The organism is Kushneria konosiri, assembly GCF_002155145.1.
In the GTDB taxonomy this organism is placed as follows: domain Bacteria; phylum Pseudomonadota; class Gammaproteobacteria; order Pseudomonadales; family Halomonadaceae; genus Kushneria; species Kushneria konosiri.
Map to the genome: position 1 here is coordinate 2,644,476 of NZ_CP021323.1, position 57,671 is coordinate 2,702,146.

Consider the following 57,671-nt stretch of genomic DNA (forward strand, 5'->3'; position numbering starts at 1 on the left):
GATATGGAAAGCAGTGGCTTCCGACCGAGTGAGGCGATGGAGTCTATCGCCTTGAGCCAAGGTAAGGTGGCCCTCAAGGAACAACGCGAGCGGCATGCGGACCTCGCGCTGCGCCAAGCGGTGGCGGTGATGCATGAAGACCAGATAGCCCTGTCTCCGCTGACGGCCCTTGACATAAGAGCATTTGACATCAATCTGCAGTATGTCTTTCAGCGTATGCAGTCGTCCCTGCTGGAAGCACAGCGGCACTTGACCGCGCTGGACATCCTGAAGAACCTCGAAGATAAGCACTACAGCCAGCGGGCACGCAAAGGCGGGCACTCTCGCGCCCGGCCCGCGTCAGAGCGGGATCAACAGGCGCTGTTGGCCGTGATGATCAAGGGTATGTTGTACAACGATCCCGGTGCGATCAAACGTGCCCAACATAATCCCGAGGCCGTCGCGCAGGAATGGGCCGTAAGGATTTATGAGCTCAACCGCGACTTCCATATCTTGGATATCATCACTCGCGACAAGCTTGAAGCCGAGATCCTCACGTTATTGCTGAAGCGTTTGAAGGCCGGTCAGGGCGTCGGCGATCGAGATATTCATTGGCATGTGATGGCCCGTCAGCTGCGGCAACGGCGTGATGCCTTCCGCAGTGACGGGTCTGCTCGCATGGAAGCCGAGCTGATCCACGAGCGTGGCTTCCGTGAAGGTGTCCAAGGTGTTCTGTTGTACTTGCTGGAGGATCGGTTCGGAGAGCTACCCGATGAGGCGGTGGAGGCAATTCGTGCGACGCACCACGTTGATAACCTACAGGCCTGCCTAGATCGGTTGCCTGAGGCGATGTCGTGGCAAGCTGTGCTGCAGGCGCGTGAAACCGCCACATGACTTAGGGTAGTACTTGCCGCCCCGGAGGGCGACAAGGCAAAGGGAGGTATCAGAAGTTGCTCATGTTCGGCGGCCCCAGACAAGGCATCAGATCGATATAGCGCGGTAAATACCACGACTTGCTGCTGGGCAATGAGGACCTCCAAGGCAGCCTTGAGGCGCTTCTTGTCGCGCAGGGATCGCGGTGCACGCTGACGCACGTCGTTGTACCGAATGATACGCCAGTTGAATTGCCGGAGCTCATTGAACCATTCGTTCAAACAGAAGGCATCCTGCTCCTCTCGAGGAGGCGGCATGAACACCTGCTGGAATTGGCCGGAATAGAACAGGCAGAGATCCATGGCCATCAGCACCGTCTCGGCGACGATCCCATCCTCATGGCCCTCGAAAAGGTGTATCAACGCGGTCACACGCGCCACGTTTTCCGCGAGCTTCGAGCCATGGTCTGGGCAGGCTTCATAGTACCCGCCCGGTCCCATCTGCCGCTCGATTTCGTTGGCCACCTGTATCCAGCAGGCCGCTCCCTCCTCGGTGAACTCCAGTACCTCCCGCGGCATGTCAGGCGCATGGGTTAGGATCAAGTTTTCCCGTGTCAGGGTAGCCAGACGCGCCTCGGCCTGTTTCCAGGCCTCCCACGCCGGGGTGGTATGCAGCGAGTAGAAGCGCTGACCGCGAACCGACGGCGGTGCGCATACGAGGAAGCGGGCGAGCATGCCGGAATCCCTTGCCTGCTGTCCCTGTGCTTCCATGTACTCTTGCAGGATGCCGGGCTGCACCATCAGCAATAGCATTAGCCGCGCATCATCTAGCACGATATCGTCCTTGGTGACTCGCGTGATGACCGTGCCGCCGCCACTCCACAGTGAGTTGATGTGACTGCGTGCCCGGTTCATGGCGCCCTTGAAGAAGACTTCCGCTTCGTCGGTAGCCAGAGCGGCGCTCGGGATTGCAGTTTCCAGGCCCGAGAAGAGTGCTTCCGGCGTGGTATCCTCATACAGCAGTCGGAACTCGCGGGGCGGTTCGGGACGACGCCGATGCAGCTCACGCAGTGATTGCCGTTCACGCTCCGCGGTACCGCCTTTGGTCTGCTTGCGGTAGATCGCTTGAGTCAGCACCTTCTCCTCGGTACGCCACTCCTCCAGCTCCCCTTGATGGGTATCCAATCGTTTGCGCCACTCCCGGCGCTGTTGGCGCTGCGCTTCCAGAATGACATACAGCACTTTGTCGTAGAGGAGCGATTTGCCCTCGCCGGAGCCCGCCACACCCAGTACGTTGATCGAGGTGGGTTTGATCGCGCCGTAGGGCATCTTCAGGTCGTAGCGGCCCTGAGCCACCATGCTGACGCCTGCCAGCAGGGTGAGGACGGTGAGCTCCATCGACACTTGGCAGTTTTGGCTGAGCTCATGGCTTGACTGCCACAGCAAGGTGGGAGCGAGTCGCTGGGGATTGAAGTGGCCGGGGGCGGGCAGTACGGCTTGGAAGGGATAGCTCATGGTCACTCTCTTCTATTTGGATTGGCTTGCCACCAGATCTCGTCCGATGACTGGGCAGAGAGTGCCGTCGTCCGGCTCGTATTGAATTAGCGCTGGTTACAGGGTAAGCGCTATTAAGCAGTGTGTATTGACATCAACAGTAAAGTAGTTTCTATAAAAAAGGGTGTTTTGAGCGCTGCCTGCCCCCTCTGATGTGGTTATTTTGGCTATTAGTAGCCGAAATAACCGCTTTAGGGTCCCCAAAGCCTTTGAGCCGCCTCTTTGATCGCTTGAAGAGGGTGATGGGCGAAAATAGATAAGACGAATTTGTTATTAATCTATTATTCACTCATTTCGTTTCTCGTTAAGCGCTATTCGCCATTTCACCCCCTTCCGCTGAGCCTTGATGTCGCTGACGCTCTGCAAGGCGCGTTACTTTGCCCTTGAATGCGCCGCTACCCACCGCTGGAGTAGCGTCGTGCCCGGTGCTTTCGGTATGCGCCGGAACTGTAGCCATTCTTCAAGCGTGCGATTCGGCACGCCCATCACTTAGGCCATCTGTGCCTAGGTGATCTTGCGGATCTTGGCCAGCGCCTTGACATCCTGGATCAGCCGTCGCTTGGGTTCATCTCACTCCTTAGCATCGGGCCGCCGTTGAGCGTGCCCTAGCGCGTCGACAGCACTCTGCCAAAGCAGTTTTGGCCAATGACGCACTTGCGTTTGGTTGAGCGGCCTCTGCGGCGCTCTGATGGGTGTCCTGCCGGAAGCGGAACGCGAACATGGCGAACTCCTTATGGTTGAACGAAGAAAACCTGCTCCCAGAAGGGCAGGCCGTTATGCCGCGTGTTGTGTGAAATCAAATCCCGGTGTTGGTCTTCGGAGAACGTATATCCACACTTTTCCCGTGACCGCCGGGACGTGACATAGTATAGGCAAGTAGGGAGATCAGAAACCGAGCTCGCCTTAACCCTAGGTGGTGGGAGGTTGACGAGGACGCCCAGGGCGAGGTCCGTCAGATACATCAGGTATGGGGCTGGTTTGGAATTTGCGTCCTGTTACCAGAATGTCGGCGTACTCGTCGCCCTTGGTCAGGTAGCGGGCGATGTGGTCCAGTCCGCGCTGCTTCTCGAAATCGGGATAGTCGATGCGCCCCAAGGCGTTGTAGTGATAAACCTTCTCAGCATTGCGATTGCAGTTGAAGTAATGCCCTTGTCCTCGGGTAATTGAGCTCGCCGATGAGCCGAGCCTGGATAATGTCTTCCTGCACTTGGTGCCCGTCGAGGAAGAACACGAAGTGGTAATGGAAGCCTTTCTTAGATTGCCATTCCAGCTTCCAGGCGAAGCCGAGGAGGTGATCGAATAGCTTGTTGGTATGGAACAAGCCGCATAACTGCTCACGATGGTGGCGTGCTGTATCGTAATCGATGTGTGGGCCATCATGCTCGCTATAGCTTAGATCCACTCTCAGTACCGTCAGGCGGCTATGGCGAGCGAACAGGGCGTCCATCAAATCCCGAAGACGCTGGTAGTTGTTGCGGCGATTACGACTGCACTCGTAGGCAAAGTCCGGCTGCTTCATGCATTGATACCAAGCCGTCAATCGCTGGTTTAGCTTTAGGGCCACTTGTTCTGCGACCTCGCGACTCATGGTCGGTGGCTGATAAAACCCCGCCAAGTGGCAGGTTTTTATACTAGTGACGAGCTGTCACGCGTCATTTTGCGCCGCCAGCAGCGCAAAACGCTGGATGCCACGGTCATCAATAGTGATATCGCCGGGCGCTATTATCAGAAGCGCGCTATTACCAGCATCTTCAGCCAGTTCGACCAGGCTCGTCGCAAGGCGCTATTGGTCATGGCTACCTGCACAGGCAAGACGCGCACCGCCGTGGCACTGGTAGACGCTCTGCAGCGTACTGGGCGGGTAAAGCGGGCGCTGTTTCTGGCTGATCGGGTATCACTGGTCAATCAGGCGGCCAATGCATTCAAGTCCCACCTGCCTGACGCCAGTCCGGTGAATCTGGTGACCGAGAAGCACACTGAAGGTCGGGTTTATGTCTGTACCTACCCCACCATGATGGGGTTGATTGATGACATGGATGGCGACAAGGCCCGATTCGGGCCGGGCCATTTTGATCTGATCATCATCGATGAAGCGCACCGCTCGGTCTATCAAAAGTACGGTGCCATCTTCCGCTACTTTGATTCGCTGCTGGTCGGTCTGACCGCCACGCCCCGCGAACAGGTCGACAAGAATACCTATGATCTTTTTGAACTGGAGCCGGGCGTACCCACGGATGCCTATGAGCTGACCCAGGCCGTCAAGGATGGCTTTCTGGTCCCTCCTAGGGTGCAGCAGGTTGATCTGAAGTTTCCCAGTCAGGGCATCGACTATGAGCAGCTCAGCGACGAGGAAAAGGCTGAATGGGAAAGTCTTGACTGGGGAGACGATGCCGAAGAGGAAGGCATCCCCAGTAAGGTCAACGCGCCTGCCATCAACAGTTGGCTGTTCAACAGCGACACCATCGACAAAATGCTTCAGCACCTGATGGAAAACGGCTACTACGTGGATGGTGGCGACCGGCTGGCGAAAACCATCATTTTTGCGCGCAATCATGATCATGCTAAAACTATCGAAGAGCGTTTTAATCATCACTACCCCCAATGCGCCGGGCAGTTCGCGCGTATCATCGATAATAAAGCCAAATATCCGCAAAGCCTGATCGATGATTTTTCACAGCCGGAGAAGGTACCCCACATCGCCATTTCGGTTGACATGCTGGATACCGGTATCGATGTGCCGGAGGTCTCTAACCTTGTGTTTTTCAAACCGGTCTACTCGAAGATCAAATTCTGGCAGATGGTTGGCCGAGGAACCCGCCTGTGCCCGGGTCTGTTCGGCCCCGGTGGTGAGGAAGATGAGAAAAAGAATTTCCGGGTATTCGATTTCTGCTTCAATTTCGATTTCTTTAAGGAGAACCCGGAAGGTATCGAAGCCAGTGGCGGTGTGCCGCTGGGCAAGCGCCTGTTTCGGAGCCGCGTCCAGCTATTGAGCCATCTCCAGGCCATGCCGGATCTGGATTCTGGGAAGCAACTCACTCCCAAACTGGCTGATGCGCTGCAGGCAGAAGTGTCGACCATGAACCCTGACAACTTCATCGTGCGCATGTATCTGGCCTCCGTGGAGACCTTCAGGGAGCGCGATAGCTGGAACCAGCTCGACAACGAGGCGCGTCAAACGCTGATCAACGATGTCGCTGGTTTGCCTACAGAGCAGGAACCCGAGCAGATCGAATCCTGTCTGTTCGATCTCACGGCGCTGCGCATGCAGCTGGCTCACATCGAGGGCGATACGGCGACCTTTGAGCCGCTGCGTCGTCGCGTGGTCGAGATGGCATCGCTATTGGAAGAGAAAGCCTCGGTGCCATTGGTCAAGGCGCAGCTGGGCTACCTGCAGGCTTTGGCAGACACTGGCTTCTGGGAAGGCATCAACATCAACATGCTGGAAGAGATGCGCCTGCGTCTTCGTGAGCTGACGCCCTTTCTGGACAAGAAGCGCCGTCCTATCGTCTACACCGATTTCGAGGATGAAGTGCTGGGCGTACGCAATGAAGAAGTCTTTGAGCTGCCAAAGATGACCGGCGTTCAATATGCCCGGAAGGTAGAGGCTTATCTGCAGGAGCATCTCGATAACATTGTTATTCGCCGGCTACGTACCAATCAGCCGTTGACCCAGACCGATCTTGAAAGCCTGGAGACGATGCTCACCACCATTGGTGAAGAGGACGGGGAGGAGCTGCTTCAAAATCTCATCAGCGCGCTCTATGAAGCCCCTTTCAGCAGTGTGCATGCCGGTGGGCCGGATGCCCTGTTTGCCGGCAGAGACAACGTGAAGGGATCTTCGAGGCGCTGGAGGCGACTCAGCCGAGGATTGTGACGAAGGCAGGATGAGGGCGGTTCTCTAGATGTTTGCAGAGCCTCTTCAGCTCTAACGATTAATCAGCCATCGAATGGCCAAAGTAGGCATGCATCGAAAGATAGCGCCCTGAGCTTGGTTTAGCCGGGCCTCCAGAAATGATGGAGGCCCCTGGATAATTGTGCGATCCCAGCAAGTAGATGGCAGGTTTATTGTGAATTAACCTGCTTCTATGGTCCTTGAGACCTTACATTGTCTGAATCAATAAAGACGCGGTCGGCCGCCGCGTTTCTCTGATGCACGGGGTGTTGAGCTGGTCTGAAACGTTCGGCCTTTCACAGCAAGAGAGACGTATTCATCGACTTTGGTGAGATAGGCTGCAATTTTATCCAGGTGCTCCCTTTTCAGGTCGTCTGAATAATGTATGTCACCGAGCGCGTTGTATAGATAGTTGCTGCCACCGCTATGGTTGCAGTTGAAATACATCCCTTGATTGTTAGTGAGCCTTCTCCAAAGCTCACCGATACTTCTTCCCAGCGCAATATCCCTGCGTACCCGGTTACCGTCAAAGAAGAAAACGAAGTGATAATGGAATCCTTTCTTAGGTCGCCATTCCAGCTTCCATGCGTAACCTAGAAGGTGTTCGAACATCGGATGTGAGTGAAACATTCGACAGAGTTTTTTTCGGTGATAATCGGCTGTCTCATGATCTATATAGTATCCATCAGTCTCGCTATAGCCTAGGTCGATACGTACCACCAGTAGGCGGCTGCAGCAGCCAAAAAGCGAGTCTGCCAGACGACAGAATCTTCTGTAATTGTCGCGGCTGTTTCTTTTTAGACGGGCGTATTCAATGCCAAATGATGGTAGTGATAGGCATTGATACCACGACCATAATCTATGATTCAGATCATTAACCACTTGCGCGGCAGCCGATTGTGTCATCGGCAGAGGTTCGTCCATGATTGACTTGTGGAGATGCGAGCAGCTCTTAAATGCCTGTAGAAAGCTTTTGGTATAGGGAGGTGGCTGTAAACTGTAAGCGCCCTCACTATGGTCAAGTATTCCTGTAAGGCTTGCCACAATACTCTTCAACTCGTCCAGTAGCGGATCATCTGCCAGTTTTATCAAGCCGCTGCCACAGGGTGTAGACTGAATCACAGTGGCAGGGTCAAACCATGGGTGAGAGCTAGTAAGCTGCTTGAGTCTTTCCTCGATTTCAATCAGAGCTGCAAGCTGCTGATTTTGATTTGGCTGAGTTGATGGGTCCCACAATATCTGTTCGTCATGGTAATCCATATTTAGATCATTCAAAAAATACGACATGTCATCATTGGCAATGTAGTCGTCGGTGGGGTTGTGCATGGGGTGCTCCTGGCTACGGTTGGTTTTCCTCGTAGGATTCCCCATGGCTGTAAAAAAAAACCTTTTCTGCCTGAAAGCTGATGAGTCTCGTCGAAGAGTACAAGGCCCCTGAGGCTATCAGGTGCCTGAGCCGATACGGATTGTGTAAGGAGTGAATATAAAGGCCAAGCTCTTGAGAAGCTTGGCCTATTTGGTTTGTTTCACTGTCATTAGCTAAATGATATCCAGCATCTATTTATTACTCCTGATTAAATGCTAAACACCCCAATAACAAATGATCCGAAAAAAAGAGTTACCCATACTCCACTGCTGAGACTTCGCGAACCACTCTTTGGTGGCTGTTTTGCCGGGTTTTTCGAACCATCGTTCTCTGAAAGTTAGCGTCACGAGTATCGATTAAATTTTTAATTATCGAGGATAAAAAATTTTCAGACGCACACTACCTTCATGAGCCTGTAAGAAATGGCTTCAGTCTCTTTTTCAGAAAGCCGGGAGGTAGTTATGGCGACCGAATGTTCGAAATGCGGCTCGGTTAAAATTCGTTTTCGTCATCAGGGACGCAAGGTCTGCGGAAGCGTGGGTATAGCAGCGGGCTCCGCAGGCGGTGCTGCCGGGGCGTGGAGCGGTTCACAGGCGGGTGCGATGGCAGGAGCCTTTGCAGGGCCTGTAGGCATCACGGTAGGAGGTCTGGCTGGCGCCGTATTCGGCGCCCTTGCAGGTGGGGCAGCCGGTGGCGTGACCGGCGCCCGGTTTGGCAGCGAGCTTGATGAGCGTGTACTCGATAACCTCGAATGTCAGGACTGCGGCCATACCTTTCGCATTCGATCCGCCCAATAGCTGTCTCCTCTGGAGACATCGAACCATTCCCATCTCTTCATTCAAGGGGCCCGCCATCAACCGATGGCGGGCCCCTTTGCCGTCTATACCACTATCAGCAAGGAGTTTTCTCATGGCACGTCAAATCGAGCAGATGGCGTACGTTGGTGATACCCCGTGGCACGGGTTGGGGCAGCAGCTCTCGCCTCATCAGCCGCTGGAGGTCTGGCAGCATCAGGCCGGCATGAACTGGCACATCGAAGAGACGCCAGTGCGCTTCATTGCCGATTCGGCGTCGCATCTGGGCAGCATTCATTCCTTCCCTGAGCAAAAGGTACTGTTCCGCTCGGATACCCAGACGCCGCTGTCGGTGGTGTCACAGCGCTACAAGGTGGTGCAGCCACAGGAAGTGCTGGAGTTCTATCGTGACCTGACCGAATACGCGGGGTACGAGCTGGAAACAGCAGGCGTGCTCAAGGGCGGCCGCAAGTTCTGGGCGCTGGCTCGCAGTGGACTGAGCACCTCGCTGAAGAACACGGATGAGGTTCGGGGTTATCTGCTGCTGGCCACGTCCTGCGACGGTACGCTTGCCACAGTGGCCACGCCTACGTCCATTCGGGTGGTCTGCAACAACACGCTGAGCATGGCCATCGAAGGGGCGTCTCAGATGGTCAGGGTACCTCACAGCACTGAGTTCAATGCCCAACGCGTCAAGCAGCAGCTGGGTGTCTCGGTATCTCAGTGGGATGACTTCATGTACCGCATGAAGGCACTGGCTGAACGCAGGATCAGCCATGATGAGGCCACCCGTTACTTCCAGACGGTGCTCAACAACACCGATGCTGCATTGGGCACGCCAACCGGTAAGCCCAGTCGTGCCATGAATCGGATGCAGCAGCTCTATCACGGCGAAGGTCGTGGATCTCACTTCTCGACGGCCAAGGAGACGGCCTGGGGGCTTCTCAACGCCGTGACCGAGTATGTCGATCACGAGAAGCGCGCCCGCAGCAACAATACCCGCATGGACTCGGCCTGGTTCGGTCAGGGCGCCAATCTCAAGCATCGGGCACTGGATACTGCCCTCGAGCTGATCGCCTGACCGCCAGGCCTGTTTCTCACCACCCAACCGCATAAAGCCCGACCAGAAAACTGGTCGGGCTTTTTGTCGTCGTAAGGAGCGTTCTAATGAATACCGATATCCCTCTATCCATTTCCATGGCGCTGACGGATCTGTCGCGCCAGATGCTGGAACAGGGCCAGACGCAGGCCGACACCCTTGTCTGCGCCAAAGGCTGCCTTTACCGCGCCTCCATGACACTTGAGCCAGTGACAGAAGAGAACCTGCAGGACGTCATAAACGAATACCTTCCGGAGAAAAGCTCATGACGCAGTCAATCACACGGCAGGACAACGTCACCAGGCACCCCCCTGAATCCAGCAGCGATAGCACTGCCATCATTCAGGTGATCGAACGGGCAGCGCTCAATCCTGACGTGGACATCGACAAGATGGAGCGTCTGCTGCAGATGCAGGAGCGTGTTCTCGATCGCCAGTCTTTGATGGCCTACAGCAGTGCCATGGCCGCCATGCAGACCGAACTGCCCAGCATTGCCGAGCGGGGCAAGGGCAATAACGGTCACTACGCCACGCTGGAGGATATCGTCGATACCGTACGGCCCATTCTGCAGCGTCACGGCTTTGCGGTGAGCTTTCGCATTCAGACGCAGGAGCGCGGCATTCAGGTGACCGGTGTATTGATGCATCGGGACGGACATCGGGAAGAGACCAGCATGCTGCTGCCTGCCGATGTGAGCGGCAACAAGAATGCCGTGCAGGCCTTCGGTTCCTCGACCAGCTATGGCAAACGCTACGTGCTCTGCGCGCTGCTCAACATCACCACGCGGGGCCAGGACGATGATGGTCATGCGGCCGCCCCCATCAAGCGGATCACCTCCTTCCAGGCCGGACAGCTTCGGCAGCTGATCGCCCGGTGCCCCACCACCACACAGGAATGGTTTATCGGTCGCTATGGCGATGCCGAGCAGGTACCTCAGAGTGATTTCGACAGGCTGCGTGCGTCGCTGCAAAAGCGCGCCCAGTTATAACAGCCACCACATGGCGATGCGCGCGAGGGGGAACGCCCTCGCCACATATGCCGTCACATCCTTCAGGAGCGCATGATGCAGATACTCAATTGCGAGCAGGGAACACCCGAATGGCATGCCGCACGGCTGGGCATCGTCACCATGTCAGAACTCAAGTTGTTACTGGTCAAGGGCAAGGGTCCGGATGGTTTCGGGGCCGGTGCCCTGAGCTACATGCACCAGCTGATCGGGGAGCGCATTACCGGCGAATCAGCAGATGCTTTCTCGGGCAACACTCATACCCAGCGCGGGCATGCATTGGAACCCATGGCACGGGAACTCTACAGCGAGGCTACCGGCAATACTCAGCTGGAGCAGGTCGGGATCATTCTCAACTATGGTGCAGGGTACTCACCGGATAGCCTGGTAGGCAGTGATGGGCTCATCGAGGTAAAGACCAAACTGCCCAAATATCAGATCGAGCTGCTGATTGCTGATGAGTTACCACCGGAGCATATGGCGCAGTGCCAGGGCGGGCTCTGGGTCAGTGAACGAGAGTGGATCGACTTTGTGAGCTACTGGCCGGGCATGCCGCTGTTCGTGAAGCGTGCCTATCGGGATGAGGTGATGATTCGGACTATTGCCGAGCGGGTCGAGGCATTTTACGAAGAGCTGGAATGCCGTATGAGTATGGTTATGGCAGCCTGACTAACGAACAATGCCAAGAATAGGTATGCGAAATTTTTCTCTATGCCAGTGCTGCCGATAAACGGCGGCACTGGCATTTTAGAAGCTGTTAATTTTTTGTCTGGCAGGGCCTGAACTGAGGCTGGTACTGTTTCGATACAAATTTCAGGTGTGGTGAGCAGGGAGCGATTTTAGAGAATGACAAACGACAACATCACGGCTTATCACGCCAAATATTTTGCCTACAAGTTTACTCGTCAACGGCGTGGCGGATCATTTGGCGACATCCTCATTCTATGCCCCTATTGATTTTAATTCACATCAAGTTAGTGCAGTTTTATTCGATTGCGCGTACAGCGGGTGATTCTGCAGCGGCTACAAGCTTGCAGGCATTACCATATTGACGATCTCACGGCTTGAGAAGGGCGTGAATGAGCTAGACGTACAGATAGCGAGCCATTTCTTACAAGCGAACAGGTCCAATGTTCTCAAGCCCTTACTCAAACTTACAAGCTGACGTAATATAGTTTGCTGATATTGCAAGCGAGCCGGCCTGGCCCGGTATCGCACTAGAACATACTTAAGTGCCAGCCCAGGGTTTTGCTGCTTGAGAAAGCAGCTTGTTTGATGAATTGCACGCTGTACTGTAGGAAACTATAAATGCGAGACGTTCTATCTAGCTGTCAACCACGCCGCGAAATCTTGGCTGGCACTTTCAATCCAGAGATATTCACGGCGAGCCTGAGCCGCGTCTTAGGCGACTATCGCAAGGGCGAGGCCCGCGAAGGGGCGAGCTCGCTCTACTCTGACCCGGTGGCCTTCTTTCGCGATGCCACTCACCCGACCCAAGGGCTGTGCACCATCCTGGATAACGCCTTGGCTCGGCTGACCAACGGCGATCTGTCGCGCCCGGCCATGCAGCGTCTCGATACCGCCTTCGGGGGCGGCAAGACCCACACCCTGATCGCTTTGGCTCATGCCGCCATCTTGGGGCAGCCGCTAGCCGAGCACATGGCTGGTATCCTTGCCCCCGAGCGCTTGCCGGCGCCGGGCCAGGTTCAGGTGGTCGGCATCATCGGCGACACCGTGGATACCCTGCGAGAAACCGCCGGTGGCGCTTCGCCCAAGCCTAATACCTTGTGGTGGATGATCGCCCAGCAGACACTTTCCACCGAGCAGCAGGCCTCGATCCAGTCGCGGTTGGATGACGCCTCAGCGCCGGCTTCGGATGAATTTTTCGATACGCTGTTCGGCGACCGGCCGACGCTGATTATCATCGACGAGATTGCCCAATACCTCTCGCGCATTGAAGCCGCCTTCCCTGGCGTAGGGGCTGAGCAGTCAGCTGCCTTCCTGATGTCGCTCTCCACCTATGCAGCAGGCAGGGCCAATGTCTCGGTGGTGCTGAGCCTGGCCTCGGCCACCAACGCTTTCGGCGACTTCAACAAGCTAATCCGCAAGCTGCAGTCGACCCACAGCATGAGCTCGGCGGAGGCCGAGGCTGTGATTCGCGAGGCGCAGCGGGGCGTGCTAGACGTGGTCAACCGAACCTCGGAGGCTACCACCCCCGTGCAGGAGGGCGATCTCTCTCGCATCATGGCAAAGCGTCTGTTCGTCTCAGTCGACCAAGCGGCGGCCAGCGAGGTGGCCTCGGCGTTTATCGAGACCTACCGCCAGGCCGGCACAGACTTGCCCGCCGGTGCCAACGATCCGCAGCTGCACGAGCGGCTGGTGGCGCACTATCCGTTCCACCCCACGCTGATCGAGTTCCTCTCTGAGGAGCTGGCCCAAGTGGAGAGCTTCCAAGGGACTCGTGGCCTGCTGCGCACTCTGGCGCGTGCCGTGCGCCGCATCTGGGAGGCTAGACTGGACATTCCGCTGATCCAAGTCGGCCATATCGATCTCTCGGATGGCACCATCCGCAACGAGCTGCTGGGCAAGACCGAAAACAGCGACCTCGTTCCGGTGTTGGATTCGGACATTAGCAAGGCCTCCGGCACCCAGGCTACTAGCCGCACCGTTGCTGGCGAGCTCGATGTCGCCAATCCGCACCCCGATGGCTACCCGGTGCATGAATGGGCCTGGCGCTCGATCTTCCTGCACAGTCTGATCGGCCGCGGCGGCGGTCTACAGGATGAGAAGTTCGGCATCGACATCACTTCAGCGGTGTATGAAATGGCCTCGCCGGCCATCAAGCCGGCCACTGTGCGTTCAGCACTGGAAACCATCGAGCGAGAGGCCAACTACCTACGCGAGCGAAGTGGTCGCCTCTATGCCGATACCGTGCCGACTCTCAACAACATCCTGCGCCGTATCGAGGGGAACGTGTCTCATGCCGAGGCCATGACGCGGGTCGAGCAGGTGGTGCGCAGCCTGATCAAGGGCTCCTCTGTGTTCGATGTTCATCCCAACATTGATGACAGCGAGGGCATCCCTGACAAGACTCCCAAGCCGCAGCTGGGCATCCTCGCCTTCGAGGTGGAGGAGATGGACCCTGCGCTCTTCATCGAACGGCGCGGTGATAAAGTGCGTCAGTACCAGAACCAAGTCTTTCTGCTGGCCCCTAGCACTACCCACATAGCCAGCGCCATCTGGAATGAGTCGCGCACCCACCAAGAACACCGCACTCGCCAGAACATTCTCACCTTGGCGCGAAAGGCGATTTCCTTGGAACGTCTCAAGGAAAACCCCGAAAACTGGGGTGTCAGTCATGAACAGCTACAGAAAGGCGAGTTCAAAGATCGTGCTGCCAAGAGCCCGGCCGAGCTGCGCACCGCCATCGATGAGACCTATCGCTTCTTGATTTACCCGGGACGTGAGGGGGGCCGTGTTGTGGTTCGGGACCTCGGTAAGCGTGGCGCCGGTCCCACTGCAGCTGGCTCCGGCGGCCTTCACCTAGAGGATGCCATCCTCAAGCAGCTGGCCGAGGAGGGCGAGCTGATTACCGACGATCGGTCCTCTACTGCGGAGACCATAACGCTGCTCGGTAAGCTGTTCTTCGATAGCCTCAAGCAAGTCAACGTCAGCGATCTGACCGAGCGCTTCGCCACCCGCCGAAACTGGCCGATCTTGCAGCGCCCGGCGCTGCTTGGCAGCGTGCTAGTAGAGGGCGCCAAGCGTAGCAGCTGGTGTCTGGGTCACATGCCTGACAAGACCAGCCATAAGCCCGATGCCCTCTACCACAAGGACAACCCGCCCCCGCTTACCGTGGATCCTTTGGATAACGGTGGCGAGGAATGGATTCTGTGCACCAAGGAGCATGCCAAGCAGCTTGATTGGCTGGTAGATATTGTACGAGACCCCAACACCATCGCTGCCTGGATCAAGCAGACTATTCAGAGCCGCGATCAGGTCGACCTCAATCAGTTGCCGCAGATTATTGAAGATGAACACGACAAGGTAGAGCCACAAGTCCTTCAGCAGCAACTGGAATACCTTTTCGCCCAGCGGCAGCTGGTGGCCTACCCACAGGACGCTTTCGATGAGAGCGGTGATGCTGATCCTGAACAGGCGATGACCGGCGACAGCATTCCGGTAGGAGGCATCACCAATGGTATTGTGGTGCCCTACCAGACGGCCCAGGCTCGCGGCTGGATCACCAAGCCCAAGGTGCAAAACCGCTCCTTTGCGCTGCGCGCTCCTGAGAAGATCAAGCAGCTGTTCAACTTACTCTCTGGCACCGGACTTGCCCAATCGCAAACAGAGGTGCAGGCGCTACAGATCCGTGCGGAGACACCTGACAAGGGCCCATTCCAGTTGATGTTTAGCCAAACTAAGGTAGGCTCCCTGGTCGAGAGCCGAGCCCTGTTTGCCGCGCTGAATAATCGCTTGCGTTTCACCGCTGATAAGCATGAAGTTCGCCTGACTCTGGGCGAGCAGGACTCAAACTGCAAGTTCACCAAGATGCTCGAGCAACTGGAAGGATAAACACCGCCGATGGCCACGACCGCGAATAAAGCGGCCCCCCGCGGGCGTCTCAAAAGTTCACAGGCTGATGAAGCGCAGCTGACTAAGCTAGCCAGGCGTTCGCCCTATGTGCTGCGGCTGACGCGCCACAAGGATTTGCCGTCCCCGGTGCTGATTATCAAGGAGCGTATCGCCCCGGAGGACCGTGACGATACCGAAGGGCTGACCAACCCACGCGCCAAGCACGTTGAGCGAGGCACCCTGCACGGCGAAGGCGTGCGCGCCTGTCTGCCGGTTCTCAAACGCATCCTCGAAGAGGTAAAGGACGAGCAAGGTATACCCTTGGGCTTAGAGAGCTATATGTCTTCTCAAGGGCTCAAGCACACCGACCTCAACTTCCCCTTGGATGAGGCGGCCGGCGCGCGTCTGGCGCTGTTTTTTCGTCTGCAGACCAAGGTGAAGGACGTCGACCGCATCGAGCTGATCGGCCGACGGGTGGCGATGTTCTCCCGGGAAGAGGCCGTCTACTGGCTGGCCAACGTGACCGCTGCCGACCCGGTGCTGCGTAGCTGGGCCACCAGTGGGTTGCGTATGCTGCTATGCGGCGAGGCCGGTGACAGACGCGTGCCGCGTATCTTGGAGAAAGTGCGCACCCGTGGCTGAAGGATAGAAGTCGATGTGGCTTGCAGAGCGGGCCGGAAAAGGCGGCTTAGCCGGGCCATGAACTGCAGCGCCAAGAATGTATGATCAGCTAGGCCAGTTGCTTGGCTGTCGCCTTGTTAGAGGAAGCAACAGTATGAATGTCATCGAATCAGGCCTGACTACTACCAGCATGCCGAGTACCAGCACCCCCCAGTCATTGATAGACGATCAGCGCCTGATCGAAGCCGGGTTTCCTTGTCATCAGGTAGGCCCAGAAACGCAACGTGAGCAGAGTGTTGGTGATCAGCCCCCGACGCATCGTTTGCACGTTTGGTGGGCACGCAGACCACTAGTGCCAAGCCGTGCAGCTATTATGGCGTCGTTGTTGCCTGCAGATACGGATTCCGAAGAATTTGTGAAGGCGTTAGGAGTTCGTTTAAAGGTAGCTGATGTTGGTGGTGTTGGCTGGGTGCTAGACGAAGCCAAGCTGCGTGATCGCGTCGTAAGTATAGATGGCCGTGCCACGTTGGAAGTAGACGGCGTGATTCATCGTGCTTTGATCAAAGCTGACGAAGAGCGTGCTGATCAGCGCTTAATGATTCACCAAGTGCTTGAAAAGTCACCTGAATTAGCGGAAGAAGAGACGATCCAAAAATGGCAGCAATTAGCCCAGCAATTTCCCTACTTACCTCAGTTAGGTGAGCGGCTACACGTTCATGAAGAGATGGGTGATCCTGCTTGGTTCAAAGAGTTAATGGAGCTTGCCAAGAAAGCGGGTGTGCGAGTGCCAAATCTTTACGGTTATGACCGCGCTTATCACAACAAAACTCCACTTACCAAAGATTCCAAAGTTATTCTTGACCCAACTTCTGGAGGTGGCTCGATTCCTTTTGAGGCACTGCGCTTAGGCCACAGAGTCATTGCTAACGAGCTTAATCCAGTTGCTAGTATCATACTTAAAGCAACACTTGACTATCCCGTACGCTTTGGCAAAGAACTGCTGGAAAATATTAGACACTGGGGAACAAAGATTGAGGAACAGTTGGACGAGCGCCTACTCTCTCATTTTCCCAGCTGCAATGCTGTGGTGAGTGCGTGCGATCCGAAACCTGTTAGCCGAGATATGTCTTACTTGTTTTGTCGCCAAGTAACTTGTCCTCACTGCGAAGGTGAAGCTCCGTTGCTAAATGCATTGTGGTTAGCAAAAAAAGGAGATCAGTGGGCTGTTTCAATTAAAACTCACCCGAATAAATCGGTACGTTTTGAACCGTTTGAATTTACAGCTGATAAAAGAGGCCTTAATGTCGCAGATTTAGAGGCAGGGACTGTGACGAGTGGTGTTGGTCAGTGCGTTCATTGCCAGCAAGCTATTTCTGGCGATGAGATTAAACGTCAAGCTCGTGGAGAGTCTGAGTATGGTAAATGGAAGGATGTACTGTATTGCGTAGCAGGTGTTCGCATTGAACCTAAGCTTGATAAGCAGGGAAATATTCAGCGCTATGCCAGCGGTGAGCGTAAAGGGGAAGTCAAAACCCAGAAAATACGTTATTTCCGTGCGCCTATCCAAGCGGATCAGGATGCTTTGAAGGCAGCAGGGCGTGAGCTAGAAGAGCGCCGTCTGGATTTTGAAATGAAGGGGTTAGTGCCGAATGAACAAATCCCTGCAGGTAGCAAGACAAGTGAGCCCATGCGTTATGGCATGAATAGTTGGGAGGACATGTTTACACCTCGCCAACTGTTAGGCCATCTGACGGTGATGGAAGCCTTGCATGACGCAAAGCCTCAGATTCTCGCAGAATTAGGTGAAGAACGTGGCCGAGCCGTCATTACATATTTGCAGTTTGCCATTGATAAAGTAGTTGATTACAACTCAAAGCAAACACGTTGGCATTTTTCTCGGGGAGTTCTTGTTGGAACTTTTGGTCGGCATGACTTTTCGCTCAAATGGACATTCGGTGAAACAGTCTATGCAGGCTCATCATCTGGGTTTCGTTGGGGTATGTTGCAAATTCTAGATGCTTATAAAGGAATTGAGCTTCTTGTAAGGGAGCGTGCTAAAGAAGGATTGACCGATAAAGATTTCTGGCAACTAAAAGGCTCAGCTACCAACATGGCCGAAGTAGAAGCCTCTAGTGTCGATGCGGTGGTAATGGATCCTCCGTACTATGACAACGTTCAGTACAGTGAGCTGTCTGATTTTTACTATGTTTGGCAAAAACGCACTTTAGCTGATCTTTATCCGAGTTGGTTCGATGATGAAGTGACTGACAAGACTACTGAGGCGGTTGCTAATCCGGCGCGCGATGGTTCAACCAAAAACGCCAAACTTCGCTATGAAGAATTAATGCGCAATATCTTTGCCGAGAGTAAGCGGGTTTTAAAACCCAATGGCATAATGACGCTAATGTTTACCCACAAAAGCTCTGATGCTTGGGAAACACTGACCAACGCCTTGATCCAGTCAGGTTGGGATATTACGGCCTGCATGCCCGTAGAATCAGAGGGAATGAACTCTACGCACCAGAAAAATATAGCTGCTGCTGCATCTAGTATCTTTATCACTTGTCGGCCTACAAGCCGTAGTGACAGACCAGCCTCCAGTTGGGTGTTTGAAGTTAAGGGCAAGCTGGAAACCGCGGTAAGGGAAGGTCTGGTCGAGTTTGATCGCCTCAAGCTCAACCCCGTCGATCGCATGATCGCTTCTTGGGGGCGTGCGCTGCGCGTCTACTCTGCATACTGGCCTGTGCAAGATGGCGACGAAGACGTGCCGCCAACCCGTGCCATGCAGGAAGCGGCCCGCGTGGTGGCAGAAGAAGAGGTCAGCCGTCTCTCCGGTGGCCTAGTTACCGTCGATGACTTGGATTCTGAATCTCGCTTAGCGGTGATCGCTTTGGGCATCAATGGACTGGGCGATTTCGCCTTCGATGACGCCCTGCAGATGAGCCGCTCGCTAAACTTCCGCTTGCAGAATCGCAACGGCAACTACCGCGTCAGCGACGACATGGTGGCCTACGCCAACGTCGGTGAAAACGAGCGCGCCGCACCGCTTGCCATCAAGGGCAATAAACTGCGCCTGCTCAAGCCCGAAGAGCGTACTACTTCCCGCCTAGAGAATCCGCAGACTCTGTGGGATGTGCTGGGTGGCCTGATCGTCACCTATCGCGACGGCGGCATCGTGGCCGCACGTAATTTCCTGACTCAGCATGGAAAGCACGACAGCGACGCTCTGCGTGGCCTGCTTAAGGTATGGTCCAAGGAGTGCCGCGATGAAGAACTCAAGCGCGAAGCCCAACTGATCGACTACGAGCTGTAAGGAGAGTGGCCCATGCTCACTGAGCTGCGATTGCAGAACTTCAAGGCCTGGGGGGATACCGGGCCCATGCGTTTGGCGCCGTTGACGGTGATTTTTGGCACTAATAGCTCGGGAAAATCGAGCTTGGGTCATCTGCTGATGGCACTTAAGCAAACTGTAATGCTGGCTGATTATAAGCGCTCTTTGCATCTAGGAGATAACAAATCGTTGATTGACTTGGGTACTTATGAAGATTGTGTATATGGGCGTGACGTTACCTTGCCAGTCGAATTTGAACTCCGGTGGAAGCTTAATCGCGCTTTGAGTATCAAAAATATTTTCGATACCTCTCAAGTGTATCAAGGCAGAGAGTTGGGCCTGCATACCAAAATTGAGCCTAGTGAGATGCTGCAGCCCGAGACACATCGGTTTGATTACTCGCTATGGAATAATAAAGAAAAAACTTTAAACATTTCTCATGGGCTGGAGGGCGATAAGGCTTTTTTGGAATGCGAACCTCTGAAGTTGGTGCGGGCGCAAGGTCGCGGGTGGCCAATCGAGCCGCCGGAGAAGTTCTATCGATTTTCAGATAGGACGCTTTCTAGGTATCAGAACGCTGATTTTCTTGTTCAGTTTGTGTTGCAAACTGAAAAACTCTTAGAAAATTTTTATCACCTTGGTCCGTTGCGGAGTCATCCGCAGCGTTTTTACTCTTGGTCAGGGGACACGCCTTCGAGTGTTGGTACTGAAGGCGAGCTGACCATACCGGCGCTTCTAGCGGCTACCCAGCAAGGTCGAAAGCTGAATCGCGGACCAAAGCAGAGTTATCAACCGTTTAATACCTTCATTGCAAGCTGGCTAAAAGATCTTGGAATCATCCATAAGTTCAAGGTCGAACCTATTGCAGCCGGTCGCAAAGAGTATGAGGTGTTGATCCAAGTTCATGCCGGGGTTCCTTGGGTCAAGCTGACCGATGTAGGTTTTGGCGTATCTCAGGTTTTGCCCGCTTTGGTACAGGCGTTTTATGCTCCACCAAACTCGGTACTATGGATGGAGCAGCCTGAGATTCACTTACATCCGCGTGTACAAGCCAATTTGGCGGATGCTTTCATCAGTGCGATCCATGCGAGGGAGGAAGGCGAAAATCGCAATACTCAGCTGATCATCGAAAGCCATTCAGAACACTTCCTTAACCGCCTGCAGCGCCGTATTGCCGAAGGCGTATTGAAACCTGACGAAGTGGCGGTTTACTTCGTGACACGTAAACGTAACGGCGCCCACTTGGAGTCGTTACGGCTTAACGAGTACGGCGACATCGAAAACTGGCCGGATGATTTCTTTGGCGATGACATGGAAGACATCACTCAGCGGGCGCTGGCCGCCGCGCGGAAGCGCCAGAAGAAAAAGGCAAAGGAGGCCGGTGCATGATGCGAGCCGTGGTCGATACCAACGTGCTGCTGGTGGCTAACAGAGATCATGCGGATATATCGGAGGAGTGCGTGATTATCTGCATCGAGGCGCTTACAAACCTGCGCCAGGCGGGGATAACGGTGATCGACGACGAGTGGCGTATTCTGCGTGAGTATCAGAATAAGCTGAACCCGAACCGTGGCCAGCCAGGCCCAGGCGAGGTCTTTCTCAAGCATTTGCTGCGGCATCATAACAATGCCAAGCACGTCGCCGAGGTGTCGGTTACTGTGAGCGCCGAAGACTGGTTCGATGAATTTCCCGACCAAGTATTACAGCATGAGTTTGATCCGCCTGATCGCAAGTTTATCGCTGTGGCTGCGGTCGATGATGGTAATCCGCCTATCCTGCAGGCCGCTGATTGCAAGTGGCTGAATTGGTGGCAACCGCTAGCCACGGCCGGTGTTCACTTCCGCTTCGTCTGCCCCAATGACGTGGAGCGGTTCTATTCCCAGAAATTTCCTAGCCAGTCTGTACCCAAGTTTCCGCCTAATGAGTGATTTTTTCCGCTTCCCCCACATCTCGCACCTTGCCTGGCTTGGCGAAGGCGACCCTCGCGATGACAAGCTGCTTGCTTCCTATGATGTCGAGGCTCTGCTCGATTGCGAAGTGCTGGTAGAGGAGAAACTCGACGGAGCCAATTTAGGCATTTCTTGGGGAGATGATGGCCATCTACGTGCGCAGAACCGTGGTGCCTACCTTGAGGCACCTTACCGTGGTCAGTTCTCCCGCCTTAACCAGTGGCTGATGCAGCACCTCGCGGTGTTCCAACAGCACTTACCTGAACAGGTCATTCTCTTCGGTGAGTGGTGTGCAGCGCGCCACACGCTGGATTATGCCGCCTTGCCGGACTGGCTTCTGGTCTTCGATGTTTACGACCGGTTTGCAGGGCGCTTCTGGAATCGTCAGCGGCGCGACGAGCTGGCTAATCGACTTGGGCTTGCCGCAGTGCCTCTACTGGATAGCGGCCACTTCACCCCTAAGAAGCTGGAAAACCTGGTGCGCAGCGGTCGCAGTGCCTACCGAGAGGGCAAGCTCGAGGGCCTTGTGATTCGCCAAGACGGCCCCGAGTGGTGTGAGCGTCGTTCTAAGCTGGTTCATCCCGATTTTATGCAGCAGATCGAAGAGCACTGGCGATCCCGGGCGCTGGAGTGGAATACGTTGGCTTCACCAACAGATTTATAGGTTCAGGATTACCCCGTACGGAGGCCATCATGCCATTACGCGACTACCCTTGGGAGCCGAGCTACGCCACCTCCGATATCCGTGACGATGGTAAGCTTGTGGATGTACTGCACGACTTCTATATCCCGGCGCTGAACCGGGTGACGCACTACGATCGTGTCGCCGGCTACTTCAGCTCTTCGTCACTGGCAGCGGCATCACAAGGGTTTTCGCGTTTCATCGAGAACGGCGGAGAGGCACGCTTCGTGGTCGGTATGCAGCTGGATCCCGATGATGCTGCCGCGATTCTTCAAGGGGATGAGCAGCGTGCCAGCCAGGCCATGCTGGCCGAGCTGGCATCGCCTCAGCAGTGGCCATCCGCCATGCGCCACGGTGTCGAGCTGCTGGCTTGGATGGTGGCCAATGGCTATCTCAGCATCCGCGTCGGTCTGCGGGTGCATGCCAAGGATGGCTCACCGCAGCTAATGGACTATGCCCAGGATGGCTACATGCATGAGAAGTGGGCGATTCTCGGCGATGGTCAGGATGAGCTGTATATTTCCGGTTCGCTCAACGAGTCGAAGACGGCATTGGCCATCAATGCTGAAAACATCAATGTGCATCCTTCATGGGAGAATTGGGGTAAAAAGGCGATCCCTCAGAAGCACCGGAACTTCAATGCGCTGTGGCAGGGCAATCATCCAGCGATCAAGACTTTTTCACTGCCCGAGGCGGTCAAGTCCGAACTGGTAAAAATTGCTCGTAACGCTGGCAAGCTGTTCGAGATCGACGGAACCCCGAGGGCCAATCCGTCGAATCCAGTGAGAGAGAAAGATGAGCTTTTACCGAGTTTTGCCGAGCGCCTGCGTTTTGCCATGCTGCGCCTCGCGCCGCTGCTTCCGGGCGGCGAGCGAGTCGCCATCGAGACCACGCCCATCGAGCCTTGGCCGCATCAACGCTTCGTGGCCAATCGATTGCTGGAAACCTATCCCCGCAACCATCTTCTGTGTGACGAGGTGGGCCTTGGTAAGACCATCGAAGCAGGTCTGGCTTTCCGGGCTCTGTGGTTGAGTGGTCGCGCCAGCACGATTCGGGTATTTGCGCCTGCCTCGTTGACCTCGCAGTGGCTGGTGGAAATGGCAGAGAAGTTCTATCTCCCCTTCGTCAGACGAATCAGCCGCAAGGGGGGCTGGGAACGTATTGAGCTGCTGGATGGCAAGCTGGAACAGGGACTGGGCCAGATGTTTGATGCTCCATTGGAGATCATTTCGACGGGGCTGGTGATCAACCGCCACGGCGGCAGGCTGCTGACCAACCTACCCGAGACTGACTTGGTGCTGGTGGATGAGGCACACAAGGCTAGGCGTCAGACGCCGGATAACCAGTCCGTCATGCCTCGCTTTAACAGGCTTTATCAGGAGCTGCAGAGTTCGCTGTACAGCAAATCGCGCACTCTGTTGCTAGCCACGGCTACGCCGATGCAGCTCAATCGTGTGGAGGCCTTTGATTTGCTGAAGCTGATGCCCTCCGCCGGAGCCGTCCAGTTCTCCGAGGATCTGTGCGAAATCTACTACCGGGTTCGCGACAAGCTGCTCAACCAGGAGCCGATGGCCGACTACGAGAGCGAATGGCTGCGTCGCTACCTGAACAATGTGCGGGCCTCTTCTCCGGAACAGTGGCACTTCGTTAACGAGCACGTGCTGAGCCCATTCGGTAGATCTGGGTTGGAGGATTTTACCGATCGCTGGCTGGAGCCGATGATGTGGGAAGAGGTGCAGCCAGCCTTGAGCCTGTTGGCGCCGCTGGGGCGCAGTATGCTGCGGCATACGCGCTCGCTGCTGCGCGCTTACCAGCGTAAGGGGCTGCTGAATGCCAACCTCGCCTGGAGGGAGGTTACCCCCAGCATCATTCCGCTCGACGGCATCGAGCGTGAGGTCTATGACCAACTGCAGGAGTACTGCGCCGACTTGGCATGTCATATGGCTTCCAATATGGAAGAGGGCCAGCAGCGGGCAGCTATAGGCTTCTACCTGAGCTTTCTGCGGTTGCGCTATGCATCTTCCTTCTATGCGTTGCGATGTTCTCTGGAGCGGCGTCTGGTTAAGGTACAGCAGACGCTCGATCGCAAAGCGCAACAGGTCGCGACCTCTGATGTTTCACGTGAAGAACTTGAAGAGCTACCGGACGACGAGGTGGAAGGTCTGATCCTCAAGCACCGGACCGAGAGTGACCTGACTTGGGAACAGGGCGCTGTCTCGCGGTTGCTTACAACCATGGACAAGCTACCCACCACGCCCCGCAAGATGCATCAGCTGCTGGAGCATATCAACCAGCGGCGCATCGACTGTAGCGACCGAGTACGTCAGCTGGTGCTGTTCACTCGTTATACCGACACCATGGAGTACCTTCATGGAGAGCTGCGCCGGCGCCTGACAGGCTGCCCGATCGGCACCTTCTCAGGAGCCGGTGGCACACTGCGGCAAGCCGGAGAGTTTCGGCCGGAGCGGCTGGACCGTACCACTATCAAGCAGCGCTTTGTGACGGGGAATATCGATATCTTACTGTGTACGGATGCGGCTGCCGAAGGTCTCAACCTGCAGAGCGCCGATCTGCTGATCAACTTTGACCTTCCTTGGAATCCCATGATGCTGGAGCAGCGTATCGGACGTATCGACCGCATCGGACAACATCATACGCAGATCCATGTGCTGAACTACCTCTATCAAGGTAGCGTGGAGGAAGTAGTGTACTCACGCTTGGTCAAGCGCTTCCAGGAGGCGCTGACTGTCTCGGGAGAGCTACAGTTCTCACTTCTGCCTATTCAGCCTGAGGATTTCGAGGACTACGCCAAGGCTGAGGGTGAAGAGGGCAAGATCGATGAGGAAGAGCTTATTCGCCGGGCGCAGGTCCATGCGAAGCGGATTCAGGAGCGCCAAAAACTCACTGAGTTCAAGGCCGAGGATCAGAAAGCCGCCTACGATCACCTAGAAGCACAACAGCGCCGCGAGCCGCTGCCAGCCTCATTGGAAAGCATATGGAGGATTATCAGCGAGAGTGTCTATCTGAAGGCCTTGGGCGGCGGCATCGAGAGCTTCGCTCATGGCAATGCCTTCCGCCTAGTGGACGTTCCAGGTGTGCCGCGCGATGTACTGCTGACCACTTCCCGTGAATTGTTTGAGCATGGTTTGGGAGCCGAGGACACGCGGCGGTTGCATTTCGCTACCTACGGTGACCCGGTCTTCGAGAAGCTGCTTGACTCCATGCTGCAGCCATTTGATGCGGTTCTGTCAGCATGGCAGGAGCGCAAGCTACTCTCGGCACTGCAGCTCGGTGGCCAACGATGGGCGACAGCGGATGATCTCTTGGGAGTCGAGCCTCCTGAGGGGGGCGAGATTGAGCTGATGGCCCGTACTGAACGTCGACTGATTCGACAGGATGATCGCATTGGCCGGCAGCAGAAGATAATGCTTGATGCTTCTGCCGCCAGCCTTGCCGAGCAGAAGCTCAAGCCAAAGCCTGATACGCCCAATAATCAGATAGCAGAATTAGACCGGTTCCGAGCTGACGTCAATCGTCGCCATGGTCAACGGGTGCATCTCAAATTTGGAGCGCCAGATCGCAACGGCATGCTGGCCTTAAAGGACACGCTGCTTTGGCCGGTTTGCGAAGAGACAGCTGTTTTACGGGTTGATGCCGACCCACTACTGCTTACTGCTACACGAGACCTGATCCTCAGGCAGCTGGGAGATATGAAGAAGGACAGCCGTACAAGTCATGATGTAGCAAGGAGACTGAGGGAGAGTACTCTTCAATAGTGTTGCGTTTATAACTTGAGGTCGTCGGATATGCTTGATCTCGAAACAGTAGCAGTGGTTGCGGTTTGGTTGCTGATTGACGGTAATCAGTGCTCCTCATGTAAATCATGGGATTTCCCAAGTGTTTGAAAATTATAAAAAACCGCATGGCAGGCGCGGTCCGATTTTGCCTTTCGCTGCACTCATAATCCCTTGGTCGCAGGTTCGAGTCCTGCTGGGCCCACCAACCTTTTCAATAGCTTACGCTATTTCTCGCCTGTTTCGTCGCCCTCATTTGTACCCGGTGTCAACGTTGTGTCAACGCCGCGTCTCGGCCCGAATTTCACTGCTTCCAACAGGTGTTCCGGGGAGAGGTGCGCATAGCGCATGGTCATCTGGATGGTTTGATGGCCAAGTATCCGTTGCAGCGTCAGCAGATCCCCACCATTCATGATGAAGTGGCTGGCAAACGTGTGCCGTAGCACATGTGTCCTTTGACCCTTTGGCAGGACAATAGTTGTCCTGTTCAATGCCTGGGTAAATGCCATGTAGGCGTCTGTCGGAAATATACGACCGATCCGAGGGCCGTGTGCCTTGAGCTTCAGGTAGAACTCGCTGTCTACCGGCATGGTTCGCTTGCGTTCGTTCCTGGTGTCGACATAGGTCACGGTATTGTTGCGCACGTACTCGGCGTGCAGTGACTGAGCCTCACCCCATCTTGCCCCGGTATACAGGCACAGTTCCGCCATCAGCACCACGTGACGGCTGCGCGACTCATGCAGTGCGGTAAAAAGATCGTCGATCTGTTCCTGGGTGAGATAGGACAGTTCCGTCTGGGACATTCTCAGCGCCTTGACGGCGGCGAAGGGGTTATCGCCGTGCCACTCCTTTAAGTGGATGGCCACGTTAAACACTGCCCGCAGATACCCCATGTCATGGTTGACCGTGTTGACGCTAAGCACTTGTGCAAGACGTTGCGTCCTGAACTTGGCCACTTCTTGGCCCTTCGGTCTGCGTGCACGGCAGTCGACAGCGGCTCCCCCGTCAACACGCGCTGCGCGGTATTGACGGGGGAGCCGCTGTCGACTCGGGGAGCCGTGCGACCGAAGGGCGACGTGTGACGGGCAGGCAGAAACAACATCTTTTCAGTTCCCGGTCTGAGGGGCTGTGGCATATAACGTCGGACTCGAGGTTATTTACCTCATGATGACGATATATCCCCCTTTCGAGATGTCTGCTATAAAAAAGCCGACTTTTTAAAGTGCTGTTTACTGGGTTGTAAACCAATCCCAAAGACCGGTTGAATATCCGCTAATTAAATCAATGCCCAGTGCGGACTTGATTAAATATAAAATAACGACAATAAGGCAGGTCAAGAATATAACGTTCAGTGCGATAAACAGAAACATTGAGAATACAGCAATACATTGTTCCGTGGCATTTAAAGCGCGGCGGTTCTTACCCATTAAAAAGACCAGGTAAAAACTGAACGGGACAAAAGGCAGCTTAATGGTAGTGCGTACGTCTATTGCGTGTACGCGACCTCCACGGGCCCCGACTATCGATGCCAGCGCGATGAGCTGCTCAGTGGTAAAGCTGTTTGCGATAGACGGCGATAAGCGCTTTAACAGCGCTTGCATTGCCGGGTCGGAGGTAGGGTGATTCTTTTGGCTCATGGATCATTTTCCTTCACTGCAAGGTGATAGACAGGGCGGTAGACACGCGGTGGCGAACTACCGCCAAATCGTTCAGCTCGGATGGCAGCCAACGGCGTGTTGTACAACATAACCAGGCTAAAGGTTCGCATTTTGGCAGGTGCATATATTTCCTTTGATTCAGGGCTTACTGCCCTGTAATCAATAAAAAAATTTTGTCTCAACCTGCCGACAAATGCTGAAGGCCGCAGAAACTGCATCGTCAGGTATAAAACAAATCGGCCATGTTTTCTAATCAAATAATTTCTTATATTTCAATGGCATGTTACACCCGTTTTGGTGTCGTCTCGCCAACAAGTTGCCTGAGTCTGGGTTGTTTGAGCCGAGACGATGGTTGATACGGCGGATGAGTAGAGCCTGCTTTCAGAGCGACCGGCATGGCCGCCGGTCATGAATACGATGGCCTGTAGGGCCGGAAACATTTTGTCATGAGTAGAAGATGCCCCCATCGGACGATTTCGATGAGCTATGGCGCTCTTTTGAGGGTATGCCGCGTTTGGAGGGTGCTCTTCAGAATGAGGCGCAACAGCACCTGTTTAATCGTCTGGTCAGTGTTACTCACCGGCAAGGATGGGACTGGTGGACCGTAAAATTGATCCATCACGGTCCTGTTCGCGGCAGGACGCAATCAAGCAGCATCACTGGATTCGCCGTCGGCCATGGCCTACGGGCAAGCATCATCCGTGCGAGCCGAAAGGGTCGCACGGATCATGCCAGGGGCTGTCAGAGAAAGGCGGCAGCTTTGTCCTGAGACAGGTTCAAGGCCGTCATCACGCGCTCAAGTGAGTGTGACTGGCGCTCGGCATAAAGTGACAGTTCATCAGTGACGCGCGCGCCGAGGGCGGCTTCGAAATCCTCTCGGTTGGCGTTACCGGCATAGCCCTCGTTCTCTTGACCCCCCAGATTGGATTGAAAGATGCCTGCGGCACTGACCGGCAAAAAGTCCTCGTAGGTAATGGGTCTGGCAATGACCAGTCCCTGTTCGATGGCCGCTTCAAGATCCGGGGCCATGGTGCTTTTGGAGTCGTGTTCGCTATCGGCGGCAAGGCGATAGTCGAAGTAGGCAAGTTCGCGAGCACGAAGCGTCGCTTCATCATCAGGAAACTCGGCAAATGTCTCCTGCATCACGCGCTGATGCTCGGTATTGTCAAGGCCCTGTGAGCGAGCGCGACCTGTCTTGAGCAGACGGTCATAAAGTGCTCTCCCTTTGGGGGTCAGCGCCACGCCACGCTGCTCGATCTCCCCAAAACGGGCCGTATGCGAGCCTTCATGGTGATCGGCAAAGAGGATGGTCTCTTCCAGCGCCTTGAAACTGGTCTGGCGGAGAAGGATCGGGCATTGGCGCTGCGGAGGACCCTCAATGACTGCCTTGGGGGTGATGCCCACTTCCGGCATGCGTTGCTGAACGCTATCGATGTCCAGGGTGCGCGGTGTCAGATGGTTAATGTGCGGACCACGAAAGCAGACGACATCGGCAATCAGGCGATGCTCTGCGCTCAATGCCTGATAGGTGGGCCAGTCAACGGTGGCGTCCTGATGCCAGCGAAAGGTTTCGAGCGCTTCTGCCACGAACTGCTCGGCCTGATCCTCGGTTAATCCGCCCTGGGCTTCAAAGGTGTCGACCAGTTCCAGCGCTTTCGGAGTGAAAATGCTGCGTTTCTCAAGAATTTCCGCGGCGCGCTGGCGCAGGGTTTCATCCTCGATCAGCTCAAGGCGCAAAAGAGAGGTGAAGATACGAAACGGATTGCGGGCAAGCGCTGCATCATCGATCGGTCGAAAAGCAGTGGAGTGAACCGGCACGCCGGCCTCGGAAAGATCGTAATAACCGACAGGCTGCATTCCCATGACGGCGAAAACACGCCTGAGGCCGGCAAGCTCTTCAGGCGTGCCTACGCGAATCGCGCCATGGCGCTCGACACTCAGACGCTCGATTTCGTCATGAGCCTCCAGACGCTCGGCGAGGTGAGGGTCCTTTTCGAGCGTTTCATGATTCACCCGGGCGACCAGTTCGAGCAGGGTACCGTATTGCGGTACTTCCGTTTTGTACATCTCGGACATGGCTCTTGAAAAGCGGTCGCGGATGTCGTCGCTGGATAGATATTTTGACATGGCATCACTCCTTTCGATTCAGAAAAATTTCAAAAGAGCAGAGGCAGTAGTTCTGCATCGATAAGATGTCCCGTGCCCATAAAAGGCAGGTGTTCACCCAAAGCGTGCGTTCTGCCATCCGGCCGGCAGGGTTTGGCCTGGGGTGCTCTGGAGATGCCGTCATGGCGTCAGGGTATCCAGTGCGCGGCCCAGGCGTGAAAGACCTTCCTCCAGAATCTCGGGTTCGATGGTCAGAGGCGGAAAAAGTCGCAGTATATTGCGCTTTCGACCGCTGGGCATCAGGAGCAGGCCATGCTCACGCGCTGTGGACACCAGCGCTGCCAGGTGTTCGCTGCCACTCGCGTTGCAGGTATCTTCAAACACGATGCCGCGCATGGCCCCGATGCCGGTAATGGCACCAATCATTGGATAGCGCTGGCTGTCCTGCCAGGTGTGGTAATGCGCCAAAATGGCTAAAGCCACTGTCTGCGACCAGCGTGCCAGATTGTCCTCGCTCATCAATTCGATGACCTTGAGAGCCGCGGCGCAGGCCAGCGCATTACCGGAGTACGTGCCACCAAGGCCGCCTTTCGGCACAGCGTTCATCAGCTCTGCTCGCCCGGCAACAGCGGCAAGAGGAACGCCTGCGGCCATGCTCTTGCCCATCAACAAAAGGTCCGGTTCGACCTCAAGATGTGAAAAGGCAAAGCGCTCGCCGGTACGTCCAAAACCACATTGAATCTCATCGAAAATCAGGACGATGCCATGATGATTACAGAAATCGCGCAGATGGCGGGCAAAGCCGGGGCTGAGTCTGCGAAAGCCTCCTTCTCCCTGGACCGGTTCGACGATGACACAGGCAATTTCGTCAACGGGCAATGACACCTCGCAGAGCCTGACAAGGGCAGCACTCGCCTCGGCATCGGTAACATCATTGTCCGGGCTCGGGAAGGGCAGGTGATATACCGGGCCTGGCAGGCTGCCCATGCTCTGCTTGTAGGGCTTCACCTTGCCGTTCAGATTGAGCGCGGCGAGCGTTCGACCATGAAACCCATCATCGAAGGCGATCACCGCCTCGCGGCCGGTGTGAGCGCGAGCAATTTTCAGCGCGTTTTCGGTGGCTTCGGCGCCGCTGTTGGTGAGCATGGTCGTCAACGGATAGGAGACGGGTACGAACGTATCCAGTGCCGCGACAAGGTCGAGATAGCCGCCATGCGGCGTGGCGTTAAAGGCCGCATGAATCAGACGGTCGACCTGATGGTGCAGGGCGGTGCGAATGGCTGGATGGCCATGGCCCAGGTTGTGGACGCCGATGCCGGCCACGAAGTCGATATAACGGTGACCCTGGCTGTCCCACACTTCAGCATTGACACCCTGTTCGATGCGAAGTGGGTGCACGATGCCGAGGGCGCTGCTGACATGCGGAAATTCCATGGAGGCTTACCTGTCTGGCGTGTCGGAGGTTCGAAAATCGAAAGTCCGATTATCAAAGCAGCAGGCGTGAGAACGCTTCAAACGAAAAAAAACGTCCTGGTCATTCCATAATTTCCGGTGTTGCCTTTATCGGGGAGCTGGTGGGCCTGGCAAAGTCTCGGTCGCGGGATATATCAGATGTGATTTCATCCAGTCGATGAAGCCTCGAACCCGGGGGACATCACCCTTGTTTTCAGGATAGGCGAGGTAGTAGGCGTCCGAACTGGTCTGTACATGGGGCCAGGCGATGGACAGCATGCCCTGTTCCAGCTCCTCTTCAGCGAGAAAGCGCGGTACCAGCGCAACACCGCAGCCTACACGCGCCGCGCGCAGCAGCATCTCGAACGTATCAAATCGCGGGCCATGATAACTGTGACGGGTATAGAGTCCCTGGTCATCAAACCAGGCATGCCAGGACTCCGGCCGGGAGGCGCTTTGTAACAGCACCAGGCGAGTGAGGTCGAGGGCCTCAACGAAACCACCGGCAGGCAGCAGCGACGGCGCGCAGACCGCGACTATTTCCTCATTGAGCATGTGAATGCAGTTCGCTCGTGGCCAGACGCCGCGCCCATAGAAAAAGGCGGCATCGATTCGCTCCTGATCCAGGTCAAAGGGCTCCGAGCGGATGCTGATATTCAGATAGATCGAGGGATGCTGGAGTCGGAAACCCTTGAGGCGAGGCACCAGCCAGCGAGAACCGAAGGTGGGCAGGGTGGAAACGTTGAGAACGTCACTTTCTCCGCCATAGGACTGCATATAGCGCGTCGACATCTCGACCTGGGCCAGTACCTTGCGTACTTCGGTCAGGTAAAGAGAGCCTTCCGGTGTGACCTGCAGACGCCGTCTGACGCGCTGAAAGAGAGGATGTTCGAGAATGGCTTCAAGCTGTGCGACCTGCTTGCTGACGGCACTCTGGGTCAGGTTAAGCTCATCGGCAGCTCGGGTGAAGCTCAAATGCCGTGCGGCGGCCTCAAAGCATTGCATGCCGGTCAGGGTGGGAAGATGGCGACGATTCATGGCAGCCTGCTGGCGGAAAAAAGAGAATGACGTTGGTATAAAACGTCGCTTGTGACGCGTCAATGGCTGACGTGATACTTGCAGCTGCAGGCGGGTTTTTCCGACGTCAGCAGAGCAATACGCTCGATGAAGGCCTCGTCTGCCTCGAGTCGGTTTCATACCAATCCTGGCAGGGCACCCGCAATGCTGTCTCATCCATTGGTCGCCAGGCGTCAGGCCGATTCTGATGGCCAGTCCGAGTTTACGCTTCATTCCCGATCTGATCATCGAGACCTGCGATCCACCTTTTCTTCGGGCTCGTTCCGCCCTTTGGAGCACCACGGCGTGGATCGCTGTTCGCTGATGCAGAGGACAGGATTCTCCCAGCCGGGCCCCTTTATTGTCGAATTGTTGCAGCTCAATACACTTCTGAGCGCCGACAGGTTCTTGTTGCCCGACCCTGGTCGAACGTCGGTATCGCCGCTGCAAAATACGACAGGACACTGAAGGAAGGCGGTTAATGGCAGCCTGCTGACAGGAAAAAAAGGAATGATGTTGGTATAAAACGTCGTTTGTGCCGCGTCGAAGGCCAACGTAATACTGCGCCGACACCATTTTCGTTCCGGTAGCAGGAGAACAACATGATCGACGAGATTCTCGATCGCCTCGGCGTGGCCCCCTCGGATTATCGTGAAGGCGATTACGTGGTCACTTCGCCCACCGACGGTGGCGAGCTGGGTCGGGTCAGCAACGAGTCCGCGGCGGCAGTAACGGCGCGCATCGATCGTGCCGAGCGCGCCTTCGCTGCCTGGCGTCAGGTCCCGGCGCCGCGGCGCGGCGAGCTGGTGCGCCTTTTCGGCGAGCAGCTTCGTCGTCACAAGGAGGATCTTGGGGCGCTGGTCACGCTTGAGTGCGGCAAGATCTATCAGGAAGGACTGGGCGAAGTTCAGGAGATGATCGACATCTGTGATCTCGCGGTCGGCCAGTCACGCCAGCTCTATGGTCTCACCATTGCCTCCGAGCGCCCGGGTCACCATATGCGCGAAAGCTGGCACCCGCTCGGGCCGATCGGCCTGATCACCGCCTTCAATTTCCCGGTCGCCCCTTGGGCCTGGAACGCCGCACTGGCACTGGTATGCGGTAACAGCCTGCTGTGGAAGCCTTCCGAAAAAACACCGCTGTGTGCACTGGCCTGTCAGGCGTTGCTGGAGCGCGCCATGGCCGAGTTTGGTGATGATGCTCCGGCGGATCTGAGCCAGGTCATCATCGGTGAGCGTGAAGCCGGCGAAGCCCTCACCGACGATCCGCGCGTACCTTTGATCAGTGCCACCGGCAGCACGCGCATGGGTCGTGAAGTCGCGCCCAGAGTTGCTGCACGTTTCGGTCGCAGCATTCTTGAGCTGGGCGGCAACAATGCCATGATTCTGGCGCCCAGCGCCGATCTGGATATGGCCGTTCGCGGCATTTTGTTTTCGGCGGTGGGCACCGCCGGCCAGCGCTGCACCACCCTGCGCCGCCTGATCGTCCACGAGTCGGTGCGCGATGAAGTGGTCGAGCGGATCAAGAAGGCTTATGCCAACGTCACCATCGGTGATCCGATGGAAGGCAATCTGGTTGGTCCGCTGATTGATGCCCAGGCCTTCGATCAGATGCAGTCGGTACTTGAAAAGGCGCGTCAGCAGGGCGCAAAGGTATTCGGCGGCGAGCGCCAGCTGGCCGATACCTACCCCGACGGCTACTACGTCTCGCCGGCGATTGTCGAGGTCGCCGAGCAGGATGAGCTGGTCAGGCACGAAACCTTCGCACCGATCCTTTACGTGCTCAGTTATCGCGACTTCGACCAGGCGCTGGCGCTCAATAACGATGTGCCGCAGGGGCTGTCGTCATGCATCTTCACCACCGACGTGCGGGAGGCGGAAGCCTTCGTCTCCGATCAGGGCAGTGACTGCGGCATCGCCAACGTCAACATCGGCCCCAGCGGCGCCGAGATCGGTGGCGCCTTCGGCGGTGAAAAGGAGACCGGTGGCGGGCGTGAGTCCGGTTCCGATGTCTGGAAAAGCTACATGCGCCGCCAGACCAATACCGTCAACTACTCGCGCGAGCTGCCGCTGGCTCAGGGCATCAAGTTCGATTGAAACCCCGCCGGAGCGCGCCTCGCGCTCCGGCACCCCTTCCAGCATATTCCCAACGCGATCCCCAGCCTGTGCGCCAATAACAACTCCGGGAGAAGGTTGATGAGTGATAACGTCCGTGTAGGGCCCATCCCCAGTCTGCCGATGGCTCTGGCACCGCTACTGCTGACCGTGGCGCTGCTGATGACGCAGTTTTTCGTCTTTGGTGACTTCACGCCGCACATCCCGCTTGCCTGCGGCATTCTGATCTGCGCCTTCTTTGCGCGCCTGCGTGGCATCGCCTGGACGAGCGTTGAAGCGTCGATGCTCAAGGTGATCAAGCTTGGCCTGCCGGCAATTCTGATCCTGCTTGCAGTAGGCATGCTGATCGGCACCTGGATTCTTTCGGGCACGGTACCGACGCTCATCTACTACGGCATCAATCTGGTATCGCCTGGCTGGTTTTTGATCGCCACCTGTCTGATCAGCTCGCTGATTTCGCTTGCCGTGGGCACCTCCTGGGGGACGATAGGCACTGTTGGTCTGGCGCTGATGGGGATCGGTCAGGGGCTGGGTATCCCGGTCTATCTGACTGCGGGTGCGCTGGTTTCCGGTGCCTTTTTCGGTGACAAGATGTCGCCGCTTTCCGATACCACCAATCTCACTCCGGCGGTCTGTGAGACCGATCTGTGGACCCATATCAAGAGCATGATGGCGACCACGGTGCCGGCGATGACGCTGGCGCTGCTGATCTATGGCTGGCTGGGTGCCGGCTATGCCGATCAGCTGGTCGACGCCGGCGGCATCGATACGTTGCGTCAGACGTTGACCGATCACTTTACCCTGAGCTGGGTCACACTGATTCCCCCTGTGGTGGTCATCTCGCTGTCGATGGCCAGGCTGCCGCCGTTTCCCACCATCTTTGGCGGCGCTGCGCTTGGCGGTGTGATCGCGATCCTGCTGCAGGGCAGCGACGTACAGGCAGTGTTTAATGTGATGCAAAACGGCTATGTCGCGGAAACCGGTAACGAGGCAATGGACACGCTGCTCTCCAAGGGCGGAGCGATGTCGATGACCTGGGTGGTGACGCTGACCCTGTTTGCGCTCGGGTTTACCGGAATGCTTGAAGCCTACGGCACCATCGACGCGATCATGACTCACCTGGCCCGGCTGATGCGCGGTCGCTTCAGCATGGTGCTGACCAGCTCGGTCACTACCGCTTCGGTGGGCGTGGTGGTTGGTGACGTCTATACCACGCTGGTACTGCCGGGGCGTCTGCTGCATGGACAGTACAAGAAGATGGGTTATCGCACCTCAGTGCTGTCGCGCACCATTGAGGATAACGGCACGCTGCTGTCGCCGCTGATCCCCTGGAACATGGGTGGAAGTTTTGTCGCTGCCACCACTGGCGTGCCAACCCTGCTCTATGCGCCATTCGCCTTTGCCTGCTGGCTGTCGCCGCTGTTTGGTCTGCTATGGGCCCTGCTGGGCAGGTTCGTTCCGAAAGACAATACCAGCGGAGCGAACGCTTCGGCGCCGTCAGCTGAGCTGGACAAAAAAGGCGGCAACAATACAACCCGGTCACATGAACTCGCCAGTGATACCTGAGCCAGACGCGTTGAGACAGAAGGAGGAATCATGCAGGAACAGTGTCTTTGGGCCGTCAACGCTATTGAGGATGCGCCGTCTACCAGACCGCTCGGCGAGTCGATTCGCCGTGATGTTTGTGTCATCGGCGGCGGTATTACGGGGCTTTCCACCGCCCTGCATCTGGCCGAGCGTGGTATTGAAGTGGCTGTGCTGGAAGCCGGTGAGATTCCCGCCGGCGGTTCGGGGCGCAGTGTCGGGCTGGTCAATGCCGGGCTGTGGGTGCCGCCGGACGATATCGTCAAGGCTCTGGGGCAGGAGGATGGCGAGCAGGCCAACCGGGTGCTGGGTGAAGCCCCATCGCGAGTGTTTGAGCTGATCGAGCGCTACGCCATTCAGTGTCATTCCACACGTACCGGAACCCTTCATCTTGGCCATAATCGCAAGGGGTGTGACGAGCTGGCCCGGCGCAGGGACCAGCTCGCCTCTCGCGGTGCGCCGGTAGAGCTGGTCGAAGGAGAGGCATGTGAGCGAATGACCGGTACCCGGCAGATTCACGCGGCGTTGCTCGATCGCCGTGCCGGTACGGTAAATCCTGCCGAGTATACTCGTGGTCTGGCTCGGGCTGCCCTGCAGGCGGGTGCTGAACTCTATGTCCACAGTGCAGCGACCGGTATTCAGCGTGAGGGAAATGCCTGGCGCGTCACAACGGCCCATGGCAGCGTACTGGCGGAAAAGGTGGTTCTGGCGACCAATGCCTACACTCGTGACGAATGGAATGAGGCTCGGAAACACTTTTTCGTCGGCAACTATCTTCAGGTGTCCTCCAGGCCGCTGAGCAGTGAGGCAGCCCGGGCCATACTGCCTGATCGTCAGGGTGCCTGGGATACGCGGACGGTGCTCTCGAGTATCCGACGCGACAGTGAGGGGCGGTTGATACTGGGGAGCCTTGGAAAGGGTGAAGGGCGGCCTCGGGCCTATCTGAAATGCTGGGCCGATCGCATTGCCCAGCACTATTTTCCAGCGCTGGGCAGTCTGGAATGGGAGTATACCTGGAGCGGTCGTGTGGCCTTCACGCCGGATCACACCCTTCGTATCCTCGAGCCAGCGCCAGGGCTTTTGACGGCCTGCGGTTACAATGGACGTGGTATCACCACCGGTACCGTTGTCGGTATCGGCTTTGCCAAATATCTTGATGAAAAGGATGAAGGTCAGTTGCCGCTACCGATTCGTCGACGTGATCCTGTCAGGGGTCGCTCACTCTGGAGCGCGGCCTATGAAAGCGGCTTTACGCTCTATCATGCGGGGCAGTGCCTGCGTGTACTGATCTGAACAGGACCGGCCCTGCTCAATTGAGCCGCGGGACAGGCTATCGGCCGAGCGCCATCGGCCAGTGGTGGGGCATGGACGCCTTAAGTGCTTCTCGGTGTCGTGGTGTCCGGGCAAGTGGTGTCAGAAGACCATGAGAGAAGATAGAGAATGTCAGGGTCGCAGGCGGCTTTTGCAGCAGACCTTTCGGCAGTGAGCGTTCAGCACATATTCGGCGTGACGCTATGGCTCCCCGTTCTCATTACCTTCAAGAGGATCATGGCAGACACAGCAAAGCTTGTTGCCATCGGGGTCACGCAAGTAAGCGCCATAGAAATAGTCATGGTATTGCGATCGCAGGGCCGGAGCGCCCTCGTCGGTGGCGCCCAGGGCTATTCCGATAGCGTAAAACTGGTCAACAATCTCGTGACTGTGGGCCCTGAAGGCAATCATTGTGCCGTTGCCCGCAGTGGCATCTCTCTGGTCAAAGGGATGGCAGACAAGGAACAGGGTTTTTTCCTGTGGGGCGGCGTAGCATAGCCATCGGTGATCAGTGTCATCATCTTCATGGCGATAAAGACCAAGGCAATCCAGTAGTGGATCATAAAACTCCCTGGCTTGTACCAGATCACTACTTCCTACCATGACATGGCTCAGCATGACTTTTGAACTCCAGCATCTGCTGCTCTGACAGGCATGATTTTTCATAGCCTATGTTAAGGCTATCACGTCGTGTCATCATGATTGAACGAGCATGTAATAACAGTGCTGGAAAGGCTGGATTAGTAGTGAAAGCCGTGTAACTGAAGCGTCGTTGAATGGGCCGCTGACGAAACTCGTATTTTCAGCTTTAAAAAAATCGCGGTTACTGTCCGAAGACAGCAACCGCGCTCAGCTTCCATGCTCGTGAAAGCAGTCCATGCTTCTAGTGCTCCATGCACGATGTGGATCCTTCCACCTGATCAGATTATTCGCCCTGAAAGTGACGTGCCATAGCGTTTGTATAAAAAAGCCCCCAATTTGGCATCGTTTATAAAATAACTCGGGTTATTGTTCTGGTTTATTAATCCTGCTTCTTGAGCGATTATCGATGCGTGGGCTCAGGTGAACAACGACATGAGATCACGCAGCAGTTGAAGGGTATTGCTGATAGCTTCTGCCATAAAAGACTTCTCCATGAAGAGGGCGGGTTGCCGAGAATGCTCGATCAGGTCCAGATCATTACTGCCCGGCGCCACGGGCGATGGTCAGGCTGGAGTGACCATGGGAGTTGCCTTTCGGGCAGCGGCCGCCGGAAATGGATGGTGCCGCTACATTATGGCGTGACGCCACGCCATCAGCGAGTGGAATGATAGACAAAGTCATCATTGTCACGCTGGTAGCGACTGGTCCCCAGAACCCCTGCCTCGGCGCGCTCACCGCTTCGCTGTACAGCCCGGCAGCGGATATCGGTATGGCCTGTAAAGGGTCTCAGTCCTGTGTTGACGGCTGTTTTCAAAAGTGCGTAGCAGACACCGTTGTTAAAGGGCTCAAGCTCTGCGTCACTGTAATGATGATTCCCTGAATAGGTCAGTTCGACATCAATATCGCTGGCCGTCAGCGAACGAATGTCATAGCCGACCAGTCTTTCATCCTTGAGCATGTTATCAAGCGTTTCAGTAAATGGTTCGGTAGGCATGACTTCGCTCTCTGCCATTGCAACACTGCTTGATAAAAAAGTGCCCACCAGCAGGCATACCGTTAAAAAATTGCGTTTCATGTCACCCTCAGCGTGATGATGTACTAATATTCTGGCGGATGTGAAACCTGGCCGCTGTGCTCAAAAAAGAGATCACAGGTTAAATTGGCGCATGGTTGGATTCTTGCCTAGGCTAAAAAGTGCCTGTTTTCGAAAAGGAGCATTCGAAATGACGTTCAAGGGTATCGCTACTACCGCAGTACTTGCATCTGTTATCGGACTGGCGGGTTGTTCCGGCAACGATGTGCAAAACCAGTCACCCTATGCGCAGGCTGATGGTCGTTATCAGGGCACGTTACCGTGTGCTGACTGTGCCGGAATCAAGACCAATCTTGAAATCCGTAATCAGAACAATACTGGAGCGAGCTTCACGCTGGACAGCACGCGTCTGGGCCAGAGCGAGAAGCCGCTGCAAACCAAGGGTCAGGTGCTGATCAAGCAAAACGTGGGTCCCAACAGCTACCCTCTGGTGTATGAACTGAAAAATGGTCAGGGCAACACCATTTATAACCTGCTGCCGGTAGGTAATGGTGATATGCGGCTACTGGATCGCAATTACACACGAATCGATTCCAGCGATAACCTGACGCTCAAGCGTATCAATTAATGAGCGCCTGAGTTCAGATAACCCGGCCCCTGTGGCCGGGTTTCTTGTATGCCCCAACGTCTGATACAGGAGATTGACATGGGTGATCTGTCTGAAGAGATGAGGATGCCAACGCCGTGTCCTGAGTGCGGCAGTCATAGTGTTCGCCTGTCAGAGGTGCGAAACCCTACCGATAAGGTGTTTTGTTCATCTTGCAACACCGTGCGTGGTCAATACGCCGATCTTCAAAAAGAGATTGAAAACAAGCCCAAAAGTGAGGCTGAAGAACTGCTTGAAGAAGTGGTCAATAAAAAGGGAAACGCGCCCAGTTCTTCCTGAGGCATGAACGGGGCTGATCGCGTACTTTATATTGAAAGGGCCCGCTTCCATGGAAGCGGGCCCTTGTATTGCGGGTGTTGATCGACGCTGAATATCAGGTCTTGATGCCGCCCCAGTTGCGGCGATGACAATCACATTGGCTGTCCTGACAGGGCTGATTGTCCGGGTGCGAAGTGGCGCAGGCCTCACAGCAATATACCTTGCCGTTGACCTCGGGGGCCGTATCGGGAACGACGCATTCACAGTAGGTACAGTCACAGATGCGCTGTGTCATGAAGGCTCTCCTTGGGTGATGAGACGGTATGAGGGACAGTCATTGCCTGCCCCAAGCATAGGTCATCACCGCATAAAGAGTGTTTCGGATTGCGTTATCCCATCAGGGCATTGGCGATAAAGAGCCCTGCAAGCGCCGTGGCCCAGCCAAGCGTTGTCGGCACCGAGACCACCAGTAGCTGGTGCTTGGCATTTTTAACGCCCAGCATCCGATTGACCACCCAGAAATAACTGTCGTTGAAATAGCTGAAAAACAGCGCTCCAAGGCAGGCTGCCTGAGCCGCGAGCACCATGTTGACGTCCGGTATGGCGGCCAGAATGGGTGCTGAAATGGAAGCGCCAGTGATCATCGATACCGTGCCACTGCCCTAGGCAAAGCGCACAAGCGTGGCAATGATAAATGGGATCAAAAAGGTGGGCAGCGCCAGCGAAGCCACCTGAGCGCCGATATAGTCTCCCGCGCCGCTGGCGCGCAGTACTGCCCCCAGAGCGCCGCCGGCACCGGTGACCAGCAGGATGATGCCAGCGCTTTCCACGCCCTTTTCCAGATGGGCGAGCACTTCCGGGCGTGGCATTTTGGGGACCAGCCCATAAACCGCCACCAACACACCGATACCGACCGCAATCACCGGGTTACCAAAAAAGGTAATCATCTGTCCGATCAGCGAATTTTCGATGCTCACGCTGTCGTTCAGACTGGCCAGGGCGCTAAATAGCGTATTGAGAAAGATCAGGCCGATCGGCAGCGCGATAGGCATGATGGAGCGTGTCAGAGAGGGCAGCTCGTGCTCGCCGAGCTGGGTCGGTTCCTTTGATGCGTCCTCGTCGAGACTCAGGGCCTGACCGGTATCGCGTTCGATCATGGCCTCGATGCGCGGCCCCATGAAGCGGGCATACAGCACCATGACAATCAGCGCCGGTGCGGTAAAGACAATCCCCCAGGCAATCATCAGGCCAATATCGATGCCGAAGATACCCGCAACCCCCAGCGGACCCGGTGTGGGGGGAACGGCACTGTGTGTCACGATCAGTCCCGAGCCCAGTGCAATCCCAAGGGTCAGAAGCGAACGACCACTGCTGCGTGACAGCGCGCGCACCAGCGGATTGAGAATGACATAGGCAGAATCACAAAAGATCGGGATCGAGACGATATAGCCGGTCAGCGCCATGGCCCAGTCTTCTCGCTCCTTGCCCAGCAGTCGCAGAATGGTTCTGGCCAGACGCTGGCCGGCGCCGGAGACTTCCAGAATACGGCCCATCATCACACCAAATCCGATGACAAGACCGATGGTGGCAAGGGTGGCGCCAAATCCGGTGGTAATGGCCTTGATGACATCGTTGGCCGGCATACCGCCGATCAAACCGGCCAGCGAGGCAGCTGTTACCAGTGCCAATAGCGCGTGTACGCGCGTTTTCAGCACCAGAAAGATCATCACAAAGATGGCAATGCCCAGACCGATGATGACCTGGGGTCCTGCAGTTATAGCATCTGTCATGACGGTTGATTCCCGAAAAAAAAGTGGTTGGCGTTATCTTTCAAACGGGGTGATATGCGCCGATCAGTCCTTCTGACCGGCCATGTAGCGCTGGTGGGCACGTACGATGTCGTCAAACTGCTCGTCGACGTCAAAGCCCAGTGACAGGGCGTAGCGGTTATCAAAAAGCGGCGCCCAGCTATAGACGATGGCCTCGATCTGCGGATCACGCTCGTAGCGGATTCTTGCGCTGGCCTCGCTTCCTGCCACACGTTCAAGACTTTCAATCATTTCGCGGACCTCAATCGACATGCCGGGTAGATTGATGGTGCGACAGATTTCCAGACGCTCGGCGTCAAGCGACAGCGCATGGGCAAGGTTGTTGATGATGGTTTCCGGTGAGCAGATCCAGATCGCAAATTCCGGGTCGATCGGACAGATCGCCTCTTCACCACCCAGCGGTTCACGGATGATGGAGCTGGCAAAGGAAGAGGCGGCGCGATTGGGGCGGCCCGGGCGTACCACGATCGTGGGCAGGCGGCAGATCCGGCCATCAATGAAGCCGCGACGGCTGTAGTCATTCACCAGCAGCTCACTCATGGCCTTTTGAGTGCCATAGGAGGAGCGCGGCTGCGGTGCCGTCTGCTCGGTCAGCGGTGAAGGCATGCCGGGCCCGAAGACGGCCAGTGAGCTGCTGAACAGAAACCGGATGTGATCACCGCGATGTCGACAGGCTTCAAGCAGAGACCGTGTGGCATCGAAATTGACCTGCATGCCCTGATCGAATTCCGCTTCGGCATGAGAGCTGACAATCGCTGCCAGATGGCACACGGCAATGGTGTCTTCGCGAAAGGCACGCTCGATGACCGATGGGTCGCTGATGTCACCCACGATCGACTCGATGCGCTCGTCGTCGATGGGACAGGGCGCCAGATCCAGGCTTGTGACATGGGTGATGGACTGTCCTGCAAGCGCTCCCTGATCGAGCAGTTTCATGGCCAGCCGTGCGCCCAGAAATCCGGCGCCGCCAGTGATGATGATGTGCATGGGCTGCTTCCTTGTCTGGTGTGTCGAAGCGTTTTCTGAATTTTTGGTCCTGTCGCCAGTCAGGCCCGGTACATCCAGTGAACGCATTGAGCGATATCATTCAAAGGAGGTATTGAGTGTTTCTCTTTTTTTTGTAATGTTGTCTGACAACTGTTGAGCGAGGCAATATGGTCATTGGTCGAACATCCGACGCCTGGATGTCACTTCCTGCAGGAGCGCATCCGACATGGAGGCATACACGACATGGTTGATTCGACGTCCGACAAGCGCATGTCGGAGAGAGGGCCGGGGCTTGCCGAGCAGATGGCTGGCGTGTTGACCCGCGCAATCCATACCGGAGAGTTGAAGGCCGGTCAGCGACTGCCTACCGAAGCGGCGCTGGGAGAGCGCCATGAGGTTAGCCGTTCGGTGGTTCGTGAAGCCATTTCCATGCTGCGTAACGCCGGTCTTGTCGTTTCAAGGCGGGGCAGCGGCAGCTTTGTGGTCGAGGCGCCTACAGTATCGCTGGTGCAGGCGCTGCCCGGTGGTTCGCTGGCTTCGGTACTGCATCTGCTGGAACTGCGTCGTGCGCTGGAGGGCGAAGCGGCCTTTCACGCGGCCATGCGCTGTTCACGGGCACAGCTTCGGAGATTGCGCAATGCGATGGTGGATATCGATGAGGCCGTGGAAGCCGGCGAATCCGGTGTGGAGCAGGATCTCGCCTTTCATCGTGCCGTCGCCGAGGCCTCAAACAATGAGTACTTCATCACGATTCTGGATTTTTATAACCGGTTCCTGCATCAGGCGATCAGCCTGACCCGAAGCAACGAAGCCCGACGTGACAATTTTGTTGCCGAGGTCATCAGTGAGCACGACGCCATTATCGAGGCCATTGCCAGTGGTGATGGCGACGCCGCGCGTCAGGCGGCGTGGTGGCACATGGATCAGGCCCGCAGGCGCCTGAGTGACATTCCTGAGTCGTTGATCGAGGCATTCGAGCATACCCGTGAAGGCGATCGGGATTAATTTCATCATGGACTGGTTTTAAAGGAGTCAAGGCATGACACACAGGCTCAGAGCAGGGGTGATCGGGCTGGGATCAATGGGAATGGGCATGGCGACATCGTTGGTCCGGGACGGGTTCGAGACCCTGGGCTGCGACATCAACGCAGACGCCCTTGAACGACTGGCCACCGAGGGGGGCCGGCCGGTTGCCAACCCCGCCGAGATGGGCAGCCAGGTCGACATTGTCTTTCTGGTGGTCGTCAATGCGGCCCAGATGCGTGATGTATTGCTGGGAAGCAATGGCCTGGCCTCGACTCTGGCCCCCGGCAGCATCGTGGTGGGGTGCGCCACGGCGGCACCTGACGATGTCATTGCGCTGGCGGCCGAGCTGTCAGACAAGGGCATCGATTATCTCGATATCCCCATTTCGGGTGGCGCGATCAAGTCCGCCGCCGGTGAGCTGACGCTGATGGCCTCTGGTCCATCGAGCGTGTTTGAGCGTGCCCAGCCGGCGCTGGACGCCATCGCGGCCACCATCTTTCGTCTGGGTGAGGCGCCTGGGCAGGGCTCACAGGTCAAGCTGGTCAATCAGCTGCTGGCAGGCGTGCATATCGCGGCGGCGGCCGAGGCCATGGCCTACGGCATCAAAAGCGGCTGTGACCCGCAAACGCTCTATGAAGTGATCACCAAAAGCGCGGGTAACTCCTGGATGTTTGAAAACCGCGTACCGCATATTCTCGAGGGCGATTATACGCCACGCTCGGCGGTCGACATCTTCGTCAAGGATCTGGGGCTGGTGCACGATACAGCTCGCGCCGAGCGTTTTCCACTGCCGATGACTGCCCAGGCGCTGACCATGTTCAGCCAGGCCTCGTCCATGGGATTTGGCCGTGAGGACGATGCTGGAGTAGTGCGTATCTTCCCCGGGATTGATCTGCCGACGCAGGCGGCCAACGACTGATCCCGACAACACCGGTTCGGAGCTTTCTCATGCCATTACTGGGCTGTATTGCAGATGATTTTACCGGTGCCACCGATCTGGCCAGTCAGTTGGTCAGTATTGGAATGCGCACCGTCCAGACCATCGGAATTCCCGATGAACGACTGGCCGATGAACTCAAGGACGTTGATGCCGTAGTGGTGGCGCTCAAAAGCAGAACCATTCCTGCCGAGCAGGCGATCTCACAGTCGCTGGCCGCGCTTGAATGGTTGCAGGCGCGAGGCTGTCAGCAGTTCTACTTCAAGTATTGCTCCACCTTTGACTCTACCTCCGAGGGCAACATCGGCCCGGTCACCGAGGCTCTGATGGACGCGCTCGAGGTGCCCTTTACCGTTGCCTGTCCGGCCCTGCCGGCCAATCACCGCACGGTCTACAACGGCTATCTGTTCGCGGGTGGCGTACCGCTCAATGAAAGCGGCATGCAGGATCACCCCCTCACGCCGATGACCGATGCCAATCTGGTCCGTGTGATGGGCAGTCAGACCCGACACCGGGTTGGGCTGGTGAATCTTGACTGCGTGCGGCGAGGCAGCGATGCCGTAAGAAGCCGCTTTGACGCGCTCAAGGCCGATGGCATCAGGGTGGCGATTCTGGACGCCATCGAGCAGCAGGATCTGGAAACGCTGGGCGAGGCCTGTCGCGATCTGACGCTGGTCACGGCAGGCTCCGGTCTGGCGCTGGGCCTGGGGGCGCGCTGGAGTGATCAGCTCACTGGCGGAGACGCCGCCGAGCTTCCCGCCACGCCAGGCCGCGAGGCCATTCTCAGCGGCAGCTGTTCACGCGCGACGCTGGCTCAGGTCGAGCATACAAAAGCGCATTATCCTCATTACCGGCTGGATGCACTGACGCTTGCCGAAAATTATCAGGATCAGGTAGCCGAGGCGCTTGATTTGGCGCGGGAGCATCTTGATCAGTCGCCCGTGCTCATCTATGCCAGCGCTTCTCCTGACAACGTCAAAAAGGCGCAGCAGATGCTGGGTGTTCAGGAAGCCGGCGAGATTGTTGAGCGCGCGCTGGGGGAGATTGCAAGGGCACTGGTCAGCGAGCTGGGCGTTCGTCGCCTGCTGGTCGCCGGTGGTGAAAGCTCGGGTGCCGTGGTCAGTGCGCTTGAGGTGAAGGGACTTCAGATCGGGCCGAGCATCGATCCAGGCGTGCCCTGGACCGTGACGCTGGGCACTGAGGAGCAGCTTTCGCTGGCGCTCAAGTCCGGTAATTTCGGCAGTGAAGATTTCATGACAAAGGCCTGGGAGACAATGCCATGAGTCACATCAATACCCATAGCGAAGAGAACCGCCTGCGCGAGGAGATCAGCGAGATCGGGCGTGCCTTTCGCCAGCTGGGCATGGCGCCCGGGACTTCCGGTAATATCAGCGCCAAATGCGAGGGGGGCTGGCTGATGACGCCCACCAATGCAAGCCTTGGGGCGCTGGACCCGGCCGAGATATCGATGCTCGACTGGGACGGTAACCTGCTCTCCGGCAAGCCGCCGACCAAGGAATCCTTTCTTCATCGGGCCTTTTATGAGTCGCGTGAGGAGGCAGGAGGGGTCATCCATCTTCATTCGACCTACGCCTCGGCAGTTTCTTGCCTGAAAGGGCTGGACGAAGGCTCGTGCCTTCCGCCGATCACACCCTATTTTGTGATGCGGGTGGGCCGTCTGCCCCTGTTGCCCTATTTCCAGCCCGGTGATCCGGCCATGGGCGAGGCAGTACGTGAATACGCCCCCGAGTATAGTGCCGTGCTGCTGGCCAATCATGGCCCGGTCGTGGCGGGCAAAACGCTTGAAGCAGCGCGCAATGCCATCGAGGAGCTCGAGGAGACGGCGCGTCTGTTTCTGCTGCTCAAGGATCAGCAGATCAATACCCTTGATGAGCAGCAGATCGAGGGCCTGCGCCAGCAATTTGGTGCCCGCTGGTAATCATGATTCTGCCCCGGGCGCCCGTGGGTGTTGGGGCCTGACGGCTTTCACCCCCTTTTATTCCAAGGAATCCTCATGCCGCGTTTTGCTGCCAATCTGACCATGATGTTCAACGAAGTCTCCTTTATGCAGCGCTTTGAGCAGGCTGCGGAACAGGGCTTTGAAGCGGTCGAATATCTCTTTCCCTACGCTTTTGAAGCCGGTGATATCGCCAATGAGCTCAAGCGACATGATCTGCAGCAGGTGCTTTTCAATCTGCCCGCGGGTGACTGGGAGGCGGGCGAGCGCGGTCTGGCCGCCTTGCCCGGGCGCGAACGTGAATTTCGTGACAGTGTTGAAACGGCCATTCGCTATGCCCGCACGCTGAATTGTCCGAGAGTACATGCCATGGCAGGTGTCGCAGGCGAAGGAGCAGATCCTGCGGCCATGCAGGACACTTATCTGGAGAATATCCGTTTTGCGGCGCGCCGGCTGCAGGAGGAGGGCATCATGCTGCTGCTCGAGCCGATCAACAGCCGCGATATGCCGGGCTATTTCATCAACCATCAGCATGAGGCCCATGAGGTCATCGAAACCCTTGGGGAGCCCAACGTAAGGGTGCAGATGGATTTCTATCACACCCAGATCATGGACGGTGATATCTGGACCACCTTTGAGGAGTATCGCGAAGGCGTGGGCCATATCCAGATCGCCGGCGTACCCGAGCGTCACGAGCCCGATACCGGTGAGGTCAATTACGCCTGGCTGTTCGAGCAGCTTGATCGCGTTGGCTTTGAGGGCTGGCTGGGCTGTGAGTACAAGCCCCGTGGCGAGACAACTGAAGGGCTTGGGTGGTTCAAGCCCTGGCGACGTTAAGTGGTGCGCTCAATGGCCGTGGTCTGAATAGCGCGCCTCAAGATCATCAAAAAGGGTCTTGTTCACCAGCCGCTGCCGCTCGCTGAAGGAAGCCACCAGCTGTGGGTCTTCATCGAGCCGGCCGTTCTTGAGCAGTTGTGGCAGTGCCCTTTGCATGCCGCAAACGGCACTTTGTAACGCCGCATTGGCATAAAGCACGACGGCGTAACCCAAGTGGTCGAGTTCATCACGATCAAGGGTGGGCGTTTTGCCGCCGATCACAAGGTTGATCAGCAAGGGCGTTTCAAAAAGGGCTGGCAGGCGTCGAATGTCTTCAAGGGATTCGGTGGCTTCGATAAACAGGATATCCGCGCCTGCCTCGGCAAACCGATGCGCGCGCTCGATGGCGTGCTCAATGCCATGGACCGCTGCGGCGTCAGTGCGGGCGACAATCTGAAGATGGTCATCCTGTCGGCTATCTACAGCAGCCTTGATCCTGCCGATCATCTCCTGGGTAGAAACGATCTGTTTGCCGCTGAAATGGCCACACTTTTTGGGCATCACCTGATCCTCGAGCTGGATGGCATCAGCACCGCTGCGCTCAAGAGTGCGCACTGTATGGCGAACGTTAAGCGCATTACCAAAGCCGGTGTCGGCATCCACCATGAGGGGCAGCTCAACGGCCTCGCGCACTCTGGCAGTGTGCTCGGCCACTTCATTAAGGCCGATAAATCCCATGTCAGGGAGCCCCAGCGACATGTTGCTGACTCCCGCACCGGTGAGATAAAGCGCTTCAAATCCTGCATCTTCGACAATTCGAGCACTCAGGGCGTTGAAGACGCCGGGCATCAGCATGGCGTTGCGTGTCATGATCCGTCGCCGAAAGGCGTTACGCCGTTGGGTATCTGCAATGGACATGTTCTTGTTCCCTGAAACAGGACGTCATTGTGGAGGGCACTCCTTCTGATACTGCCAGAGGTTGTCGAAAACGGATATCTCCCCGTTGATGGAGGCGGTTTGTCCAGCGAGCTCGGATGTTTGTCTCCTGCCTGAAATCATCAGCGATAGCCCGCTGCCTGTAGCTCGAAAAACTCGGCATAGCGGCCGCGAGCCGCCATCAGTTCGTCATGACTACCGCGCTCGATCACATGGCCATGCTCCATGACCACGATCACATCGGCACTGCGAACGGTCGAAAACCGGTGCGAGATCACAATGGCGGTTTTATCGCAGCTGTGATGACGAAAGCGCTCGAATACTGCCGCCTCGGCGGCGGCGTCCATGGCGGCGGTGGGTTCATCGAGCACCAGAATATCGGCATCTTCACGCATCCAGGCACGTGACAGGGCGATGCGCTGCCATTGGCCGCTGGAAAGCTCCTGACCGTTTCTGAACCAGCGGCCGAGCTGGGTGTGATAGCCCTGCGGTAGCCGTTCGATGAAGTTGTCCGCCAGGCCGCGGTGGGCCGCGTCGCGCCAGCGCTGTTCGTCATTGAAGGCATCGATGTTGCCTACCCCAAGGTTCTCGCCGACCGGAAACTGATAGCGTACGAAGTCCTGAAAGATCACCCCGATCCGACGGCGCAGGGCGCCGAGCTGCCAGTCGCGCAGGTCGCTGCCATCCAGCAGGATGCGTCCGTGGCTCGGCTGATACAGGCGAGTCAACAGTTTGATCAGGGTGGTCTTGCCGGAGCCGTTTTCCCCCACCAGCGCCAGACTCTCGCCGGGGCGCAGGTGCAGGGAAATATCGTGTAGCGCAGTGATACCGCCCGGATAGTGGAAGTGGACGTGCTCAAAGCGCAGGCCGTCACCGGGTGTGATGCCTTCGGTCAGCGTGCCGCGCTCGGCGTGGGCAGGCAACTCGAGAAACTCGTAGAGATTGGACAGATAGAGGTTGTCTTCATACATGCCGCTGATGGCGCCAAGGCCGGCCGACAGGGCGCCCTGACTCTGTTTGAACACCATCAGGTACATGGTCATCTGGCCCAGTGTCAGTGCTCCCGTAATGGTTTCCAGTACTACCCAGCCATAGGCTGCGTAAAAGGTCAGAGTGCCCAGCAGCCCGAGTAGAAATCCCCACAGGGTGCGACGCAGGGTAAGGCGGCGTTCTTCATCGTAAAGGCGTTCAAAAATGGCGCGGTAGCGCTCGCGCAGCAGGGGTTCAAGACCGAAAAGCTTGACCTCTCGGATGCTGTCTTCACGTGCGAGCAGTGTTTCCAGATAGCGTTGCTCACGCATTTGCGGCGAGCGCCAGCGGAAAAGCCGAAAAGCTTCGCCGGAAAAACGGGCCTCGGAGAAAAATACCGGCAGGGCACCGAAGACGATAATGACCAGTGCCCATGGTGAAAACTGTACCAGCAGCACGGCAAAGCTTGTCAGCGAGATCAGGTTTTGAAGCAGAGTGAACGTGCGGTTGACCAGTGAAAGGGGGCGGGTCGAGGCTTCACGACGGGCGCGAGTGAGCTGATCATAGATCTCCGAGTCCTCAAACTGTGGCAGCGAGAGCCGGCCGGCCTTGTCGAGAATCATCATGTTGACCCTTTGGCCCAGCCGCGCCCGTAACAGCGACTGCTGTGCTTCCAAAAGGCGCTGTGACAGTGCCATCAACACGATAATGGCGCCTTCCAGCGCCACCAGCCATAAAACCGGAGAGAGCAGCTCAAGCGTCTCGGTGGCGATACCCTGATGTCTGGTGGCCTCTACCACGCCATCGACAATCAGCTGACCGACCCAGGCAGCAACGGCCGGCAGTACGCCGGCTACCAGCGTGGCCAGTGCCAGCCCCAGCATCATCAAGCGTGAGGTCTGCCAGACCAGAAGCAAGGCTCGATGGGTATAGCGAAAGACATTGACAACATCGCCCGGCATAGCGGCCAGGCGACGTCCGGAACGAAAAAGGGGCATGAGTCAAACGACCATCAAAGGGTCTGGCGTGAGCGCTTTCGAGGCGTAGCGCCCTGACGCGGGGCCCTGCGCGTTCTGATATTAGCCTGCCATAGACCGGGAAGCGAGGAGGCAAGCGGCCTGATGGTTTGCCGCTGTGCTCGTCCTCTGTGAGATTTTGGTATTTCGCGCATGCCTTCTCGCAGGCCCACGCCAAGACTTGCGATAACGAGTACACCTGCCATCAGCAGGCTGCCCACACTACTGATGATAATCAGTGCGCCGGCGGCAACCCCCAGAGCAATCAACATCACGGACAGGCAGATATCGCGTGAGAATCCTCGCCATAGCCCATAGCTACCCAGGATGGTGGCAAGAAAGGCTATCCATAGCAGACTGATCATAACGTCACGCTCACTCCTTGTCGGGCGCATCATGCCCCCAATATGTCCATCCACTATTTTAGTGCATTTTGTGGCAAAAACACGCCAGAGTCTGATAGACCCGAATTAAAGGTGCGTCATGCTGTCAGCACCTGAATCGGGCCGCTCTGGTGGGGGTGCCAATAATGCCGAGTCAGTAACGTCAGAAGGTGTGGGCAACTTGAGTTTTTAAAAGAACAGGAAAGCTACTCTCCTTGTTTTAAAACTTTAAAACGGCCGGAAACAGGAAGAGAGCTCATGGCTGCCCTGCAGCCTCGCGCGGGCATCATATCCTGTGCTCAAGCAGCCTTGAGGGCCGGCAGACGGTGATGACATGCTATCCTCATGAGCATCGCGGTATTGAAAGCCCCGTCAACGTGCGGGCATCCCTTCATGCCTGGACGCCGCTTTTTCAAAGACTCAGGAGCACAGGTATGGCCATCGGGCATCGCAGGGGCTGGAGCATGACTGCCGGTATCGCTGTACTGGTGGCTGGCGGTCTTTATTTTGCCGGTCCCTGGGCGCTGAAGAACTGGGCGGTGGACGCGCTGGAAAAGGCCACCGGTCAGCCGGTCGCGCTGGAGCATCTGAGCTTTAACCCCTTTACGGCGACGGCCTCTCTAAGGCGGCTCGATATCGGTAATAGCGACTCGCCGATGATCCATGTCGATAAAGCCGAGGTAGCGCTGGCGTGGCATACACTGTGGCAGTCAGGTATTCATGTCGAGCGTGTTGACCTCACTGGCCCCCGGCTGCATCTGGTGACAACGTCTGATGGTCTCAACATCACGCAGCTTGGCGGCAGCGATGACGCTGGCAAAAGCACTGCCCTGATCATTGACAGTATCAAGGCACAAAACGGTGAGATTGACTGGGTAAACAGGACTCAATCTCCTCCGGTGCAGCTGGCGGTGACCGATCTGTCCCTCACCCTTGAAGACTATGACAGTCGCTCGGCATCTCCCATGCAGGGCGAGGCCACCGGCACATTGAACGGCGGGCAGCTCCATGCCGACGGCCGATTTGGTGTCAGCCCGTTGACCGGTGATCTTCAGGTCAAGGGTCAGGACATAGGGCTTGAACTCATCAATCCCTGGCTTTCAAGGCTCAGTCGCGTGCAGATCGATCAGGGAACGCTGAGCGCTCACGGAACGCTTGCCTTCGGTGAAGCAAAACAGGGACAGGTGCAGTGGCAGGGCGAGCTCGAGGCGAGCGCGGTTTCCGTGCTGGATGGTCGTCAGCGCCCGTTTTTCAGCGTTGATCAGGCTCGGTTGAAAGGCATGGATCTGTTGACGGGTGACCATCTAAAGGCTGATCGACTGTCGATGTCAGGTTCCAAAATGATGGCCATTATTGATGAGGATGGCTCTTTTAATCTAACGACCTCGCTGGGTCTGCAGTCAGGTGAATCCTCGACGCAGGACCAGACATCGCAGGACAACGCTCAGCAAGACAATGCCATGGCAATTGCCCTGGGGCATATGGACGTTTCCGATGGCGTATTCAATTTCGAGGATCGACACATGTCCCCGAAGGTGACTCTTGGTATCGAGTCACTTGAAGGCACCATGCAGGACTTCGATACGCGTCAGGATACCCCTGCCAGCTATACCTTCAAGGGGCTTGAAAGTCGGCAGACACCGGTCACCATTAAAGGACAGTTCAACGCCGCTGCGCCGTCGGGGATCATGAATCTAAAGGTTGATCGCCTGCCGCTTGAGCGCTTTGCTCCATACATTCAGCGCTTCGGCGGCTACAGGGTCGAGCAGGGAACTGCCGATCTTGATCTACATTACAGGCTTCATGACGGTCGTCTTGATGCCAATAATCATGTGATTCTGCGTCATCTGGATCTGGGGGAAGAGGTGCCGGGTGGGGATACTTCCCTGCCTTTGAAAAATCTGATTGCGGTGCTGCAGGGTGAGGATGGCGTCATCAATCTCGATATTCCCATTGATGCCTCGGTAGAAGGCGGGGGAGTCGACGTGAGCAAGGTGGTCTGGCAGATCGTTGGCGAGGCGCTGGAGAACATGGTGACCTCCCCCATTGAAACGCTGGAGGCCATGATCAGCGGCGATGACGATAGTGATGACAATGCCGGTTCAGGGAAAGCCTCCAGGGCCTATACCGAGGGCCCCTTGTCGCAGGTGGTGACCGATCCCTCCGATGAGTGAGCGTGTAACAAGGATATGAAGGCGGCATGAAAATGGATAACGGGCAATGGGCCCGACGGGGGCGTCAGGTGCGTCCCTGTGCAGCAGGACTGCTGCTGGCAGCCATCATCAGTGGCTGTGCCAGCTATGAAGGCATCGAGCCGCAGGGTGAAATGGTATCGCTCAACCAGCTATCGGCATTGCAGGCCGTCGGCGATGTGACGATCTCTTCGGCCAACTGGCCGGATCGCCGGTGGTGGAACGTGCTGGGTGACCCCCATCTCGAGTCGCTGATCCAGGAGGCGCTGGCGGATTCACCTGATATGGACGTGGCGCAGGCGCGTCTGCGCTCAGCCAATGCAGCCGCCGAACAGGCAGGTGCCGAGAGGCTGCCCACCGTGAAGGGGTCTGCGAAAATATCGCGCTCGCGAGTCTCGGAAGTCAATGATCCCAGAGGTCAGGGCAACATCTACAGCACCACCCGCGGGCTGTCATCAAGTTTCAGCTACGACGTGGACCTCTGGGGCGGTCAACGGGCAGCATGGTCGGCAGCACTGGGCGAGGCCCGAGCCACCGAGATCGATCTGCACGAGGCTGCCCTGACGCTATCGGTCAACGTGGCCAGAGCCTATGTCCAGCTGGCGGGGGATTATGCCCTGCTGGACATCGCCCGACAGGAACTTGAGCGGGCCCGCACCATCGCTCAGACCAACCTGCAACTTCAGCAGGCCGGTCTGAGCGATCAGTCCGCGCTGCTGCAGTCGCGTTCCAGTGTCTCCACGGCAAGGCAGTCGCTCGAAGCAGCCGAGCAGGCCGTTCGCAGCGATCGAATCTCGTTGGGGGTGCTGCTCGGCAAGGGACCTGATCGAGGCTTTGATATCGAGCGGCCTCGGTCGCTGTCACCGGCGCTGCTGTCACTGCCTTCAGTGGTTCCTGCCGAGCTGGTCGGGCGGCGCCCTGATGTGGTGGCGGCACGCTGGCGGGTAGAGGCCCAGACACAGCAGATCAAGGCGGCCAAGGCGAAGTTCTATCCCAATCTCAATTTGAGTGCGATGGCCGGCTTCAGCTCACGGCTGGGCAGCTATTTCTTCTCCGAACCGGCCAAAAGCTGGAATGTTTCTCCCGCGCTATCACTGCCGATCTTTGAGGGCGGCCGGCTGCGGGCTAATCTGGACAGCACCGAAGCGGATTACGACCTGGCCGTGGCGCAGTACAACCAGACCGTGATTTCGGCGCTGGGTACCGTGGCCGATACCATCACCTCTGTGGAATCACTGGATCACCAGCGAGAAGTGCTTGAAAAGGCCCGCGATGACGCGCAACAGGCCTTTGATCTGGCGCTTGAGCGGTTTCAGGCAGGCATCACCAACTATCTGCAGGTGTTAAGTGCCCAGCAGCAACTGTTCAGTGCCCAGCAATCACTGGTCACTCTGAACAGTCGGTTGGTGGACACCTCGATCCAACTGGTACAGGCATTGGGTGGCGGTTTCCATGACGGTCTCAACGTGCCACATCTCTCTGGTGGCTATCCCCATGCGCCCAATCCTCAAGCCACCGGCAAATCCAGGCCTCATCAGGCGGACTCCTGAGCTTCAATCGGCAAAAAAACGCCCCGTAAAGGGGCGTTTTTTGTTTCAGGGCCATCGTTAGACGATCAGGGATATCAGGACTCGTCATCCTCGTCACTCTTTTCGTCATGGCGAACCTGAGCCACGGCACGGCTGTTATCAGCACTCTCGAGCTTGGCCAGAAGCTCCTTCGAATCGGTCTTGAAGCTGGCCAGCTCCTTGCCGGTGAGTGAACGGCCGCCCGGCAGCTTGACGCGCATGGCATTGACCTGAGAGCCATTGGCGATGATCTCATAGTGCAGATGCGCACCGGTACTGCGTCCTGTATTGCCTGACTTGGCAATTTCCTGCCCCATCTTCACTCGCTGTCCGGGTTTGACCTCAGGCTTTGAGAGGTGGAGATAGCGAGTCTGATAACCGTTGTCATGGGTGATCACGATGTATTTGCCGGCCAGCGGGTGACTGACCACCTTCGTGACTCGACCATCGGCCGGGGCGCGTACGGTACTACCGACCGGCATTGCAAAGTCTGTGCCCTTGTGGGGCGAGATACGACCGGTAATCGGATGATGACGCTTGAGGTTGAACGGCGAGCTGATGCGATAGTGGCCCTTGAAGGGATAACGATTAAAGGCCGGGTCGAGCCCCTTGCCGTCGGGCGTATAGTAATCACCGTCATGGCGCACGATGGTAAGGTCATCGCGGCCTTCATATCGAGCAGCCAGGATGCGAGAGTCAAACGGCTTGCCATCAATCACGTCCGACTCGACCAGGACCTGGAACCTGTCGCCATCGCGGGCAGAACGGAAATTGAGTTTCTTGCCCAATACCGAAATCAGCTCGGCCACTTCTCCACCGGACAGGCCCGTGGCACGTGCCGAGGATCCAAAGCTGCCACTGACGGTGCCTGCGAACAGTCGCTGTGTGGCTTCGCCTGTGCGTTTAATGTCGTTGACACTAAAGCTTTCATCGGCGCTATCGCGCTCAAAGAGATAACCCTTGCGCGTATTCTGCATGACACGAAGTGCCAGCAGATGGCCATCCTGGTCGACCTTATAGTCAAGCTCGTTGCCCACGCGCAGGCTGGTCAGCGCCTTTTTATCAGGCGCATCGTTGATGAGCCTGAGAACTTCGCTATAACCCAGCCCCAGACTGTGTTCAGCCAGCTCTGCAAAGGTATCGCCACTTTGAACCTTATAGGTCTGCCACTCGGGGGTGTAGGGCTCCCGGGTTTCAATTTGACTGCCCAGCGAGAACTGGCCGCTGAGGCTGTCGTCCTCAGAGCCGGTATAGTCGCCGGTATCATCATCGTTGAAATTGTCGACATAGGATGTGTGCCCGCCGAGACCGTCGCCCACACCGGTCACATGATCGGCACGAGCGATGGCAAGCTCGGCATTCACCTGTGCGGGGTCACTGTTCAGCGTGGCACCGGCATTCATGGCTGACAGGTTGGACGCTACGGCCAGAGCCTGACGAACGTTCAAGGGACTGGTGCTGGTGGCTTCTTCTTCAGTGGGAGCTGCCATTGCCAGCGCACCGGCAATTTCGAGATGCGTTGGCTGACCAAAGACCCGAGCCTGCTCCTGTGTGCTGGCTAGGGCAAGGCTGATGGGCCGTGCCGCCTGCTGGAGTTCTGCGACCGTGGCGTCTGTCGCAGCTGAGGTATTCGTATGCTGATAAAGCTGATGCGCACCCAACACGCCAACCATGGCGGTAACCGGTAGCAATAAAAGCCTGTGCGTGCGGGGTAGCGAACTAAAAATTCGCAACATGATTATTGGCGCCGTATACAGATAGATAAAAGGGATAAAGGCCGGGTTACCTTACCGCAAGGTCAGGGATATGCCTAGTGTGAATCCCGTTAATTGGGACCTTTATTACATATTAAAAGGTCTTGTACACGAAGATGATTAATGTTTGTTTTTGTGAAAATCTTGTATAAGAATCACTTTTTTGTGGTTGTGGTATGACATACCCCACCAAACAGGCTTTTTCCGCTGCCGCCGCATGGCTGTCGCTCTGGCGCTAGCCAATGTGTTCTGGATTGACTCTGGAAGGGGCATTGATTGCAGACCTTTTCGTCTGGATGAATAAACAGTGTCTGATGCTGGCGCTGGAGTCGAACAGTGTTTTATTTTATTCTTTGTTGTCTGGATGTCGTTTTCATTTTAAATAAATGGAGTTTTAAAACAGGGCATCATTTTTAAAAAATGATCTTCTTTAAAGAGACAGACATGGAATTTAATTGGCACTCATTTAATCCTTTTTGTATCTTTTTGTTATTTTTGAATTGGCTTCTTGTTGAAATATTGTCTTTAGAATTAAAAAAATCTCATATTCGGTTTTTGGCTTTAACTGTGCTGATCGGATCATTTAGCTGCATGATTGGAAAGAAATTTTCCGTGCAGAAGTGAGCGCGAGAGTGGCGAAAAACCAGTGATGCCGTCATGCGTTGACAGGATGTAACATGTCTCGAGTAACTCTGGTTCAATGGAAAATGCTGGCAGCGGTGGTGGACCATGGTGGCTTCGTTCGAGCCGCAGAAGCGATCCATAAAAGCCCTTCAAGTATTAATCATGCTGTTCACAAGCTTGAGACCCAGCTTGGGGTGCGGCTGTTGGACACCAGCGGCCGACAGCTGCGTCTGACCGAATCAGGGGAGATGCTGTTGCGCCGGGCACGCCAGCTGCTGGAAAGTGCTGATACCCTCGAAGCCGTCGCCGACAGCCTTTCGGGAGGGCTGGAAGCCGAGATTTCCATCGCGATCGATCAGATTCTGGGCCCTGAAATCCTGTGCTACGCCCTGGATCGCTTTTCTGCCCAGTATCCGCATACGCGCATTCAACTGCACGAGGCCGTGCTCAACGGTGGCATAGAGATGCTGCTGGATAACCGCGTGGATCTTCTGGTCTGCGGTCTACCGGTGCCGGGGTATCTGGGCGAGCTGCTGGGGACCATTCGCTTTATCGCAGTAGCACACCCTGAGCATGCACTCCACCAGTTGAACCGGCCGCTGGATCTACGTGATCTTCGACAGCATCGGCAGATCGTGACCCGTGATTCTGCACAGCGTGAACAAAATGACAGCGGGTGGCTCAAGGCCGAGCAGCGGTGGACGGTGTCGCATGTGGCCACCTGTCTGGACATCCTGGCTCGAGGGCTGGGGTTTGCCTGGGTATCACAGCCGCGTGTTCAGCCCCTGCTGGACAGCGGTCAGCTCAAGGCCTTACCGCTACAGGCCGGTGGCGTTCGAGAGGTGCCGCTCTCCTTGTACATCAATGATGTCGAAGGCGCAGGTCCTGCCGTTCAGGCGATGGCCGAGGCGCTGCGTCTCGAGTTTCGGCCATGAGGCGTTGATCGCCAAAGTGTTGTATGTGGCCGGTAACTGTGCCAACCGTATTCGAAACGACTATCCTCACTGCCCGAACATGATTTCCCCGGAGATGGATTGATCCGGGCAAGGAGACTGGCATGGGTTTACTGGTCGAAGGGCAGTGGGTAGACCGCTGGTATGACACCAAGGGCAACAACGGCGAGTTTGTTCGAGAGTCTGCAAAGCTGCGCGACTGGGTGACGCCTGATGGTGAGCCCGGTCCTGAAGGGCAAAAAGGGATCAGTGCCGGCAGTAACCGCTTTCACCTTTATGTCTCACTGGCCTGTCCGTGGGCGCATCGTGCGCTGATCATGCGCCGACTC

At 56.5% G+C, this 57,671-nt stretch carries 43 protein-coding genes and 2 pseudogenes (1 of these 45 only partly in view); 27 read left to right on the plus strand and 18 right to left on the minus strand.

What is annotated here, in order from left to right; translation table 11 throughout:
- Positions 1 to 608: 608 nt before the first annotated feature.
- A complete protein-coding gene (locus tag B9G99_RS12280) occupies positions 609 to 2,366 on the minus strand; it encodes a YfjI family protein (RefSeq protein WP_086622414.1) in 1,758 nt (585 codons plus the stop codon).
- A 1,156-nt stretch (positions 2,367 to 3,522) separates the two neighbouring features.
- Positions 3,523 to 3,993 (minus strand): YagK/YfjJ domain-containing protein, encoded by a 471-nt coding sequence (locus B9G99_RS12290; protein WP_227875805.1) that lies wholly within the window; start codon positions 3,991 to 3,993, stop codon positions 3,523 to 3,525.
- A gap of 27 nt (positions 3,994 to 4,020) precedes the next feature.
- Here B9G99_RS12290 and B9G99_RS12295 point away from each other — a divergent pair, with 27 nt between their 5' ends.
- Positions 4,021 to 6,279, plus strand: a complete 2,259-nt coding sequence (locus tag B9G99_RS12295) for a type I restriction endonuclease subunit R (RefSeq protein WP_227875806.1) — start codon at positions 4,021 to 4,023, stop codon at positions 6,277 to 6,279.
- A gap of 240 nt (positions 6,280 to 6,519) precedes the next feature.
- Here B9G99_RS12295 and B9G99_RS12300 read toward each other — a convergent pair whose 3' ends face one another.
- The gene (locus B9G99_RS12300; RefSeq protein ID WP_158521497.1) at positions 6,520 to 7,623 is read right to left on the minus strand and encodes a YagK/YfjJ domain-containing protein; all 1,104 of its coding nucleotides are present in this window, start codon (positions 7,621 to 7,623) and stop codon (positions 6,520 to 6,522) included.
- 501 nt (positions 7,624 to 8,124) lie between these two features.
- Between B9G99_RS12300 and B9G99_RS12305 the strand changes: the two genes are divergently transcribed.
- The 12 genes from B9G99_RS12305 (at position 8,125) to B9G99_RS12360 (ending at position 25,496) form a co-directional block, all read left to right on the plus strand.
- A complete protein-coding gene (locus B9G99_RS12305; RefSeq protein ID WP_086622417.1) occupies positions 8,125 to 8,460 on the plus strand; it encodes a hypothetical protein in 336 nt (111 codons plus the stop codon).
- A gap of 112 nt (positions 8,461 to 8,572) precedes the next feature.
- Complete coding sequence (locus tag B9G99_RS12310) at positions 8,573 to 9,538, plus strand: DUF932 domain-containing protein (protein ID WP_086622418.1); 966 nt, start codon at positions 8,573 to 8,575, stop codon at positions 9,536 to 9,538.
- Between the two features lie 86 nt (positions 9,539 to 9,624).
- Positions 9,625 to 9,825, plus strand: coding sequence for a hypothetical protein (locus tag B9G99_RS12315; RefSeq protein WP_086622419.1), 201 nt, complete (start codon positions 9,625 to 9,627; stop codon positions 9,823 to 9,825).
- Positions 9,822 to 10,544, plus strand: coding sequence for an ERF family protein (locus B9G99_RS12320; protein ID WP_086622420.1), 723 nt, complete (start codon positions 9,822 to 9,824; stop codon positions 10,542 to 10,544). The genes B9G99_RS12315 and B9G99_RS12320 overlap by 4 nt, the downstream gene beginning before the upstream one ends.
- 75 nt (positions 10,545 to 10,619) lie before the next feature.
- Positions 10,620 to 11,231 carry a lambda exonuclease family protein gene (locus B9G99_RS12325; RefSeq protein WP_086622421.1) on the plus strand — a complete coding sequence of 204 codons (612 nt, stop codon included), beginning with the start codon at positions 10,620 to 10,622 and terminating at the stop codon, positions 11,229 to 11,231.
- 639 nt (positions 11,232 to 11,870) lie between these two features.
- The gene (locus B9G99_RS12330; RefSeq protein WP_086622422.1) at positions 11,871 to 15,137 is read left to right on the plus strand and encodes a DUF499 domain-containing protein; all 3,267 of its coding nucleotides are present in this window, start codon (positions 11,871 to 11,873) and stop codon (positions 15,135 to 15,137) included.
- A 9-nt stretch (positions 15,138 to 15,146) separates the two neighbouring features.
- Positions 15,147 to 15,779 carry a DUF7680 family protein gene (locus B9G99_RS12335; RefSeq protein ID WP_086622423.1) on the plus strand — a complete coding sequence of 211 codons (633 nt, stop codon included), beginning with the start codon at positions 15,147 to 15,149 and terminating at the stop codon, positions 15,777 to 15,779.
- 133 nt (positions 15,780 to 15,912) lie between these two features.
- Positions 15,913 to 19,071: a DUF1156 domain-containing protein gene (locus tag B9G99_RS12340; RefSeq protein WP_227875807.1), complete on the plus strand. Its 3,159-nt coding sequence runs from the start codon at positions 15,913 to 15,915 to the stop codon at positions 19,069 to 19,071.
- 12 nt (positions 19,072 to 19,083) lie between these two features.
- Entirely contained in the window at positions 19,084 to 20,478 is a 1,395-nt protein-coding gene (locus B9G99_RS12345; protein ID WP_086622424.1) for a DUF3696 domain-containing protein, read from the plus strand.
- Positions 20,475 to 21,017, plus strand: coding sequence for a hypothetical protein (locus tag B9G99_RS12350; protein WP_086622425.1), 543 nt, complete (start codon positions 20,475 to 20,477; stop codon positions 21,015 to 21,017). The genes B9G99_RS12345 and B9G99_RS12350 overlap by 4 nt, the downstream gene beginning before the upstream one ends.
- Complete coding sequence (locus tag B9G99_RS12355; RefSeq protein WP_086622426.1) at positions 21,010 to 21,702, plus strand: RNA ligase family protein; 693 nt, start codon at positions 21,010 to 21,012, stop codon at positions 21,700 to 21,702. The genes B9G99_RS12350 and B9G99_RS12355 overlap by 8 nt, the downstream gene beginning before the upstream one ends.
- Positions 21,703 to 21,731: 29 nt before the next feature.
- Complete coding sequence (locus B9G99_RS12360; RefSeq protein ID WP_086622427.1) at positions 21,732 to 25,496, plus strand: helicase-related protein; 3,765 nt, start codon at positions 21,732 to 21,734, stop codon at positions 25,494 to 25,496.
- Between the two features lie 245 nt (positions 25,497 to 25,741).
- Here the strand turns inward: B9G99_RS12360 and B9G99_RS12365 are convergent, their stop codons facing one another.
- The 6 genes and pseudogenes from B9G99_RS12365 to B9G99_RS12385 all read right to left on the minus strand — a co-directional run bounded on the left by B9G99_RS12365 (position 25,742) and on the right by B9G99_RS12385 (position 31,768).
- Positions 25,742 to 26,317: a tyrosine-type recombinase/integrase gene (locus B9G99_RS12365; protein WP_418268968.1), complete on the minus strand. Its 576-nt coding sequence runs from the start codon at positions 26,315 to 26,317 to the stop codon at positions 25,742 to 25,744.
- Between the two features lie 12 nt (positions 26,318 to 26,329).
- Positions 26,330 to 26,488 (minus strand): annotated as a pseudogene (locus tag B9G99_RS17315) (phage integrase); the annotation flags it as partial.
- A gap of 255 nt (positions 26,489 to 26,743) precedes the next feature.
- Complete coding sequence (locus B9G99_RS12370) at positions 26,744 to 27,151, minus strand: hypothetical protein (RefSeq protein ID WP_086622428.1); 408 nt, start codon at positions 27,149 to 27,151, stop codon at positions 26,744 to 26,746.
- A 762-nt stretch (positions 27,152 to 27,913) separates the two neighbouring features.
- Positions 27,914 to 29,299 carry a 2-oxoadipate dioxygenase/decarboxylase HglS gene (hglS, locus tag B9G99_RS12375; protein WP_086622429.1) on the minus strand — a complete coding sequence of 462 codons (1,386 nt, stop codon included), beginning with the start codon at positions 29,297 to 29,299 and terminating at the stop codon, positions 27,914 to 27,916.
- Between the two features lie 159 nt (positions 29,300 to 29,458).
- On the minus strand, positions 29,459 to 30,712 hold the full coding sequence (locus B9G99_RS12380; RefSeq protein WP_086622430.1) for a 2-aminoadipate transaminase: 1,254 nt from the start codon (positions 30,710 to 30,712) through the stop codon (positions 29,459 to 29,461).
- 126 nt (positions 30,713 to 30,838) lie between these two features.
- Entirely contained in the window at positions 30,839 to 31,768 is a 930-nt protein-coding gene (locus tag B9G99_RS12385; RefSeq protein WP_086622431.1) for a LysR substrate-binding domain-containing protein, read from the minus strand.
- A 620-nt stretch (positions 31,769 to 32,388) separates the two neighbouring features.
- On the opposite strand from B9G99_RS12385, the gene amaB reads away from it, so the two are divergent.
- From amaB to amaA, 3 genes are all read left to right on the plus strand, one after another.
- On the plus strand, positions 32,389 to 33,882 hold the full coding sequence (gene amaB, locus B9G99_RS12390; protein WP_086622432.1) for an L-piperidine-6-carboxylate dehydrogenase: 1,494 nt from the start codon (positions 32,389 to 32,391) through the stop codon (positions 33,880 to 33,882).
- Positions 33,883 to 33,981: 99 nt separating this feature from the next.
- Positions 33,982 to 35,466 carry a Na+/H+ antiporter NhaC gene (gene nhaC / locus B9G99_RS12395; protein WP_086622433.1) on the plus strand — a complete coding sequence of 495 codons (1,485 nt, stop codon included), beginning with the start codon at positions 33,982 to 33,984 and terminating at the stop codon, positions 35,464 to 35,466.
- 30 nt (positions 35,467 to 35,496) lie between these two features.
- Complete coding sequence (amaA, locus tag B9G99_RS12400) at positions 35,497 to 36,777, plus strand: L-pipecolate oxidase (protein WP_086622434.1); 1,281 nt, start codon at positions 35,497 to 35,499, stop codon at positions 36,775 to 36,777.
- 219 nt (positions 36,778 to 36,996) lie between these two features.
- On the opposite strand, the gene B9G99_RS12405 is transcribed toward amaA, so the two are convergent.
- Both B9G99_RS12405 and B9G99_RS12410 read right to left on the minus strand, forming a co-directional pair.
- Positions 36,997 to 37,413, minus strand: coding sequence for a VOC family protein (locus tag B9G99_RS12405; protein ID WP_086622435.1), 417 nt, complete (start codon positions 37,411 to 37,413; stop codon positions 36,997 to 36,999).
- 676 nt (positions 37,414 to 38,089) lie between these two features.
- Positions 38,090 to 38,431 carry a hypothetical protein gene (locus B9G99_RS12410; protein ID WP_148663952.1) on the minus strand — a complete coding sequence of 114 codons (342 nt, stop codon included), beginning with the start codon at positions 38,429 to 38,431 and terminating at the stop codon, positions 38,090 to 38,092.
- A 229-nt stretch (positions 38,432 to 38,660) separates the two neighbouring features.
- Here B9G99_RS12410 and B9G99_RS12415 point away from each other — a divergent pair, with 229 nt between their 5' ends.
- The gene (locus B9G99_RS12415; protein ID WP_158521498.1) at positions 38,661 to 39,098 is read left to right on the plus strand and encodes a copper resistance protein NlpE N-terminal domain-containing protein; all 438 of its coding nucleotides are present in this window, start codon (positions 38,661 to 38,663) and stop codon (positions 39,096 to 39,098) included.
- Positions 39,099 to 39,176: 78 nt separating this feature from the next.
- Positions 39,177 to 39,416 carry a hypothetical protein gene (locus B9G99_RS12420; protein ID WP_086622438.1) on the plus strand — a complete coding sequence of 80 codons (240 nt, stop codon included), beginning with the start codon at positions 39,177 to 39,179 and terminating at the stop codon, positions 39,414 to 39,416.
- Between the two features lie 94 nt (positions 39,417 to 39,510).
- Here B9G99_RS12420 and B9G99_RS12425 read toward each other — a convergent pair whose 3' ends face one another.
- The 3 genes and pseudogenes from B9G99_RS12425 to denD form a co-directional block, all read right to left on the minus strand.
- Positions 39,511 to 39,690 carry a hypothetical protein gene (locus B9G99_RS12425; RefSeq protein ID WP_086622439.1) on the minus strand — a complete coding sequence of 60 codons (180 nt, stop codon included), beginning with the start codon at positions 39,688 to 39,690 and terminating at the stop codon, positions 39,511 to 39,513.
- Between the two features lie 94 nt (positions 39,691 to 39,784).
- Positions 39,785 to 41,185: pseudogene (locus B9G99_RS12430) on the minus strand (GntP family permease).
- Positions 41,186 to 41,248: 63 nt separating this feature from the next.
- Positions 41,249 to 42,211: a D-erythronate dehydrogenase gene (denD, locus tag B9G99_RS12435; protein ID WP_086622440.1), complete on the minus strand. Its 963-nt coding sequence runs from the start codon at positions 42,209 to 42,211 to the stop codon at positions 41,249 to 41,251.
- A gap of 243 nt (positions 42,212 to 42,454) precedes the next feature.
- Between denD and B9G99_RS12440 the strand changes: the two genes are divergently transcribed.
- The 5 genes from B9G99_RS12440 to otnI all read left to right on the plus strand — a co-directional run bounded on the left by B9G99_RS12440 (position 42,455) and on the right by otnI (position 46,968).
- Entirely contained in the window at positions 42,455 to 43,216 is a 762-nt protein-coding gene (locus B9G99_RS12440; RefSeq protein ID WP_227875809.1) for a FadR/GntR family transcriptional regulator, read from the plus strand.
- A 34-nt stretch (positions 43,217 to 43,250) separates the two neighbouring features.
- Positions 43,251 to 44,156 carry an L-threonate dehydrogenase gene (gene ltnD / locus B9G99_RS12445; RefSeq protein WP_086622441.1) on the plus strand — a complete coding sequence of 302 codons (906 nt, stop codon included), beginning with the start codon at positions 43,251 to 43,253 and terminating at the stop codon, positions 44,154 to 44,156.
- A gap of 29 nt (positions 44,157 to 44,185) precedes the next feature.
- The gene (otnK, locus tag B9G99_RS12450) at positions 44,186 to 45,457 is read left to right on the plus strand and encodes a 3-oxo-tetronate kinase (protein ID WP_086622442.1); all 1,272 of its coding nucleotides are present in this window, start codon (positions 44,186 to 44,188) and stop codon (positions 45,455 to 45,457) included.
- The gene (gene otnC / locus B9G99_RS12455) at positions 45,454 to 46,113 is read left to right on the plus strand and encodes a 3-oxo-tetronate 4-phosphate decarboxylase (protein ID WP_086622443.1); all 660 of its coding nucleotides are present in this window, start codon (positions 45,454 to 45,456) and stop codon (positions 46,111 to 46,113) included. Before otnK ends, otnC begins: the two co-directional genes overlap by 4 nt.
- Before the next feature lie 75 nt (positions 46,114 to 46,188).
- Positions 46,189 to 46,968 (plus strand): 2-oxo-tetronate isomerase, encoded by a 780-nt coding sequence (otnI, locus tag B9G99_RS12460; protein WP_086622444.1) that lies wholly within the window; start codon positions 46,189 to 46,191, stop codon positions 46,966 to 46,968.
- A 9-nt stretch (positions 46,969 to 46,977) separates the two neighbouring features.
- Here the strand turns inward: otnI and B9G99_RS12465 are convergent, their stop codons facing one another.
- From B9G99_RS12465 to B9G99_RS12475, 3 genes are all read right to left on the minus strand, one after another.
- Positions 46,978 to 47,865, minus strand: coding sequence for an isocitrate lyase/PEP mutase family protein (locus B9G99_RS12465; RefSeq protein ID WP_086622445.1), 888 nt, complete (start codon positions 47,863 to 47,865; stop codon positions 46,978 to 46,980).
- Between the two features lie 140 nt (positions 47,866 to 48,005).
- A complete protein-coding gene (locus tag B9G99_RS12470) occupies positions 48,006 to 49,850 on the minus strand; it encodes an ABC transporter ATP-binding protein (protein ID WP_086622446.1) in 1,845 nt (614 codons plus the stop codon).
- A gap of 14 nt (positions 49,851 to 49,864) precedes the next feature.
- Positions 49,865 to 50,233 carry a hypothetical protein gene (locus B9G99_RS12475; protein ID WP_086622447.1) on the minus strand — a complete coding sequence of 123 codons (369 nt, stop codon included), beginning with the start codon at positions 50,231 to 50,233 and terminating at the stop codon, positions 49,865 to 49,867.
- 452 nt (positions 50,234 to 50,685) lie between these two features.
- Between B9G99_RS12475 and B9G99_RS12480 the strand changes: the two genes are divergently transcribed.
- Together B9G99_RS12480 and B9G99_RS12485 are read left to right on the plus strand one after the other, a co-directional pair.
- Complete coding sequence (locus B9G99_RS12480; RefSeq protein ID WP_158521499.1) at positions 50,686 to 52,425, plus strand: DUF748 domain-containing protein; 1,740 nt, start codon at positions 50,686 to 50,688, stop codon at positions 52,423 to 52,425.
- Positions 52,426 to 52,451: 26 nt separating this feature from the next.
- Positions 52,452 to 53,993 carry an efflux transporter outer membrane subunit gene (locus tag B9G99_RS12485; protein WP_227875810.1) on the plus strand — a complete coding sequence of 514 codons (1,542 nt, stop codon included), beginning with the start codon at positions 52,452 to 52,454 and terminating at the stop codon, positions 53,991 to 53,993.
- A 74-nt stretch (positions 53,994 to 54,067) separates the two neighbouring features.
- Here B9G99_RS12485 and B9G99_RS12490 read toward each other — a convergent pair whose 3' ends face one another.
- Positions 54,068 to 55,747, minus strand: a complete 1,680-nt coding sequence (locus tag B9G99_RS12490) for a peptidoglycan DD-metalloendopeptidase family protein (protein WP_169712222.1) — start codon at positions 55,745 to 55,747, stop codon at positions 54,068 to 54,070.
- A gap of 695 nt (positions 55,748 to 56,442) precedes the next feature.
- Here B9G99_RS12490 and B9G99_RS12495 point away from each other — a divergent pair.
- Both B9G99_RS12495 and B9G99_RS12500 read left to right on the plus strand, forming a co-directional pair.
- Positions 56,443 to 57,324, plus strand: coding sequence for a LysR family transcriptional regulator (locus B9G99_RS12495; RefSeq protein ID WP_086622450.1), 882 nt, complete (start codon positions 56,443 to 56,445; stop codon positions 57,322 to 57,324).
- A 122-nt stretch (positions 57,325 to 57,446) separates the two neighbouring features.
- Positions 57,447 to 57,671: the 5' portion of a glutathione S-transferase family protein gene (locus B9G99_RS12500; protein ID WP_086622451.1), read on the plus strand. The gene runs 786 nt beyond the window's last position; the window shows 225 of its 1,011 coding nt (coding positions 1-225); the start codon lies at positions 57,447 to 57,449; its stop codon lies beyond the right edge, outside the window.

Coding starts and splice junctions, on each gene's coding strand:
- B9G99_RS12495 (WP_086622450.1), top strand. CDS start 56,443: ATGTCTCGAGTAACTCTGGTTCAATGGAAAATGCTGGCAGCGGTGGTG.
- B9G99_RS12355 (WP_086622426.1), top strand. CDS start 21,010: ATGAGTGATTTTTTCCGCTTCCCCCACATCTCGCACCTTGCCTGGCTT.
- B9G99_RS12335 (WP_086622423.1), top strand. CDS start 15,147: ATGGCCACGACCGCGAATAAAGCGGCCCCCCGCGGGCGTCTCAAAAGT.
- denD (WP_086622440.1), bottom strand. CDS start 42,211: ATGCACATCATCATCACTGGCGGCGCCGGATTTCTGGGCGCACGGCTG.
- B9G99_RS12380 (WP_086622430.1), bottom strand. CDS start 30,712: ATGGAATTTCCGCATGTCAGCAGCGCCCTCGGCATCGTGCACCCACTT.
- B9G99_RS12415 (WP_158521498.1), top strand. CDS start 38,661: ATGACGTTCAAGGGTATCGCTACTACCGCAGTACTTGCATCTGTTATC.
- B9G99_RS12325 (WP_086622421.1), top strand. CDS start 10,620: ATGCAGATACTCAATTGCGAGCAGGGAACACCCGAATGGCATGCCGCA.
- B9G99_RS12470 (WP_086622446.1), bottom strand. CDS start 49,850: ATGCCCCTTTTTCGTTCCGGACGTCGCCTGGCCGCTATGCCGGGCGAT.
- B9G99_RS12480 (WP_158521499.1), top strand. CDS start 50,686: ATGGCCATCGGGCATCGCAGGGGCTGGAGCATGACTGCCGGTATCGCT.
- B9G99_RS12420 (WP_086622438.1), top strand. CDS start 39,177: ATGGGTGATCTGTCTGAAGAGATGAGGATGCCAACGCCGTGTCCTGAG.
- B9G99_RS12370 (WP_086622428.1), bottom strand. CDS start 27,151: ATGAGCCAAAAGAATCACCCTACCTCCGACCCGGCAATGCAAGCGCTG.
- B9G99_RS12280 (WP_086622414.1), bottom strand. CDS start 2,366: ATGAGCTATCCCTTCCAAGCCGTACTGCCCGCCCCCGGCCACTTCAAT.
- nhaC (WP_086622433.1), top strand. CDS start 33,982: ATGAGTGATAACGTCCGTGTAGGGCCCATCCCCAGTCTGCCGATGGCT.
- B9G99_RS12465 (WP_086622445.1), bottom strand. CDS start 47,865: ATGTCCATTGCAGATACCCAACGGCGTAACGCCTTTCGGCGACGGATC.
- B9G99_RS12345 (WP_086622424.1), top strand. CDS start 19,084: ATGCTCACTGAGCTGCGATTGCAGAACTTCAAGGCCTGGGGGGATACC.
- B9G99_RS12305 (WP_086622417.1), top strand. CDS start 8,125: ATGGCGACCGAATGTTCGAAATGCGGCTCGGTTAAAATTCGTTTTCGT.
- ltnD (WP_086622441.1), top strand. CDS start 43,251: ATGACACACAGGCTCAGAGCAGGGGTGATCGGGCTGGGATCAATGGGA.
- B9G99_RS12365 (WP_418268968.1), bottom strand. CDS start 26,317: ATGTCCCAGACGGAACTGTCCTATCTCACCCAGGAACAGATCGACGAT.
- B9G99_RS12310 (WP_086622418.1), top strand. CDS start 8,573: ATGGCACGTCAAATCGAGCAGATGGCGTACGTTGGTGATACCCCGTGG.
- otnI (WP_086622444.1), top strand. CDS start 46,189: ATGCCGCGTTTTGCTGCCAATCTGACCATGATGTTCAACGAAGTCTCC.
- B9G99_RS12405 (WP_086622435.1), bottom strand. CDS start 37,413: ATGCTGAGCCATGTCATGGTAGGAAGTAGTGATCTGGTACAAGCCAGG.
- B9G99_RS12330 (WP_086622422.1), top strand. CDS start 11,871: ATGCGAGACGTTCTATCTAGCTGTCAACCACGCCGCGAAATCTTGGCT.
- amaB (WP_086622432.1), top strand. CDS start 32,389: ATGATCGACGAGATTCTCGATCGCCTCGGCGTGGCCCCCTCGGATTAT.
- B9G99_RS12320 (WP_086622420.1), top strand. CDS start 9,822: ATGACGCAGTCAATCACACGGCAGGACAACGTCACCAGGCACCCCCCT.
- amaA (WP_086622434.1), top strand. CDS start 35,497: ATGCAGGAACAGTGTCTTTGGGCCGTCAACGCTATTGAGGATGCGCCG.
- B9G99_RS12315 (WP_086622419.1), top strand. CDS start 9,625: ATGAATACCGATATCCCTCTATCCATTTCCATGGCGCTGACGGATCTG.
- B9G99_RS12410 (WP_148663952.1), bottom strand. CDS start 38,431: ATGCCTACCGAACCATTTACTGAAACGCTTGATAACATGCTCAAGGAT.
- B9G99_RS12490 (WP_169712222.1), bottom strand. CDS start 55,747: ATGTTGCGAATTTTTAGTTCGCTACCCCGCACGCACAGGCTTTTATTG.
- B9G99_RS12300 (WP_158521497.1), bottom strand. CDS start 7,623: ATGCACAACCCCACCGACGACTACATTGCCAATGATGACATGTCGTAT.
- B9G99_RS12340 (WP_227875807.1), top strand. CDS start 15,913: ATGAATGTCATCGAATCAGGCCTGACTACTACCAGCATGCCGAGTACC.
- otnK (WP_086622442.1), top strand. CDS start 44,186: ATGCCATTACTGGGCTGTATTGCAGATGATTTTACCGGTGCCACCGAT.
- B9G99_RS12385 (WP_086622431.1), bottom strand. CDS start 31,768: ATGAATCGTCGCCATCTTCCCACCCTGACCGGCATGCAATGCTTTGAG.
- B9G99_RS12425 (WP_086622439.1), bottom strand. CDS start 39,690: ATGACACAGCGCATCTGTGACTGTACCTACTGTGAATGCGTCGTTCCC.
- B9G99_RS12290 (WP_227875805.1), bottom strand. CDS start 3,993: ATGAGTCGCGAGGTCGCAGAACAAGTGGCCCTAAAGCTAAACCAGCGA.
- B9G99_RS12475 (WP_086622447.1), bottom strand. CDS start 50,233: ATGATCAGTCTGCTATGGATAGCCTTTCTTGCCACCATCCTGGGTAGC.
- B9G99_RS12360 (WP_086622427.1), top strand. CDS start 21,732: ATGCCATTACGCGACTACCCTTGGGAGCCGAGCTACGCCACCTCCGAT.
- B9G99_RS12440 (WP_227875809.1), top strand. CDS start 42,455: ATGGTTGATTCGACGTCCGACAAGCGCATGTCGGAGAGAGGGCCGGGG.
- otnC (WP_086622443.1), top strand. CDS start 45,454: ATGAGTCACATCAATACCCATAGCGAAGAGAACCGCCTGCGCGAGGAG.
- B9G99_RS12485 (WP_227875810.1), top strand. CDS start 52,452: ATGAAAATGGATAACGGGCAATGGGCCCGACGGGGGCGTCAGGTGCGT.
- hglS (WP_086622429.1), bottom strand. CDS start 29,299: ATGTCAAAATATCTATCCAGCGACGACATCCGCGACCGCTTTTCAAGA.
- B9G99_RS12350 (WP_086622425.1), top strand. CDS start 20,475: ATGATGCGAGCCGTGGTCGATACCAACGTGCTGCTGGTGGCTAACAGA.